This window comes from Actinomadura monticuli, from assembly GCF_041463655.1.
In the GTDB taxonomy this organism is placed as follows: domain Bacteria; phylum Actinomycetota; class Actinomycetes; order Streptosporangiales; family Streptosporangiaceae; genus Spirillospora; species Spirillospora monticuli.
Map to the genome: position 1 here is coordinate 1 of NZ_JAXCEI010000001.1, position 56,822 is coordinate 56,822.

Sequence of the window (56,822 nt, forward strand, 5' to 3'; positions counted from 1 at the left end):
ATCCAGTAGGTCAGACGGACGATGGTAGAAGATCACCCGTTCTACTGGATCTCCGTCCTCACGTCTCCAACATCCACCAAACCCCTGGACAACCAACCCACAGGCCTAACTACCCGGCATTGCCGCTAGCGGGGGCGGCCAGGACGGCGGGGCGGCCGGGACGGAGCGGGCGGCCGGGGCGGGGCCTACAGGCCCGGGATCTCGTGGTTGCGGAAGGCGTCCACGAAGTAGGCGTGGTCGTCGCGGACGATCTCGGCGTACTGCGTGCCGAACGCGACCATCGCCTCGACGAACGCCGACTCGTCCTCGCCGATCACCGCGTCGATGGCGTCCTCGACCTGGAAGCCGACCAGGGTGTGGTCGGAGTCGGTGTCGGACACGCAGTGCACCTTCGCGGTGGCGCGGCCGAGGTCGTCCAGGACCGACAGCATGTCCTCGGGCTCGGTGAGGCCGCCCCAGTCCAGGTCCTCCTCGTAGGGGGACAGCTCCTGGACGACGTAGCCGACGCCGTCGATCTGGGTGTGCCCGAGCCACGGGTCGCTGTTGGCCTGGAGCGCGCGCCGCGACACGGCGGTGCGGTGCCCGTGGTGCCGGAAGTACTCCCGGATGCGCGGGTCGTCCACGACGCGGCTGGGCGCGGCGACGTTGCCCTGCTTCATCGAGAGGATGACGTCGTTCTCCAGGGCCTGCGTGTTGCCCTCCACCAGGATGTTGTAGGCCGACAGCCCGGCCGACCCGATGCCGAACCCGGACGCCCCCACGATGTCCTTCACCACGTAGGTGAGGCTGCCGAACCGCTTCTCCGACGGGATCGTCTGCAGGTACTCCCGGTAGGCGGCCTCGACCGCGGCGCGTTCCGCGTCGTCCAGGCGGCGGACGCCGGGACGGTCGCGGAACCGGCGGTCGGGCCCGTCCACGACCGTCATGTCCTGCAGCAGCCCGATCCGGGTGCCGCCCATCGCGGCGACGAGCACGTCCCGGACGTAGCCGTCGGTGGTGTCGAGCGTCAGCGCGAACTTCTCGTCGCCCTCGTGCGCGGCGAACCGCCGGACCTGGTCGACGTAGGCGCGCACGTAGGCCTCGATGAGCCGGCGGATGTCGGCGTCGGAGATCGCCTTCTGCCAGGCCAGCAGCGCCAGGCTCGCGACGAGCCGCTTGACGTCCCAGGTGAAGTGGCCGACGTAGGCCTCGTCGTAGTCGTTGACGTCGAAGACGAACACGCCGTCGTCGTTCATGTAGGTGCCGAAGTTCTGCGCGTGCAGGTCGCCCTGGATCCAGACGCGGGACGTGCGCTCGTCGGCCCACGGGTCGTCGTCGTGCACGATGTCGGCGTAGAACAGGCAGGCGCTGCCCCGGTAGAACGCGAAGGGGTCGGAGGCCATCTTGCGGAAGCGGCGGCGGAACTCGGCGGGGCTGCGCTCCATCAGGTCCGAGAACGCGTCGACCAGGACGTCGACGATCTGCGCCTGGCGCTCCTTCGGGTCCCGCCCGCGCAGCTCCTCGGTGATGCTCGCCATTCTTTCTCCCTCGATGCTCGGGTGACGCCCGCCGCGTGCCCGGGGCGTACCCGGTCATTGTGCCGAATCCGGACCCGTCCGGGAGGTGAACAGCGCACGCACGGCCGGTTCCGACCGCACCAGGTCAAGGGCCGCCTCGGCGTGGCCGGGGACGTAGCCGTTGCCGATGAGCATGGTGACGTCGGCGGCGAGTCCCTCGGCGCCGAGCGCGGCGGCCGGGAACGAGGTCGCCATCGAGAAGAACACGACGGTTCCGCCGGGGGCGGTGGCGAGGATCGCGCCGTGCTCGCAGCCGGGCACGTCCACGCACACGACGGTGACGTCCACCGGCTCCCCGATCGCGGCGGCGACGGCGACGGGGTCGCGGGCGTCGGCGCGGACGACGGCGTCGGCGAGCCCGGACGCGATGAGCCGGTCCTCCTCGTCGGCGGTGGGGACGAGCCCGACCACCCGGGACGCGCCGGCGCGGCGAGCGGCGGCGAGCGCGAGGCAGCCGGACTTGCCGGCGGCGCCCAGCACGGCGACGGAGGGGGCGCGCCCGGCGCGTCCGGCCGAGGCCACCACCCGCGCGGTGAGGGCGGGGGCGCCGCACACGTCCATGACGGCGAGGGCCAGCGGCACCGGCAGGTCGGCGGGCAGGACGGCGGCGATGGAGCGGGCGAACAGGATGGCGTGGCCGCGCGCGGGCACCTGCTCCGACCTCCCGTCCCAGCCGGCGAGACCGTCGGTGACGGCGAGCGGGGTGAGGGTGAGGGAGACGAGCGTGGCGACGCGGTCGCCGGGCTTGAGCCCGAGCGGCGACTCCGGCCCGGCCTCCTCGACGACGCCGACGAGCATGCCGCCGGACCCGGTGACGGGGTTGTGCATCTTGCCGCGCTCCCCGATGATCCGCAGCACCTCGGCGCGGATCGCGTCCGGGTCGCCGCCGTGCGCGGTGTGCAGCTGCCGGTAGGACGCGGCGTCCAGGTTGAGGCGCTCGACCCGGATGCGGACCTCGTCCGGGCGGATCTCCGGGTCGGTGTCCAGCCGGTGCGCGGCCTGCGGCAGCACGCCCGCGGGCTCCAGCACCCGGTGCAGCCCCACCGCCGTCCCCGTGCCCGAACCCGTGCCCGAACCGGTGCCGGGGCCCGTCCCGCCGTCGGTCATCGCCGTCCCGCCTTTCTCCCGAAAACCGCTGGTGTAGCGCAAAATGTACAGGGCACCACTGGTTTCATCGAAAGTCTTCCCGTACCGTCGGGCTCATACAAGAGTTTTGCGCGATCAATGTGAGGCTAGGAGGCGGTCGACGATGACCACTGCCCTGCACCCGGACGCGGCCGTATCCGGCGATGCGTCCGACGCGTCCGCACGCCAGCCGTACGCCTACCGGCGCCGGCCCCTGGAGGAGCCCGACTGGCGGCGCCTGCCGGGATGGCGGGACGTCACGCGGGACGAATGGGAGTCGGCGCAGTGGCAGCGCGCCCACTGCGTGAAGAACCTGCGGCAGCTCCGCCAGGTGATGGGCGACCGGCTGGACGAGTCGTTCTACGCCGACCTGGAGCGCGACCAGGCCGAGCGCGCCACGATGTCGATGCTGCTGCCGCCGCAGATGCTCAACACGATGGACTCCTCGTCCACCGGCGCCTTCTACGCGGACCCCGTGCGGCGCTACATGCTCCCAGTGTTCAGCGACCGGCGCACCGACTGGCCGTCCCACCCGCACGCCTCCCGCGACTCGCTCCACGAGGCCGAGATGTGGGCCGTCGAGGGCCTCACCCACCGCTACCCCACCAAGGTGCTGGCCGAGCTCCTGCCGACCTGCCCGCAGTATTGCGGCCACTGCACCCGCATGGACCTCGTCGGCAACTCCACGCCAACCGTCGACAAGCACAAGTTCACCGTCAGGCCGCCCGACAGGCTCGGCGCCATGCTGGACTACCTGCGCCGCACCCCCGGTGTCCGCGACGTGGTCGTCTCCGGCGGGGACGTCGCCAACATGCCGTGGGCGCGGCTGGAGTCGTTCGTCGACTCGCTGCTGGACATCGACAACGTCCGCGACATCCGCCTCGCCAGCAAGGCGCTCATGGGACTGCCCCAGCACTGGCTGCAGGACGACGTTCGCGCCGGCATGGAGCGCCTCGCCGCGAAGGCGCGCGGGCGCGGCGTGCAGATCGCGATCCACACCCACGTCAACGCCGCCCGGTCGGTGACGCCGCTGGTCGCCAGGGCCGCCCGCGCGATGCTCGACACCGGGATCCGCGACGTCCGCAACCAGGGCGTGCTGCTGCGCGGCGTCAACGACACCCCGGACGCGCTGCTCGACCTGTCGTTCGCGCTGCTGGACGAGGCCGGGATCATGCCGTACTACCTGTACATGTGCGACATGATCCCGAACAGCGAGCACTGGCGGCTCGCGGTCTGGGAGGCGCAGGAGCTGCAGCACGCGATCATGGGCTACCTGCCGGGCTTCGCCACCCCGCGCATCGTCTGCGACGTCCCCTACGTCGGGAAGCGGTGGGTGCACCAGCTCGCCGACTACGACCGCGAGCGCGGCATCTCCTACTGGACGAAGAACTACCGGACCGGCCTGGAGCTGTCCGACCCGGACGCGCTGACCCGGCGCTACGAGTACCACGACCCGATCTACACGCTGCCGGAGGAGGGCCGCGCGTGGTGGCGGGAACGTTCCGAGGCGGTGTGACGCGCGACCGGCCCGGCGCCTTTACGTTGTAGATCAGGTATGCGGCGGAATACCCTCGGAAGGGTGACGGCTCATCCGACCTCCGCGGACCCGACCGCGGCCGACCTGACCGCCGCCGACCTGGAGGACGACCCGCATCCGCACCTCGCGCGGCTGCGGGAGCGCGCCCCGGCCGCCCGCGTCCCCGCGCTGGGCGGCTGGCTGGTGACCTCCCGCGACCTGGCGCTGCGGGTGATGCGCGACGCGGACGCGTTCACCGTGGACGACCCGCGCTTCTCCACCGCCCGCGTCGTCGGGCCGAGCATGCTCTCCCTCGACGGCGCCGCGCACACCCGGCACCGCGACCCGTTCGCGCGGCCGTTCCGCCCCGCGCGCACCCGCGAGCGGTTCACCGCGTTCGTCGAGGCGGAGGCCGCCCGGCTGGTCGAGGGGCTGGCGCCGGCCGGACGCGCGGAGCTGCGCGGCGAGCTGGCCGGGCCGCTCGCCGTCGCGGTCGTCGCCGAGGCGCTCGGCCTGGACGGCGTGGACGCCGCGACCGTCCGGTCCTGGTACGGCGCGTTCGTCGAGGCGGTCTCGGCGATCACGGCGGGCGGCGACGCCCCGCTGGGCGCGGCCGAGGCGTACCGGCTGCTCACCGCCGCGGTCGAGGAGGCGATCACCGCGTCCCGTCCCGGCTCCCTGCTGGCCGAGGCCGCCCGGGACGAGGCCGGGCTGGCCACCGCCGAGGTCGTCGCGAACACCGCGATCCTGATGTTCGGCGGCATCGACACCACCGAGGGCATGATCGCCAACGCGGCGCTGCACCTGCTCGAGAACCCCGACCAGCTCCGGCTCGTCCGGCAGGACCGCGACCTGCTCCCGGCGGCGATCGAGGAGTCGCTGCGGCTGGAGCCCTCGGCGTCGGTCGTCGACCGGTACGCCACCCGCGACACGGCGCTCGGCGCGGCGCGGGTCCGCGCGGGCGACCTGGTCCGGGTGTCGCTCGCCGGCGCGAACCGCGACCCGGCCGCCTTCCCCGACCCCGACCGCTTCGACGTGCGGCGCAGGAACGCCGCCGACCATCTGGCGTTCGCGCACGGGCCGCACTTCTGCTTCGGCGCCCACCTGGCCCGGCTGGAGACGCGGACGGCGCTCGCCGCGCTGCTCGACCGCCTCCCGGGCCTGCGCCTCGGCTCGGGCCGCCCGCCCCGCCCGCACGGCCTGGTGTTCCGCAAGCCGCCGCGGCTGGACGTCCGCTGGGACGGCTGAAGGCCGGTTCGGGCCCCCGGAGCACGGCATACGGACGCTCCGGATATGGGAATATGTCGCCATGATCGTGGAACGCCGGGTCGAACTTCGCTTCGAGGCGGACAGCCGGGAAGCCGAGACGCACACGAACCTGTCCGCCGTGCGCCAGGACGGCCGCTGCCTGTGGGTGGCGGGCGACGAGACGGCCACCATCGAGCGGCTGACCGCCGTGCTCGGCGCGGACGGGCGCGTCACCGGCTACGCGGCGCAGACCACGGTCGCGCTCGCCGACCTCGTGCCGCTGCCCGCCGGCCCCGGCGAGGAGGCCGACATCGAGGGCCTCGCGCGCGCCAACGGGTGGCTGTGGGCGATCGGCTCGCACAGCCTCAAGCGCAAGAAGATCAAGCCCGGGCAGAGCGCGGCGAAGGCGCGCAAGCGGCTCGCCACGGTCGTCCGCGAGGACAACCGCTTCATCCTCGCCCGGCTCCCCCTCGTCACCGGCGAGGACGGACTCCCCGGCGTCGTCCGCGAAGACGGCGGCCGCACCGCCGCCGTCCTCGGCCTGGACGAGGACTCCATCACCGACGTGCTGGAGGACGACCCCCACCTCGCGCCGTTCCTGTCGATCCCGAGCAAGGACAACGGCATCGACATCGAGGGGATCGCCGCGCACGGCGACCGCCTCTACATCGGGCTGCGCGGGCCGGTCCTGCGCGGCTGGGCGGTACTGCTGGAGATCAGGCCCGGCACCGACCCGGACGACCCGCGGCGGCTGCGGCTGCTGCCCGTCGGCGACGGCGCGGACCGCTACCGCACGCACTTCCTCGACCTCGGCGGCCTCGGCATCCGGGACCTGTGCCCGCACGGCGACGACCTGCTCGTCCTCACCGGCCCGAGCATGGACCTGGACGGCCCGGTGCGGGTCGTCCGGTGGCGGGGCGCGGCGGCCAGCGACGCCGCCGAGATCGTCACCGCCGCGGAGCTGGAGACGCTGGGCGACCTGCCCCACGGCGACGGCGACGACCACGCCGAGGGCATCGCGGTGCTGGACGAGCCCGGCACCCGCGTCCTGGTCGTCTACGACAGCCCGTCCCCGGACCGGCTCACCGCGGACGGCGGGGTCATCGCGGACGTCGTCGATCTCGGCTGACGGAACCCGAATAAGCGCTCGCTTTCAGCCTCTGCTTTGATGGGCCCCGTCATCCGGACAGAGCGCGAAGGGGCGGGGCAGAGCATGATCGAGTGGTCCGAGGAAGACCTGATGATCCGGGACGCGGTGCGCGGCTGGATCGACGCGGAGGTCCGGCCCAACCTGGACGCCCTGGAGTCGGGCGACCTCCCGCCGTACGACCTGCTCCGCGGCCTGTACAAGACGTTCGGGATGGACGAGATGGCCCGCTCGTCCTTCCGGTCGCGCATCGCCAAGGAGAAGGCGGGCGAGGCCGGCGAGGGCGAGGACCGCTCCGGCGGCGGGAACGCGGCGATGACCATGATCCCCGTCATCGAGCTGTGCAAGGTCGCGCCCGGCCTGGTGTCGGCGATGGGCGTCGGCCTCGGCCTCGCCGCCGGGACGATCATGAAGCGGGGCACCCCCGAGCAGAAGGAGCGCTGGGCGCTCCCCCTGCTCACCATGGAGAAGGTCGGCGCCTGGGCCATCACCGAGCCGAACTCCGGGTCGGACGCGTTCGGCGGCATGCAGGCCACCGCGAAGAAGGTCGGCGACGAGTACGTCATCAACGGCAGCAAGACCTTCATCACCAACGGCCCCTACGCCGACACGATCGTCTTCTACTGCAAGCTCGACCAGGGCGAGGACCCCCGCGACCGCGAGATCCTCACCTTCGTCCTGGACCGGGGCATGGACGGGCTGGAGCAGAGCAGGCCGCTGCGCAAGATGGGCCTGCACTCCTCCCCCACCGGCGAGCTGTTCCTCAACGACGTCCGGGCCGGCGCCGACCGCCTGCTCACCTCCGGCTCGCAGGGCGGCAAGGAGTCGGCGAAGCAGAACTTCGTCACCGAGCGCGCCGGCGTCGCCGCGATGTCGCTCGGCGTCATCGAGGAGTGCCTGCGGCTGTCGGTCGACTACGCCAAGGCCCGCGAGCTGTGGGGGCAGCGGATCGGCGACTTCCAGCTCATCCAGCTGAAGCTGGCCAAGATGGAGGTCGCGCGGCTCAACGTCCAGAACCTGGTGTTCCGGCACATCGAGATGCAGCGCGCCGGCCGCGCCCCGACGCTCGCCGAGGCGTCGGCCATGAAGCTGTACGCGGCGCAGGCCGCCAGCGAGGTCGCGCAGGAGGCGGTGCAGCTGTTCGGCGGCAACGGCTACATGAGCGAGTACCGCGTCGAGCAGCTCGCCCGCGACGCCAAGTCGTTCCAGATCTACGCGGGCACCGACGAGATCCAGGTGACGCACATCGCGCGCGACCTGCTGTCCCGCTGATCCCGCGGGGACGGCCCGGGAAAAGCCCCGTGCCCCGCGAACTTTCGCGCGGCACGGCCCATCGAAAAGGTGGGGGGCGGGTGAGGGCGATCACCCGCCTCCTCGGGCCACGGCCCTTTCTGGACAGCCGACGATGGGGACTGGATACTCACAGCCATGGACGGTCAGCCCTCATTCCCGGTGAGAGCGTCCGACACGGAGCGGGACCGGGCACTGCGCGTCCTCAGCGACCGCGTGGCCGAGGGCCGGATGTCGAACGACACGTTCGAGCGCCGTGTGGACCAGGTGCTGCGCGCGCGCAGCCAGGCGGAGCTGGCCGGCATCGTCCACGACCTGCCGCCGCAGAACCGCGTCCTCGACCGGCTGACCGGGCTGGTCTCCTCGGTGTCGCAGGTGACGGCGCGGATCGAGGCGGCCTGGCGGGCGCCGCGGCTGCCCCGCTTCCTGCTGCCGCCGGCCGACCTGAAGCGGATCGTCGTCGGCCGCGCCCCCGCCTGCCAGTTCATCCTCACCGACCTGACCGTCTCCCGCTTCCACGCCGAGATCTACCGCTCCGGCGAGTGCTGGATGATCTCCGACCTCGGGTCGATGAACGGGACCCGGGTGAACGGGTGGCGGCTGACCGGCCCGGTCCGGCTGCGGCCCGGTGACGAGGTCGGCTTCGGCAACTCCTGCTTCATCGCCGCCGCACCCTGAGCCCGCCCCCTCCCCCGGCACAGCGCGGCGCGGGCTCCGCCGCCATCGGCCGTGCTTGGATGGGATGCGGGGCGGCCCGTCAGGCCGCCGCCCTTGACGTTGTAAGGTTCGGCCGGGCGAGGGAGGCCGTGTGGAGCTCGGGTTCGCGGTCCCGGGGTCGGGCGCGTGGGCGACCCCGGAGAACCAGGTGACGGTCGCGCGGCGGGCCGAGGAGCTCGGCTACCGCTCGGTGTGGACGCTCCAGCGCGTCCTGAACCCGGCCGGCTCGGACGACCGCACCTACCGGGCCGTCCCCGACCCCCTCGTCACGCTGGCCTACCTCGCCGGGCGGACCTCCCGGGTGCGGCTCGGCGTCGCGATCGTCAACCTGCCGTTCGTGGCGCCGCCGATCCTCGCCAAGCAGGCCGCGACCCTCGACCGCGTCAGCGGCGGGCGCCTCGACCTCGGCCTCGGGCTCGGGTGGATGCCCGCGGAGTTCGCCGCCGCCGGGGCGCCGATGGAGCGGCGCGGCGCCCGCGCGGAGGAGTACCTCGCCGTGCTGCGCGGCCTGTGGTCGGGCGGCCCGACCGAGTTCCACGGGGAGTTCTACGACTTCCCGCCGGTCGTGATGGAGCCGCCGCCCGTGCAGTCCCCGCTCCCGGTCCTGCTGGGCGGGGCGTCCGAGGGCGCGCTGCGCCGGGCCGGGCGGCTCGCGGACGGCTGGGTCAGCTCCAGCCGCGCCGACCTCACCGCGATCGGCCGCTCGATCGGCACCGTCCGGGACGCCGCCGAGCGGGCCGGGCGGGACCCGGTCGCGCTGCGGTTCGCGTGCCGGGGCGCGGTCCGGGTCCGTCCGGGCGGGCGGGCCGGGCGGCGGCCGCTCACCGGGTCGCCCGGCGAGATCCGCGGCGACCTGGCGGCGCTGGCCGGGCAGGGCGTCACCGAGGCGTTCATCGACCTCAACTTCGACCCGGAGATCACCGGGCCGGACGCCGACCCGCGCGCCGCGCTCGACCGCGCGCTGGAGGCGCTGGACGCCTTCGCCCCGGGCTAGAGCGGCGGGCGGCGCGACTCCCACGGGGTGCTGAGGACGACCGTGGTCCGCGTCGCGACGTTCGCGGCGGCGCGGATCTGCTGGAGCAGCTCCTCCAGCTCGTTCGGCGACGCGACCCGCACCTTCAGGATGTAGCTCTCCTCCCCCGCCACCGAGTGGCACGCCTCGATCGCCTGCAGGTGGGCCAGCCGGTCGGGGGCGTCGTCCGGCGCGGCCGGATCGATCGGCTTGATCGACACGAACGCGGTCAGCGGCAGCCCGATCTGCCGGGTGTCGAGCTGCGCGGCGAACCCCGTGATGACGCCGCGCTTCTGCAGCCGCCGGACGCGCTGGTGCACGGCCGACACCGACAGCCCCGTCTCCTTGGCCAGGTCGGTGAAACTCATCCGCCCGTCGTCGGCGAGCAGCGCCATGATCTGACGATCGATCTCCTCCACGCGGGAAATCTAGCGTGCCGGGGCCGGTGCGTGCGCCCCGATAGATCACGGAACGGCGTTATCGGGCGGGTTTCAGCGGCGCGCGGGGCGCAGCGGGCCGCAGCTGCCGCGCACGACCAGCTCGGTGGGCAGCAGCACCGGCTCGCCCCTCCCCCGCCGGGCGGGCTCGCGCAGCAGCAGCTCGCAGGCGCGGTACCCGATGTCGTGCCCGGAGCGGGCGACGGCGGTCAGCGGCGGGTCGCACAGCTCCGCCCACGCCACGTCGTCCATCATCGCGATCGACACGTCGGCGGGGACGCGCAGGTCGAGCTCGCGGGCGACCAGCACCGCCGCCTCCCCGAGCAGGTGGCCGGCGGCGAGGATCGCGGTCACGTCGGCGCGCCGCTGCAGCAGCCCTGCGGCGGCGGCGTAGGCGGCGTCGCGGGCCGGGCGGGCGGCGACGACCAGGTCCTCCTCCACGGGGACGCCGAGCTGGGCGAGGGTGTCGCGGAACGCGCGCTCGCGCACCCCGGCGGGGGTGCCGGGGGCGCCGCCGAGGAAGCCGATGCGCCGGTGCCCCAGCCCGGCCAGGTACTCGGTGAGGGAGCGGACGCCGCCCGCGTCGTCGGCGAGGACGGCCGGGATCTCCGGCAGGCCCGGCAGCACCCGGTCGGCGAACACGACGCTGGAGCACACCCTGGCGGCGGCCCGCCAGTCGGCCCGGTCGCCGGCGGGCACCGCGATGATCCCGTCCACCCGCTGCTCGACGAGGCGCTCCACGATCTCGGCCTCGCGGCCGGCGTCGCCGTGCGCGGCGTCGACGATGACGTGCTCGCCGAGGCTGCGGGCGCAGGTGAGCACGCCCGCGACCAGCTCGGCGCGGAAGGGGTCGGTGACGTCCGGGACGATCAGCCCGATGCCGCCGCTGCGGCGCAGCTTGAGGCCGCGGCCGAGGGCGCTCGGGCGGTAGTCCAGCTCGCGGGCGGCGGCCAGCACGCGCTCGCGGGTGCCGGCGCTGACCGAGCCCGTCCCGGAGAACACCCGGGACACGGTGGCGATGCCGACGCCCGCCGCCGCGGCCACGTCCTTGATCGTCGCCGTCCGCCGCTGCGCCACCCGTGACCTCCCGTTCCGCGCCGTTTCGATGATCTTATCCGGCGTATCACTCCCATGGAAACGATTCCATGATGTTTACTCCCTTCAGAGACATAAAACCCCTGTTCGGCAGGGGGTGATGGAAACGTTTCCATGAAGGGGTTCCGATGGCCAAGATCGTGCTGGACCGGGTCGACAAGGTGTACAGCGGCGGCGTCAAGGCCGTCGACGGGCTCGACCTGGAGATCCGCGACGGCGAGTTCATGGTGCTGGTCGGCCCCTCCGGCTGTGGCAAGTCGACCGCGCTGCGGATGATCGCCGGGCTGGAGGAGATCAGCGGCGGGAAGATCTCCATCGGCGACCGGGTCGTGAACGACCTCGCGCCCAAGGACCGCGACATCGCGATGGTCTTCCAGAACTACGCCCTCTACCCGCACATGACGGTCGAGCAGAACCTCGCGTTCGGCCTGAAGCTGCGCGGCACGCCGAAGGCGGAGATCAAGTCCAAGGTCCACGAGGCCGCCAAGATGCTCGGCCTGGAGCAGTACCTGTCCCGCAAGCCCGCGGCGCTGTCGGGCGGGCAGCGCCAGCGGGTCGCGATGGGCCGCGCGATCGTCCGCGAGCCGCAGGCGTTCCTGATGGACGAGCCGCTGTCGAACCTGGACGCCAAGCTCCGCGTGTCCATGCGCGCCTCGCTCAGCCAGCTGCACGAGCGGCTCGGCGTCACCACCGTCTACGTCACCCACGACCAGGTCGAGGCCATGACGCTCGGGTCGCGGGTGTGCGTGCTCCGCGAGGGCGTGCTGCAGCAGGTCGACACCCCGCAGCGGCTGTTCGACAACCCCGTCAACCTGTTCGTCGCCGGGTTCATCGGGTCGCCGGCGATGAACTTCGTCCTCGCCGACCTGGCCCCCGCCGACGCCGGCGCGCAGGTCTCCTTCGCCGGGTACACGCTGCCGGTGCCGGCCGCGACGCTCGGCGACAAGCCGGGCCTGCAGGACTACGTCGGCCGCAAGGTCATCCTCGGCATCCGCCCGTCCGACTTCGAGGACGCCGCGCACTCCGAGGCCGAGTGGGCGCCGATGGCGGTCCGCAGCACCGTCACCGAGGAGCTGGGCAGCGAGATCAACGTGATCTTCACGATCGACGCCCCGCCGGTCGAGCACAAGGACACCGCCGACCTCGCCGAGGACGCCGAGGGCGAGGGCGACATGGCGATCCCGCTCGTCGACAACAAGGCGCTGTGGACGGCCCGCGTCAACTCCCGCTCCCACGTCCGCCCGAACCAGGACGTGCAGCTCGCCGTCGACACCCGCCGGCTGCACTTCTTCGACCCGTCCAGCGGCCTGGCCATCGGCCACCCGGACGCCGCGCTCCGGCACGGCGCCGCGAGCCTGCGCAAGTGACACCCGGCGACGGTGACGCCCCCTGCCCGCGCGGGCAGGGGGCGTCACCGTCGCGCCGGAGTCCCCGAGCGGGCTACTTCACCGAGCCCGCAAGGACGCCCTGGACGAAGTAGCGCTGGAAGGCGAAGAAGACGGCCAGCGGCACGATCAGCGACACGAACGCGCCGGGCGCGAGGATGTCGATGTTGCCGGTGAACTGCCGCATCTGGGACTGCAGCCACTTGGTCATCGGCTGCGACCCGGTGTCGGCGAACACCAGCGCGACCAGCAGGTCGTTCCACACCCACAGGAACTGGAAGATGCCGAGCGAGGCGATCGCCGGGCCGCCCAGCGGGAAGATCACCCGCCGGAAGATCGTCCACTCCGAGCCGCCGTCCATCCGCGCCGCCTCCAGCAGGTCCCGGGGGATCGCCGCGAAGAAGTTGCGGAGCAGGAAGATGGCGAACGGCAGGCCGAACGCGACGTGGAACAGCACCACGCCGGTGACCGACCCGAACATCTGGAACCCGCCGAACTCGATCTGGCCGTAGAGCTTGGCGACCGGGATCAGCGCGACCTGGACGGGCACCACCAGCAGCGCCACCACGAGCAGGAACAGCCAGTCCCGGCCGGGGAACTCCATCCACGCGAACGCGTAGGCGGCCATCGAGGCGATCACCACGACCAGCACGGTCGCGGGGACGGTGATCAGCACGGTGTTCCAGAACGAGTCGACGAAGTCGCCCTTGCCCAGCAGCGAGCTGTAGGAGCTGGCGGTCAGCTGCGCCGGCTCGGTGAACACCGTCCACCAGCCGCCGGCGTTGTTGTCCTCGTTGGAGCGCAGCGACGCCACCAGCAGCCCGAGCGTCGGGACGAGCCAGAACAGCGCGATCAGCACCAGCAGCGCCTGCGCCGCGCCGCCGCCGAGCCGCCCGACGATCCGGGCCGCGACGCCGCGGCGCGGCGCCCCCGCCGCGCCCTGGCCGCCGTCCTCGGGAGCCGGTGCCTCGGCGGCCTTCTCCGCGGTGCTCATTTCCGCTCCTGCCGAATTCGCCGGATGTTGAACAGCATGGCGGGCAGCACGAGGACGAACAGCAGCACGGCGATGGCGCTGCCGGCGCCCTGGTCGTTGCCGCCGCCGAACGCCTCCGTCCACATCCGCAGCGCCAGCACGTTGGCGTTCGGGTCGCCGCCGCCGATGATGAAGACGAGGTCGAAGACCTTCATGACGTTGATGACCAGCGTCACCAGCACCACCGTCAGGACGGGCATGAGCAGCGGGATCGTCACCCGCCGGAACACCTGCCACTCGGTGGCGCCGTCGACGCGGGCCGCCTCCAGCGCGTCGCGCGGGATGGCGGCGAGCCCGGCGGCGATCAGCACCATCGCGAACCCGGACCAGACCCACAGGTACGAGCCGATGATCGCGGGGGTGATGAGGGTGCTCCCGAGCCATTCCGCGCCGCGGTAGGCGGCGGTGAAGTTGTCCTCGGGCAGCCGGATCGTGTACGTCCCGTCCGGCACCTTCTTCATCGTGAAGGTGCCGTCGGCCTCCGTGGTGGCCTTGGCGACCACCTTGCCGTCCTTCACCGCCTCGACCTTGATGCCGGGCAGCCCGGACTCGCCCGCGTTCGGCGCGTTCGGCTGCCCGCCGCCGCCCCGCGTGAAGTCGAACCAGACCGCGCCGGTCAGCTGGCCGGGCCCGGCGGCCGGTGCCTGCGCGGCGGGCTCGGCGTCCTTCGGCAGGTACTCCGGCTTGACCTTCAGCAGCGGGACGAGCGCGCTCTGCCCGGGCCGGACGGGGCTCACGGTGACGACAGCGCCGCCGTCGGCGCGGATGAGCGCGTCGCCGCCGCTGCGGGGGCCCGCGCCCGGATACGTCGTCCCCTGGTTGAAGGTGTCGTGGATCGCGACCAGCGCCGCGTTCGCGATTCCCTTGTCGGGGTCCATCTGGTACACCAGCCGGAAGATCACGCCGGAGGCGAGGAACGAGATCGCCATCGGCATGAACACCACGAGCTTGAACACCGTCGCCCACCGGATCCGCTCGGTGAGGACGGCGAACAGCAGGCCGATGATGGTGACCACGGTCGGGGCCACCACGATCCAGATGGCGGTGTTGCGCACCGCGACGAGGTTGTCGTGCCCCTTGAAGACCCCGGTGTAGTTGTCCACGCCGACGAACGAGTCGCCGGACGCGTCGAAGAAGCTGCGGATCACCGAGTAGACGATCGGGTAGACCACCAGGAAGCCGAGCAGCACCAGAGCCGGCAGCAGGAACGTGATGGCGAGCCACGACGGCGGAGCCAGTTTCTCCCGCCCCCGGCGGCCGCCGGAACGCGCGGCCGGCCCGGCGGGGGCGGCGGCGCCGCCGGCCGTGACGGCCGGCGGCGCCTCCTCTTTCGGAGCCTTCATTCAGGGATCCCCTACTCGTACGCCCTACTTGTACGCCTTGGCGGCCTCGGCCTCCAGCTTGGCCTGCGTGCCCTTGACGTCGGTCGGGTTCTGCACGAACTGGCGCAGCGCCTCCCACTCGCCCTTGCCGGGCGTCGCGCCGAACGCGGCGGGCGCCAGGTCGGACATGTCGTAGCGGGCGGCGTCACCCGACTGCTGCAGCTGGGTGATCAGCTGCTTGGCGATCGGGTCGGAGTAGGCGTCCGGCGGGACGTTCTTGTTCGGCGTCAGGTACCCGCCGAGCCCGGCCCAGACCTTGCCGGCCTCCGGGGAGGCGAGGAACTTCATCAGCTCCTGCGCGCCCTTGCCGTCCTTCATCGCGACCGCGACGTCGCCGCCGAGGATCGCCGGAGCGGTGTCGCCTGCCTTCGGGAACGCGAACACCTTGGCGTCCGTGCCGACCTTGGACTTGGTCGTGGAGATGTTCGCGGCGGCGAAGTCGCCGCCGTAGACCATGGCGGCCTTCTGCTGGCCGAAGACCTGGGTGACCGACTCGTCGAACTTGGTCTTGGTCGCGGTGGCGACGCCGCCGTTCAGGAAGTCGCCCTTGCCCCAGACCTGGGCGAGGGCCTCCAGCGCCTTGCCGACGGTCGGGTCGGTCCACTTGATCTCGTGCTTGGCGAGCTTGTCGTAGTTCTCCGGGCCCGCCACCGAGAGGTAGACGTTCTCGAACCAGTCGGTCAGCGTCCAGGAGTCCTGCGGGCCGGCGGCGAGGGTGAACGGCGTGGTGCCGGCGTCCTGCAGCGTGCCGGACGCCTTGACGAGATCGGCCCAGGCCGCGGGCGGCTGCACGCCGGCCTCGTCGAACGCCTGCGGCCGGTACCACAGGATCGACTTGTAGGCGGCCTTGGCGATCACGCCGTAGGCCTTGCCGTCGGAGGAGCCCAGCTCCTTCCAGTACGGCGAGTAGTTCTGGCCGACCTGCGCGACGACGTCCTCGGCGAGCGGCTTCAGCGACCCCTTCTTCGCGTACTGCTGCATCAGGCCGGGCTGCGGCAGGATCGCCACGTCCGGCGGGTTGCCGGCCTCGAGGCGCGGGCCGAGGTAGGCGTCGGTGTTCTCACCGGTGGAGGCGTAGTTGACCTTCGCCCCGGTCTTCTGCTCGAACGCCTGCAGCACCTTGCGGAAGTTGGTCTCCTCCTGGCCCGTCCACTTGGCCGCGACCTCGATCGTGGTGCCCTTCAGCTCACCCCCCGCGGAGGGCGTCGAGCCGCCGTCGCCGTCGTCGTCGCCGCCGCACGCGGCGGCCGAGGACAGGAGCATCCCCGCCGCTACGGCGGCCCCTATCACACGCCTGCTGACCCTCATTCTTCATCCTCCCTAGACGAACCGGCGGCGTCCGATCCCCAGATCGCCGCGCCGGACTCGATATCGAAGAAGTGCAGGCGGCCGGTGTCGACGCGAATCGTCACCGGGTCGCCCACCTTCACGCGGGTCCGCGGGCTGAACCGCGCGACCAGATCGGTGCGGGGATTCTCCAGATGCCCCAGCACGTCGGTCCCCGCGTCGCGGGCGAGTTCCCTGGTGTCCTCGGTGACGACCTGGGACGCCTCGATCGCGAAGTGGACCAGCACGTCCGAGCCCATCGCCTCCACGAGGTCGGCGGTGGAGGAGAGCCCGGACCCCTCGGGCGCCTCCACGAGCTCGGAGTCCTCCATGTCCTCGGGGCGGATTCCGACGACGATGTCGCCCCCGAGGCGGGACGCCAGGGCCGGGCGCTCGGTGAGCACCGCGGCCGGCAGCGCCAGGGTCTGGCCGCCGATCTCCAGGCGCGGGTTCTCCGCGTCCCCGGACAGCGTGCCCTGGATGAGGTTCATGGCGGGTGAGCCGATGAATCCGGCGACGAACAGGTTGGCCGGCCGGTCGTACAGCTCCTGCGGCGGCGCGACCTGCTGCAGCTCGCCCTTCTTCATCACCGCGACCCGGTCGCCGAGCGTCATCGCCTCGGTCTGGTCATGGGTGACGTAGATCGTGGTGACGCCGAGGTCGCGCTGGATGCGGGCGATCTCGGCGCGCATCTGGACGCGGAGCTTGGCGTCGAGGTTGGACAGCGGCTCGTCCATCAGGAAGGCCTGCGGCTCGCGGACGATCGCGCGGCCCATCGCGACGCGCTGGCGCTGCCCGCCCGACAGGTTGCGCGGTTTGCGGGACAGGTGGTCGGTGAGGCCGAGGATCCCGGCGGCGCGGTCCACCTTCTCCCGGATCTCGGCCTTGGGCAGCTTGCGCAGCGACAGCCCGAAGCCGATGTTGTCGCGCACCGACAGGTGCGGGTAGAGGGCGTAGCTCTGGAACACCATCGCGACGTCGCGGTCGCGGGCCGGGACCCGGTTGACGACCCTGCCGCCGATCGTGACCTCTCCCTCGGAGATGTCCTCCAGGCCGGCGACCATCCGCAGCGCGGTCGTCTTGCCGCAGCCCGAGGGGCCGACGAGGACGAGGAACTCCCCGTCCTCGATGTGGAGGTTCAGGTCGGTCACGGCCCGGGTGCCGTCGGGATAGACCTTCCCGACGCCGATCAGGTCGACCTCTGCCACGGCGTCTCCTCTTCGTCACGGCTCTTCGTCACGACTCGGCTCGGCGGGGCACGGCTCCGGCACGGCGGGACCGTCCGCCCTGCGGAAGAGCCTCGATTTACCCCCGCGTAACAATGCCTCTAGGTGGTACAGGGCCGACCGCCCGAACCGCAATACGCTCAGTGCCCGCTGACACATTTGGTGCAGAGATCGTTACCGACCCGTTTCCGCCCTAATTTGTGCCGTCCGGAACAACGTGAGGGTGCGGACGGAAACCCCGTCCGCACCCTCACCTGGCGCCTCGCGCCCGGCGCCTCCGCCGGGGCCTCGGCCCGCGGCGGCGCGGCTCAGCCGACGACCACCAGGCTGCGCTCGGTGACGTTCATCGGCTCGTGGCCGTCCTCGGTGCACACGACGATGTCCTCGATGCGGGCGCCGTGCGGGCCCGGGTAGATGCCCGGCTCGATGGAGAACGCCATCCCGGGCTCCAGCGGCTCCAGGTTGCCCGCGACGATGTAGGGGTCCTCGTGCGACTCCAGGCCGATGCCGTGGCCGGTGCGGTGGAAAAAGTGCTCGCCGTGCCCGGCGGCGGCGATGACGTCGCGCGCCGCCGCGTCCACCGCCTCGGGCGTCGCCCCCGGCCGGACGGCCTCGGACGAGGCCCGCTGCGCCTCCTCCAGCACCGCGAAGTACGCGCGGTACTCGGCGGGCGGCTCGCCGACGCAGTAGTTGCGGGTCGAGTCCGAGCAGTAGCCGGACGGCATCGTCCCGCCGATGTCGACCACGACGGGCTCGCCGGGCGCGATGACGCGGTCCGACAACTCGGCGTGCGGGTTCGCGCCGTTCGGCCCGGAGCCGACGATGACGAAGTCGACCCGGGCGTGCCCCTCGGCGATGATCGCGTCGGCGATGTCGCGGCCGACCTCCCGCTCGGTGCGCCCGGCGGCGAGGAACTCCGGGACGCGGCGGTGCACGCGGTCGATCGCCGCGCCCGCCTCGCGCAGCGCCGCGACCTCGGCGGCGGACTTGCGCATCCGCAGCTCGCGCAGCACCGACCCGGCGGCGACCTGCTCGGCGGCCGGCAGCGCGGCGCGGAACCGCAGCGCCATGACCGCCCACATCCGGTCGGCCACGCCGACCCGCGCGGTCCCGGCGGGCAGCCGGGCGGCGGTCAGCGCGTACGGGTCGTCGGTCTCGTCCCACGGCACCAGCTCGACGCCGAGCGCCCCGGCCGGCGACTCCTGCGCGGCGGGCAGCTCGAGCCGGGGGACGACCAGGAACGGGTCCCCCTCGGCGGGCACCGCGAGGCAGGTGAGGCGCTCCAGCTCCTTCGCGTCGTACCCGGTGACGTAGCGCAGGTCCGGTCCGGGCGTCAGCAGCACCGCGCCGAGGCCCGCCTTCGCCGTCGCCTCCTGTACCCGCCCGATGCGCTCGCGCGGATACAACTCCGTTGTCACACCCGTCTCCATTCGTCGGTCCTGTCCGATGGCGGTACCAGGATCGCAGGAGCGGAGGAGCGGCGCGGCGTCGGACCCGCGTGGGAGCATGTCCCCCATGAGCGGGCTGATGCTGCTGGACACGCCGTCGCTGTACTTCCGCGCCTTCTACGGGGTGCCCGAGTCGGTGACGGCGCCCGACGGGACGCCGGTGAACGCGGTGCGCGGGCTCATCGACATGATCGCGCGGCTCGTCCAGGACCGGGCGCCCGACCGCCTCGTCTGCTGCATGGACGCGGACTGGCGGCCCGCGTTCCGGGTGGCGGCGCTGCCGTCCTACAAGGCGCACCGGGTGGCCGAGGACGGCGGCGACCAGACCCCCGACGCGCTGGAGGAGCAGCTGCCCGTCATCGACCGGGTGCTGGACGCGGTCGGGCTGGCGCGCGCCGGGGTCCCCGGGTACGAGGCCGACGACGTGATCGGGACGCTGGCGGTGCGCGGCGCGGCGGACGGGCCGGTCGACATCGTGACCGGCGACCGCGACCTGTTCCAGCTCGTCGACGACCGCGGCCCCGTCGCCGTCCTCTACACCGCGCGCGGCATCCGGAACCTGCAGATCATGGGCGAGAAGGAGGTCGCGGCCAAGTACGGCATCCCGGGCCGCGGCTACGGCGACTACGCGACGCTGCGCGGCGACCCGAGCGACGGGCTGCCGGGCGTGCCCGGCGTCGGCGACAAGACGGCCGCGGCGCTCGTCACCCGGTTCGGTTCGGTCGAGGGCATCCTGGCGGCGCTGGACGCGGGCACCGACGCGGGCTTCCCGGCGGGCGCCCGCCGCCGGATGGAGGCGGCGCGCGAGTACCTGGCCGCCGCCGAGACGGTGGTGCGGGTGGTCACCGACATCGACGCCCCGGAGCTGGCGGGCCTGGACGACCGGCTGCCCGCCGAGCCGCGCGACGCGGCGGCGCTCGTCGAGCTGGCCGACGGCTGGAATCTCGGCGGCCCCGTCAACCGGTTGCTGAACGCTCTTTCCCGTTGAACAACGCGATTTCACTGCAATTTTCGCCAAAAGTGTCATATGACGCAGACAGCGCGTTCCTCGGCGTGCAGCATCCGAGACGGTGACGGGTTGTCCTGGAGGCGTGCAGACGACCGGTACCCGTGGCGCTGGGCCTCACCGCCCCACTCCCCCCATCTGCCGCGGGTGCCGGTTCACCGATCCAGGACCGGAACGGACGTGGCGTGAGCGAGCTGACCACCTCCCGCGGCGACCTCGCCGCGGATCACGGCGGGTTCTGGGACGCGCTGGACGGCCGGGAGCGCGCCGCGCTCCGCGACGCCGGCCGGGCGCGGACCTACCGGCCGCGGGCGCCCCTGTGCTACCAGGGCGACGACTCCGACCACATCATCGTCATCGAGTCGGGCTGGGCGAAGGTCGTCTCGTCCAGCGCGGCCGGGCATTCGGTCGTGCTGGCCGTGCGCGGCCCCGGCGACCTGGTGTGCGAGAGCGCGGTGCTCGGGCGGCGGGAGCGGTCGGCGACCGTGCAGGCGCTCGACGAGGTCCGCGCGCTGCTGGTGCCGGCGGCGCGCTTCACCGCCTTCCTGGACGCGCATCCGCGGGTGTGGATGCTGGTCAGCCGGACGTTCGTGCGGCGGCTCGACGACGCGGGCCGGCGGCTGCGGGCGCACGTGTCGGCGCAGGGCGCGCGGCGGCTGGCGATCCTGCTGGCGGGGCTGGCCGAGATGTCGTCCCGGCACGCCCCGGCGGGTCCGGGCGGCGAGGTGCCGATCGGGCCGCCGCTGTCGCAGGAGGAGCTCGGCAGCTGGATGGACGCCTCGCGGGAGACGGTCGCGCGGGCCCTGGCGGTGCTGCGGGACGCGGGCCTGGTGCACACCGGCCGGCGGCGGATCACCGTGCTGGACCCGCCGGGGCTGCGGGCGTTCGCCGAGCGCCCGGACGACTGAGCCGGACGGCTGCGCGGGCCGGTGCCTTTACATTGTAGATTCCGATCAGTCCGTGGGGGTTCGTCCCGTACGCTCGGTTCTGTGCCGCGCCGACCGCTGCGACTGCGTACCGCCGAGGCCGACGCCGAGGTCCGCGCGGGGCTGGACCGCATCCGCGCCGAGTACTCGGTGCCCGGCGCGTTCCCGCCCGCCGTCCTCGCCGAGGCCGCGCGGCCCCCGGCGCCCCGCGACGGCCGGGCCGACCTGCGCGGCGTCCCGTTCTTCACCCTGGACCCGCCCGGCTCGATGGACCTGGACCAGGCGATGCACCTGGAGCGGCGCGGGTCCGGGCACCGGGTGCGGTACGCGATCGCGGACGTGGCCGGGTTCGTGCGGCCCGGCGGCGCCCTCGACGCCGAGGCGCGCGCCCGCGGCGTCACCCTCTACCTGCCGGACGCGAACTCGCCGCTGCACCCGCGGCGGCTGTCGGAGGGCGCCGCGAGCCTGCTGCCCGGCCGGGAGCGCCCCGCCGTCGCGTGGACGATCGACGTCGACGACGCCGGGCGGATCACCGGCGTGGACGTGCGCCGCGCCCTCGTCCGCAGCCACGACCGCCTCGACTACGCCACCGCGCGGCACGACGACGGGGACGCCCGGATCGCGCTCCTCGGGGAGATCGGCGAGCGGCTCATCGCGGCGGAGGCGGCGCGCGGCGGCGTCAGCCTGCCGCTGCCCGAGCAGGAGGTCGTGCACGCGAACGGCGGCTGGGCGCTGAAGCTGCGCGGCGACCTCGCGACCGAGGCGTGGAACGCGCAGATCTCGCTGCTGACCGGTCGGGCGGCGGCCCGGCTGATGCTGGACGGCGGGGTCGGGCTGCTGCGCACGATGCCGCCCGCGCCCGCCGAGGCGGAGGCGCGGCTGCGGCTCGCGGCCCGCGCGCTCGGCGTCGCCTGGCCGGCGGACGCCTCCTACGGCGACATCGTCCGCGCCCTCGACCCGGCGCTGCCCCGGCACGCCGCGTTCCTGCACGACGCGGCGGGGCTGATGCGCGGCGCCGGCTACACCGCGTTCGACGGCGCGCCGCCCGGACAGGCGGCGCACGCCGCGGTGGCCGCGCCGTACGCGCACGTCACCGCGCCGATCCGGCGGCTGGCGGACCGGTACGCCACGGAGGTGTGCCTGGCCCTGGCGGCGGGGCGCCCCGTGCCGGGATGGGCCAGGGAGGCGCTGCCGGTGCTGCCCGAGGCGATGCAGCGGGCGCTGCGCAGGGCCGCCGACGTCGACCACGCCTGCGTCGACCTCGTCGAGGCGCTACTGCTGCGCGACCACGTCGGGGACGTCTTCGACGCGGTGGTCGTGGACGTGAACGGCGACCGCACCGGCGGGCGCGTCCAGCTGGTGGCGCCGCCGGTGTTCGGCCGCTGCGAGGGGTCGGATCTCCCGCTCGGTGAGCAGGTCAGGGTCCGGCTCGAGGAGGCGGACCCGGCGCGGCGCCGGGTCCGCTTCTCGCGTACGGAGTGAGCTCGGCGCGGTGTCAGCGGCGGCGGGCGGTGCGGCGGGGCCGCCAGTTGGCGGACGTGCCCACGCCGGCGAGGTGCAGCGCGATGAGCAGCAGGCCGAGCACGGTCAGCGTCCCGTTGTTGATGGCGTCCGAGGAGACGTCGGCCAGGTCGAAGAGCAGGGCGAGAGCGAAGACGATCGCGGCGACGATCGCGAGCATGTCGGCCTCCGGTAGGGGGTCGGGGGTCGGGGGCCCGTGGCGGGCCCCTCGGCTGCCTACCGGATGTCCGCAGGCTCGCCGGGCAAACCGGACCCTGTTTCCGGTCCGTCCGAAACTCGGCCCAGCGGACGGCCGTACCGTCAGGCGGCGCTGGGCCGCAGCCGATCGCCCAGTTCGGCGGTGACGGCGGCGTTGAACCGGTAGGCCGCCTTGACCTCGTCGATGACGCGGGCCTGCTCGGCGGCGTCCCACGGCGCGGAGTCGAGCAGCTCGCGGTAGCGGTCCTTGTAGGCCTTGGGCTTGCCGGGGAAGCGGTAGAAGCGGACGCCGTCGTCGCCGGCCAGTTCCAGGGTGCGCCGGACCTGGCGGCCGATGTACTGGCCGCCGGACAGGTCGCCCATGTAGCGGGTGTAGTGATGGGCGACGAAGCCGCCGGGCCAGTCGAAGCAGACCTCGCGGAGCCGGTCGCAGTACTCCTCGGTGGCGGCGTTCGGCTCGATCCGGGCGCGCCAGCGGGGCCCGTAGAAGTAGCCGAGGTCGGCCTCGAGCGCCTCGCGGCGGCGCAGCCCGGCGAGGTCGAAGCGCCCGGCGACGGGGTCGGGCGCCATCCGGTCGGCGGCCTCCTCCAGCAGGTCGTAGACGGGGTGGAGCTGCGCCACCAGCACGGCGTACTCGTCGCGGGCGAGGCGGCCCCCGACCAGCGCGCTCATGTAGGCGGAGGTCTCGTTGTCACCGTGGTCGTCCCAGGTCGCGGCGCGCAGCCGTGCCGAGAACGCCTCGTTTTCCGACGCCATGTCGGCTACTTTACCGACGTGGCGTCGGGAACGTCCAGTGCCGGCGGTCACCCGCTGAGGGCGGCGCGGGCCTCCTCCGTCATCCGGACGACCTCGTGCCGCACCTGGACGCGCTCGGTCAGCCGCTCGCTGAACGGGATGCGGACGTGCTGCTCCACGCCACCGTCGGTGACGGCGAACTCGATCGCCTCGGCGTCCAGGCCGGTCATCCGTGCCGCGGTCGCGCCGGGCCGGCCGCCCAGCGCGCGGCAGATCGTGAGGCAGTCGGCGGCGTGGTCGTCGTTCATGTGCCGCATGATCTGGCGGACGACGTCGTCGGTGAACGGGCCTGCGTCGGTCATGGGTCGGTCCTCTCCCGCGGGTGATGGCTGAACGGACAGGCCCTTGTAGACCTGCAGGGCGTTGCCGGCCAGGACGAGGGAGAGGGTCTCCTCGTCAAGGCCGAGGGCGGCGACGGCGCGGGCGTTGCGGGCGACGCCGGGGACGCCGGGCCAGTCGGTGCCGAAGACGAACTTGCGGGCGAGGCGGCGCAGGTCGTGCCGGGCGTAGTACTCGGGGAGCCGGCGCGGCGGCAGCCCGGACAGCTCGATCCACACCTCCTCGCGCGACAGGGCAAGGAACGCGGCGGCGTCGTACCACCAGCCGCGCCCGCCGTGCGCGAGGACGAACGTCAGGCCGGGGAAGAGCCGCAGGACGTCGTCGATGGGCGTCGGGTCGGCGTACCGGTTGACCGAGCCGGGGAAGGAGCTGGTGCCGCAGTGCACGACGACGGGCACGCCCGCGTCGCGGCACACCTGGTAGGCGGGGTACAGCTCGGGGTCGGCGACGCTGAACCCGCCGTGCACGGGGTGCAGCTTCAGCGCGGCGGCCCCGAACTCCAACTGCCGGGCGACCTCGGCGTCGATCGGGTAGTGCAGGTGCGGGTTGACGTTGGCGATGGGCCGGAAGCGGCGCGGGTTGTGCTCGAGGAGCGGCCGGAGGTCCTCGATGGGCTGCGTGCCGGTCGTCCTCGGGCTGTACTCGCACAGCAGCAGCGCGACGTCGACGCCCTCGGCGTCGAAGTAGGCGTCGACCCGTTCGGGGACGAGGGCGCCGCCGGCGTCGTAGAGGTCCTGCCAGGGGTGGGACGAGCCGAACTCCTCGGCCCATCTCCGCCACGCCGGGGGCAGGGTCGGCAGCCTCGCGGCGTGCACGTGCGCGTCGATGAGCGGACGTCCGTCGAGCATGAACGCCTCCGGGTCAGGGCCGGATCAGCGTGAGCTCGGCGGCGTACCGGCGGCCGTTGGCGACGTACATCGCGACGGCCTCGGCGTGCCACTTCTCGTCGATCCCGCCGGGCCGGGCGCGCGCCGGGATCCCGAGGGCGGTGTGCCCGGCCGGGACGGAGCCGTCCTCGGTGAGCACGGCCCCGGCGCCGACGACGCCGCGCGCGCCGACGCGGGCGCGGTTCAGCACGACGGAGCCGGAGCCGATGAGGCAGCGGTCCTCGACGACGCAGCCCTCCAGGTGCGCGTTGTGGCCGATCACGCAGTCCGCGCCGATGACGGTCGGCCACCGCTCCGTGGTGTGCACGACGGTGCCGTCCTGGACGGACGTGCGCGCGCCGACGGTGATCGTCCCGTAGTCGCCGCGCAGCACGGCGCCCGGCCAGACGGTGGCCTCCTCCCCCAGCGCCACCGACCCGATGACGGTCGCGGCCGGGTGGACGTACGCGGACGGATGGATGTCGGGTACCTGGTCACCCAGGGCGTAGACGGCCATGCGGCGGAGCCTACCCGCGCCTTGTCAGGCGACCTCCACCGAGCCCTCCACGGTGTCCTGGTCGTCGAGCCAGGCGACGATGCCCTCGACGGCGGCGCGGCAGCCGCCGCAGCCGGTGCCGGCGCGGGTCTCGCGGGCGACGTCGCCCGCGGTGCGGGCGCCGGCCTGCCAGCAGGCGCGGATCTCGCCCTTGCTGACGTTGTTGCACTGGCAGACGGTCGCGGCGTCGGGCATCCGCAGCGGCGACTCGGCCTCGGCGGCGCCGCCGAGGCCGGGGAACAGCAGGCCGAGGCGCTCGGCGGGCAGCGGCGCGGCGCGGTCGTAGAGCTGGGTGAGCGTGCCGGCGGCGGAGGTCTCGCCGACCAGGATCGCGCCGATCAGCCGGCCGTCGCGGATCACCGCCTTCTTGTAGGTGCCGCGCGAGGCGTCGGTGAACCGGACGACCTCGACCTCGTCGTCGTCGTCGCCGAAGTGCGTCTCGCCCATCGACGCCAGCTCGATCCCGGCGGCCTTGAGCCGGGTGATCTGCCGGGCGCCGGTGAAGCGGGCGGCGGGGTCGGTGCCGGCGAGCAGCCCGGCGAGCACGCCGGCCTGCTCCCAGGCGGGGGCGACCAGCCCGTACACCTCGTCGCGGTGCTCGGAGCACTCGCCGATGGCGCGGACGGACGGGTCGGTGACCGAGCGCAGCTCGTCGTCCACGATGACGGCGCGGCCGATCGCCAGCCCGGCGTCGCGGGCGAGGGCGACCTCGGGCCGGACGCCGCAGGACAGGATGACGAGGTCGGTGGGGATGACCTCCGTCCCGCCGCCGGGCAGGGCCAGCTCGACGCCGGTGACGGCGCCGCCCTCGGTGCGCAGCCCGGCGACGTTGGCCTGGAGGCGCGTCCCGATGCCGAGGGCGGCGAGGGTGCGGGCGAGGACCTTCCCGGCGGCGGGGTCGAGCTGGCGCTCCATGAGGTGCCCGGCGAGGTGCAGGACGGTCACGTCCAGGCCGCGGCCCATGAGCCCGCGGGCGGCCTCGATGCCGAGGAGGCCGCCGCCGACGACGACCGCGCTGCGCGCCGAGGCGGCCAGCTCGGTGATGCGGCGGCAGTCGTCGAGGGTGCGGAACACCAGGGCGCCCTCGGGCAGGCCGTCGCGCAGCCCCGGCATCGGCGGGATGAACGCGGTGCTGCCGGTCGCGAGGACGAGCGTGCCGTACGGGGTGACGGTCCCGTCGGAGGCGTGCACGGCCTTCGCGGCCCGGTCGACGCGGGTGACCTCGACGCCGAGGCGGGCGTCGACGCCGTGGGAGGCGTACCAGGCGGCGTCGACCAGGCTGATGTGGTCGGGCCGCGTCACCCCGGCGAGGACGTTCGACAGCAGCACCCGGTTGTAGGGGCGCTGGGTCTCGGCGCCGAACACGGTGACCGGCGTCGCGGTGTCGCGGTCGCGCAGCTCGCCGACGAAGCGGGACCCGGCCATGCCGTTCCCCACGACGACGATGCCGGCGCTGCCTGCGGTGCTCATCGCTTCACCTCCAGCGGGAGGGGCTTGATCTGGTCGCGCTCGACCTCGAACGCGATGCTCGGGTCCGGGGTGCGGGGCGCGTTGACGAAGGACACGAAACGGCGGAGCCGCTCGGGGTCCTCGAGGGTGTCGCGCCACTCGTCGGAGTAGCCGGCGACGTGCCGGGCCATGGCGGCGTCGAGGTCGGCGCAGATGCCGAGCCGGTCGTCGACGATGACCTCACGGAGGTAGTCCAGGCCGCCGTCGAGGGACTCCAGCCAGCTCGCGGTGCGCTGCAGCCGGTCGGCGGTGCGGATGTAGAACATCAGGAACCGGTCGATGTAGGTGATCAGCTCGTCGTCGGTGAGGTCGGTGGCGAACAGGTCGGCGTGCCGGGGCCGCATGCCGCCGTTGCCCGCGAGGTAGAGGTTCCAGCCGTTCTCGGTGGCGATGATCCCGAAGTCCTTGCTCTGCGCCTCGGCGCATTCGCGGGCGCAGCCGGACACGGCCGACTTGAGCTTGTGGGGGGCGCGCAGCCCCCGGTACCGCAGCTCCAGCCGGATCGCCATGGCGGCCGAGTCCTGGACGCCGTAGCGGCACCAGGTGGACCCGACGCATGATTTCACCGTGCGCAGCGCCTTGCCGTAGGCGTGGCCGGACTCGAACCCGGCGTCGACGAGGCGCCGCCAGATGTCGGGGAGCTGCTCGACGCGGGCGCCGAACAGGTCGATCCGCTGCCCGCCGGTGATCTTGGTGTAGAGGCCGAAGTCGCGGGCGACCTCGCCGATCACGATCAGCTTCTCGGGGGTGATCTCGCCGCCGGGGACGCGCGGGACGACCGAGTAGGTGCCGTTCTTCTGCAGGTTGGCAAGGAAGTGGTCGTTGGTGTCCTGCAGGGCGGCCTGCTCGCCCTCCAGGATGTGGCCGTTGCCGAGGCTGGCCAGGATGGACGCGACGGCGGGCTTGCAGATGTCGCAGCCGCGGCCCGTCCCGTGCTCCTCGACGAGCTGGGTGAAGCTGGTGACCCCGCCGCCGCGGATGATGTCGAACAGCTCCGCGCGGCTGTAGTCGAAGTGCTCGCAGATCGCCTTGCTGACCTCGATCCCGGCGGCGGTCAGCTCGGCGTCCAGGATCCGCTTGACGAGGGGGACGCAGCTGCCGCAGCTCGTCCCGGCCCTGGTGCAGTCCTTCACGCCGGGCACGTCGGCCAGGGAGTGCTCGGCGATGGCGCAGCGGATGCCCTCGGCGGTGACGTTGTTGCAGGAGCAGATGACGGTCGCGCCGGGCAGGTCGCCGCCGGCGGTCTCCGTCCCGCCGAACAGCATCTGCTCGGGCGCGCCCGGCAGGCTCCCGCCGACGTAGGCGCGCAGCGTCCCGTAGGACTCGGCGTCGCCGACGAGGACGCCGCCGAGGAGGGTCTGGGCGTCGTCGCTGACGACGAGCTTCTTGTAGACGCCCGCGACGGGGTCGGTGTAGGTGACGCCCAGGGCGCCCTGGTCGGGGCCGGCGAACGGGTCGCCGAAGCTGGCGACGTCCACGCCCATGAGCTTGAGCTTGGTCGACATGTCGGCGCCGCCGAACACGGCGGTGCTCGCGTCCGACAGGAGCCGGTCGGCGACGACCTCGGCCATGGAGAAGCACGGCCCGACCAGCCCGTACACCGTGCCGTCGATGAGGGCGCACTCGCCGATGGCCCAGATGGCGGGGTCCTCGGTGCGGCACGCCGCGTCCACGACGACGCCGCCGCGCTCCCCCACCGGCAGGCCGCAGCCGCGGGCCAGCTCGTCGCGGGGGCGGATGCCGGCGGAGAACACCACGATCTCGGCGTCGATGACCGTGCCGTCGTCGAGGACGACGCGGCGGACGGCTCCGTCGCCGCCGGCCTCCAGGGCGCGCATCGGGGCGCCGGCGTGGACGGCCATGCCGAGGCCCTCGATGTGGCGGCGCAGCATGGCGCCGCCGCCCTCGTCCAGCTGGCGGGGCATGAGCCACGGCGCGACCTCGACGACGCCGCTGCGCAGCCCGAGGCCCTGCAGGGCGCGCGCCGCCTCCAGCCCGAGCAGCCCGCCGCCGACGACGGCGCCGGTCGTCCTGCCCCGCGCGTACTCGCGGATCGCGTCCAGGTCGTCGATCGTCCGGTAGACGAACACGCCGGGCAGGTCGGCGCCCTCGACCGGCGGCACGAACGGCGCCGATCCGGTGGCGAGGACCAGCGCGTCGTAGGGGACGGTGGCCCCGGCCGAGGTGGTGACGGCCCGCGCGCCGCGGTCGACGCCGGTGACGCGCTCGCCGAGGCGGACGGCGACCTCGCCGCCGTGCTCCGGGTAGGCGAGGTCGGCGCCCTCCAGGTGGGTGGTGAGCGCCACCCGGTCGTAGGCGGCCCGGGGCTCCTCCCCGATGACGGTGACGGTCCAGGCCCCGGCGGCATCGCGCGCGCGCAGGGCCTCCACGAGGCGGTGCGCGGCGGGCCCGTGACCTGCCACGACCAGCCGCTTGTGCGGTCTGCTGTCGGCTCCCATGAACCCCGATGCTGGGCGGCCCGTATTTCCCGGATGGATCGCCTTTGTCACCCACGGGTTAACTGCCCCTCACCGCACCGCGGGTGCCGCGGAGGGTCCGGCGGGACGGGAGCGGGCCGGTCCAGGCTGGGCGGCCGCACACTCTTCGCGGGTTCGCGCGCTGATCCATTTCCTTCGCGAGTGTGATGCGGGACACTCCACGAGATGAAAGTCATACCTGATCGCGGTTGACACCGCGGACCGGGAGGCGGCAGTGCGACGGATCATCGGTGCGTCCCTCATCGGGCTCGGCGCGTTCCTGGTGGCCGCGGGCGTCCTCGTCCGCTTCTACGTCGCGCCGGCCCTGATCGGCGCGCCCACGGACGTGTACCAGGTGACGCGGCTGAAGGCGGAGAACGCCTCGTACTTCGACGCGGCCGCGGCGGCGCCGCGCACGGGCGCGACGATCGTGGCGACCAACACCGTCCGCGGCGACCCCGGCTCCACCCACGACGGCGTCGCCGTGTGGGACACCACGACGGTCGTCCAGGACGTGGGCCGCGGCACCACGATCGAGATCCAGAAGCAGCGGTACGCGTTCGACCGCCGCACCGGCGAGCTCCAGAACTGCTGCGGCGCGGCGATCGGCGGCGACACGGTCGTCCGGCAGTCGGGCGTCGGCCTGTTCTGGCCGCTGGAGGTCCGCAAGAGGGGCGTGGAGCTGTTCGACCCGGCGACCCGCCGCACCTGGCCGGTCGCGTTCGACGGGCGGGAGCGCGTCGGCGGCGTCCTCACCTACCGGTTCGTCGAGCGCGTCCCGGAGACGAAGGTGGCGGGCGAGCTGCCGGCCGTGCCGGGCGAGCTGCTCGGCCGCGGCAAGGGCGGCGCGGCCGTGCCGGTGGACCGCTACTACCAGGCCGAGGCCGTGTACTGGGTGGACCCGCGGACGGGCGCGCCCATCGACCAGCGGCAGCACGTGCTGTCGACGCTGCGCCCGAAGGAGGGCCCGGGACGGCTCGTCGTCGCGGACCTGACGCTGACGATGACGCCCGAGTCGCAGCGCGCCCTGCGGGCCAAGTCCGACGACGGCGCCTCCAAGATCGGCCTGCTGGAGGACGGCGTCCCGCTCGTGTGCGCCGGCGCCGGGCTGCTGCTCGCCGTGGCGGGCCTGGCGCTCCTCGCGCGCCGCGGCCGGCCGGCCCGGCGGGGCGGCGCCGCGCCGGTGCCGGCGCTCAGGCGGGGGTGAGGACGAGCGTCGCGTCGTGCCCGCCGAACCCGAACGAGTTCGACAGCGCGGGCGCGGCGGGCGCGATCGCGCGGGGCTCGCCGTGCACGACGTCGACGAGGCCGGTCTCGGCGTCGGGGGCGGCGAAGTTGGCGGTGGGCGGGACGAGGCCGTCCGCCGCGCTCAGCAGCGCGACCATCGCCTGCAGGGCGCCGCCGGCGCCGAGGATGTGGCCGGTGACGCCCTTGGTCGCGGTGACGGGCGGGGTGCGGCCGCCGAAGCAGCGGTCGATCGCGAGGGCCTCGGCCCCGTCGTTTCCGCGGGTGCCGGTGGCGTGCGCGCTGATGTGCCCCACGGCGTGCGGGGCGATCCCCGCGTCGGCCAGCGCGGCGGTCATGCAGCGCGCGGCGACCTCGCCGTCCGGGCGGGGCTGGACGAGGTGGGCCGCGTCGGCGGCGCACGCGTAGCCGGCGACCTCCCCGTAGACGCGGGCGCCGCGGGCGGCGGCTCGGTCGGCCCGTTCCAGCACGAGGAACGCGGCGGCCTCCCCGACGACGAACCCGTCGCGGTCGGCGTCGAACGGGCGGCCCGCCGTGTGCGGGGTGGGGTCGCGGCGGGCGAGGGCGCCGATGCGGGCGAACGCCGTCATCACGAAAGGGGTGAGGATGGCGTCGACGCCGCCGGCGACGGCGGTGTCGATCCGGCCGGCCCGGATGGCGAGGACGGCCTCGCCGATCGCGGTGGCGCCGCTGGCGCAGCCGGTGGAGTAGGTGAGGCAGGGGCCCTCGCAGCCGTGCCGGATGGACACGTTCGCGGCGGTCGCGTTCGGCATGATCTGCGGGACGGCGGGGACCGGCACCCGGTCCAGGGTCCCGGCGTGCTCGTGACCGCCGAGGGCGACGGTGGAGGCCAGCCCGGCGGCGGCCGTCCCCACGTACACGCCGCGGCGGCCGGGCGCGCCGCCGTGCCACGCCCCGGCGTCGGCCACGGCGTCGTCGGCGGCGGCGACGCCGAGCTTGGTCATCCGGTCGAGGCGGCGACGCTCGGGCTTGCCGAAGTAGCGCTCCTCGTCCAGCGGCTGGGCGGGGCAGCCGAACGACACCGCGGTCCCGGCCTCCATCAGCTCGGGGACGTGGACGGCCTGCGACTTGCCGGCGAGGACGGTCGCGAGCACCTCCGCGGGCGTGCCGCCCGCCGGGCTCTTCACGCCGAACCCCGTCACCACGACGCGGGGCGTCCCGTCGGCGCGCCGGCCTCGAGCGCCCTGTCCGTGGTCGCCCTGTCCGTGGTCGCCCTGTCCGTGGTCGCCCTGCTCGTGGGCGTACGGTTCGTGGGGGCGCTGTTCGCGGGCACGGGATCCAGGGGTCATCCGTCACCTCGGGGTCTGGGGAGATCCCGCGGGCAGAAGCGGGGTTTCGGAAGCTAGCGCGGCGGCGCTCGCGGGAACTTGCCACCCCGTGCACATTCTCTTGGCTGTTTTTGTCACCCCGATGACACGACCCCCGGTGGTATCAGGCGTTTCGTCCCTCACTCGTCCCGGTCGTGCACCATGGAGGAGTGACGGAGGTTGCGGAGAAGGCGGCGGGCGCGGGCGTCGCGGGGGCGGGCGGCGCGGGGGCGGAGAGCGCCCGCGAGGGGCTGCGGCGGCTGGCCGGCCTCGTGGCGGGCGGCGACGTGGTGGTGCTGAGCGGCGCGGGCCTGTCCACCGAGTCGGGCATCCCCGACTACCGCGGCGAGACGGGGCGCCGCCGGCGCGCGGAGCCCATGACCTACCAGACGTTCACGGGGAGCGAGGCGGCGCGGCGCCGGTACTGGGCGCGCAGCCATCTCGGCTGGCGGCACGTGGCGCGGGCGCGCCCGAACGCCGGGCACCGCGCGGTGGCGGAGCTGCAGCGGCGCGGGCTGCTGGCGGGGATCATCACGCAGAACGTCGACGGGCTGCAGCAGGCGGCCGGCGCCGACCGGGTGATCGAGCTGCACGGGGCGCTGGACCGCGTCGTGTGCCTGTCGTGCGGGCGGCGGTCGCCGCGGGCGCGCCTGGACGCGCGGCTGCGCGCCGCGAACCCCGGCTTCGAGGCCCGCGCGGACGCGATCAACCCCGACGGCGACGCCGTGCTCTCCGACGAGGCCGCCGCCGCGTTCCGCGTCGTGGACTGCGAGCGATGCGGCGGCCCGCTCAAGCCCGACGTGGTCTTCTTCGGGGAGAACGTGCCGCCGGCCCGCGTCCGGGACTGCTACGCGCTCACCGAGGGGGCGGGCGCGCTGCTGGTGCTCGGGTCGTCGCTGACGGTGCTGTCGGGGTACCGGTTCGTGCGGCACGCGGCCCGGCACGGCGTCCCGGTGGCGATCGTGAACCGGGGCGCGACGCGCGGCGACGAGCACGCGCTGGTCACGCTGGACGCGCCTCTCGGCGCGACGCTGACGGCGCTGCTCGACGAGCCGGTCCGGTAGGGGCCGCCGTCACCCCCCGCCGGACAGCACCGTCGTCGCGGCGGGGGCCGGGCCCGCCCGGCGGCCCGGCTGGGCGGGCGGGGGCGGCGCGGTGACGGCGGGCGGGTCGGGCAGCGTGTCGCCGGTGACGAACCCGGTGGTCTCCAGCTGCCTCATCTGCTGGTCGACGAACGGCTGCGCCCGCTGGGCGAACTCGCGCACGAGCGTGTTGCGGGTGCTGGCGCGGACGGCGCCGAGCTCGGCGTAGAGCAGGCCCTGCGCCATCCGCATCCGCGCGACGGCCGTCTTGTCGTAGTCGTTGCCCGACTTGCCGGTGATCTCCGACATCCAGCTCTGCTGCTCGGCGCTCGGCCGTGCGGGCAGCGGCACGTTCAGCCGGGCCGCGACCTGCCGGTTCAGCCGGTCGAGCCCGGTGTGCCGGCGGGCGACCTCGGCCAGGGCGCGCCTGGTGTCGGGGCGGGCGGCGCCGCGCTGCGCCTGCCGCGCGACGGGGATCTCCCACAGCGCGGCCTGCCGGACCTGGACGATGACGTCGCGGTCGGCGGGGCCGAGCGGCCCCCAGTCGGTGGTGACGACGGACTGGGCGGCGGCCTCGTCGTTGGCTCCGGGCGCCACCGCGGCACCGTCGCTGGCCTGGCGGCCGGCCGGCTGGCAGGCGCCGAGCAGCAGCACGGCGGCCAGCGCCGGCGCGGCGGCCGCGGCGGCCGGTCGGGGTCGGGGCATCCGGCACCGCCTCTCGGTCGGAGTAAGGGCGTTACGGCAGCAGTACGCACGTCCCGGCGGCCCGGTTCGACCGGCGGCCGGACTCCGGCGCGCGCGGCCGGCCGGTGGGGTCAGGTCCAGCCGAGCTGGGCGACGCTGGAGACCGGGGGCTCCCCGCCGGCCTCGGTGAACGCGCGCAGGGCGGCGACGAGGGCGTGCCGCTGCCCGGCCGGCATCCGGGCGACGACCCCGGCGATCTCGGCGCGGCGGCGGGCGGTGACCTCGTCGACGATGCCGCGCCCGGCGGCGGTGACCTGGATGCGGATCTCGCGGCCGCTCCGCGGGCTGGCCTCGCGGCGCACGAACCCGGCGGCGGCGAGCCGGTCCACCATCCGCATCGCGGTGGACGGGTTGACCTCCAGCAGCCCGGCGAGCGTGACGAGCTTGGACGGCCCCTGCGAGGACAGGACGACGAGCAGCCGGAACTGCGGCAGCGTGACGGCGCCCTCGACGGCGGCCAGCGACCGCACCGAGATCGCCACCAGCAGCCGGGACGCGGTCAGCATCGCCGAGGTGACCTCGTCGACGCCGGGGTCCACGTCCTCGCTCATGACGACTTTCTACAGGGCCGGTCCCCGGGCGCGCCAACGCGCCCGGGAGCGGTCCGGCGGGCGGTCACCGCTCCTCTCCGCCGCCGGGGAGCAGGTCGGCGAGCAGCTCGGCGAGGTGGCGGCGCCGGGGTAGCCGGGCAGCCCGCTGTCGTGCTGCGGCGGCACCTGGCCGCCGGTGACGGTGTAGGCGGGGCGGAGCCGGTCGCCGTCGGCGAGGATGCGGGCGGCGGCGAACTCCGCGGCGTCGCGCAGCAGGCGCGGGGGCCCGCCGTGCGCGGCGACGGCGTGGCCGGCGAAGCACTGGTCGCGGATCCAGGCGTAGCGGTAGTCGAAGTTGCGGCCCTCGTCGGAGCGTTCGGGCAGCGCGGTCGTGGCGGCGGCGACCATGCCGCCGGCCAGGCTGGTCAGGCCGGTGAGCACCGAGCAGGTCAGCCGGGCGTCGCGGGCGCGATGGTGTCGGCGTAGGAGGGGGCGGCCTCGCGCCAGTCGCGCTCGGTCGCGTCCCAGAGGGCGTCGGGGTCGAGGTCGCGGACCTCCTCGCACGAGCCGTCGGCGATCTCCAGCACCAGGTCGCGGAACTCGCCCTCGGCCAGGTCGAAGGCGAGGTCGAGGGCCCGCGCCGCCGGCGTCCTCCCGTACGCGCGCCTCGCCCGCCCCGCGCCGGCGGATCCGGGCGGGGCCGCTGCGGGCCGTCCAGTCCCCCCGTGGTGCGGACCGTGGTGGTGCAGGTCGCGCATGCGCTCGCCGTCGGCGATGAGGGCGTAGTCGCGCAGGGCCTGGGGCGTGGAGCGCAGCGTTCCGGGGTCGTCCGGCATGTCCGTCCCAGTACCCGGGAACCGGGCGACGATCCGGGCCGGTCTTCAAGACAAACGATTCTGTCTTGACAAACTCATTTGTCGGTGGCCATGATGGACGCATGCTGGACGTGACGGTGATCGAGGACGCGGAGGCCGCGGCGGCCTCCCTGGACCCCATGCGGGCGCGGCTGCTCGCCGAGCTGGGCGAGCCGATGTCGGCGGCGGCGCTGGCCGCGCGGGTGGGGCTGCCCCGGCAGAAGGTGAACTACCACCTGCGGACGCTGGAGCGGCACGGCCTCGTCGAGCTGGTCGGCGAGCGCCGCAAGGGCAACATGACCGAGCGGCTGATGCGGGCGACGGCGGCGTCCTACGTCATCTCCCCGCTGGCGCTGGCGACGCTGCAGCCCGACCCGGAGCGGCACCGCGACGCGCTGTCGGCGGGGTGGCTGCTGGCGGTCGCGGGGCGGCTGGTCCGGGACGTGGGCGCGCTGATCACCGGGGCGGCGCGGGCCGACAAGCGGCTGGCGACCTACGCGCTGGACGGGGAGGTCGTGTTCGCCTCGGCGGCCGACCGGGCCGCGTTCATCGAGGAGCTGACCGCCGGGGTGAGCGCGCTCGTGCGCCGCTACCACGACGGTTCGGCGGAGGGCGGCCGCGCGCACCGCGTCGTGATCGCCGTCCACCCGTCGCTGAAGGCCGAGCCCGGGGCGCCGGACGCCCGCGAGCAGATCGAAGACCGATGAGCGAGGAGACCACCATGGGCAGGGAATTCGAGATCGTCCGCGAGTACGAGACCGAGGCGGCCCCCGAGCAGGTGTGGCAGGCCGTCACCACCGGCACCGCCGCGTGGCTGTGGCCGATGGAGTTCGAGCCGCGCGAGGGCGGCCGCGCGGCCGGCGGGGGCGTCATCACCGCGTGGGACCCGCCGCACCGGCTGACCAGCCGCGTGGAGGACCCCGAGGGCATCGGCGGGATGCCGCAGACCCTCAACGTCCTGGACCACCTGATCGAGCCGCGCGAGGGCGGCGGCGCCTGGGTCCGCTACGTGCACAGCGGCATCTTCACCGGCGACTGGGACGACCAGTACGACGGCGCGAGCCGGCACACCGACTTCTACCTGCACACGCTGCGCCAGTACCTGACGTACTTCACGGGCCTCGCGGCGGTGCACTCCGACGTGCAGGGGCCGGCGGCGTCCATGAAGCCGGGGTCGTTCGCGGCGGCCGTCCGGGCGCTCGGGGTGGAGGACGCCGCCGAGGGCGACACGGTGCGGGTCGACCTGCCGGGCACGGGCCCGGTGGACGCGGTCCTGGACTTCCGCAACGAGCACTTCGCGGGGCTGCGCACCGGCGACGCGATGTACCGCTTCTTCGGGCGCGACGCGTGGGGCGGCCCGGTGGGGATCGCCCTGCACCGGTTCGGGCCGGACGCCGCCGCGTCGCGCGAGGAGGCGCAGGAGGCGTGGCGCTCCTGGCTGGAGGGCGTCTACGCCTGACGGGACGCGGCGGGCGCCCGCACGAGGTCGACCTCGTGCGGGCGCGTCCGGCGTGCCCGGTGGTGTCAGCCGGCGCGCTCGCGGACGAGGGCGCCCAGGTTCATGCGGGCGAGGCCGCGCAGGCCGGGGCGCTGCGCGAGCCAGGCGACGGCGAGCACGGCGAGCGCCGACTACGCGAACATGGCGGGCCGGATCTCGGTGCGCAGGGCCATCAGGTCGCTGTTGAACGCGCCGAGGAACACCCCCGTCGCGAGCCGGCCGAGGACCAGGCCGGGGATCGCGCCGGCGGTCACGACGAGGAGGTTCTCGGCGGTGACGAGGCGGCCGAGGCGGCGCCGGGCGGCGGTCAGGCGTCTCTGCGCTTGAGCAGGAACGCGGCGAGGGCGAGGAGCGCGACCGTCCAGAGGGCGAACACGCCGTAGCCCTGCCAGGGGGTGAGCAGGTCGTCGGGTCCCTGGTGCGCCTTGGCGATCAGGGTGCCCGCCTCGGACGGCAGGTAGGCGTGGACGTGGTCGCCGATGCTGCCGGGCAGCAGCGTCGCGAGCGGCGCCAGCACCAGCACGAACCCGATGACGCCGGTGATGCCGCCGGCGGTGTGCCGCACGATCGCGCCGATCGCGAGCGCGAACAGGCCGAGCATCGCCAGGTAGAGGCCGCCGCCGATGACGGCGCGCAGGACGCCCGCGTCGCCGAGGGAGACCTCCAGCCGGTCGCCGACGATCGCCGTGCCGATGAAGAACGACGCGAACGACACCGCGACGCCGAGGAGCAGGACGACCAGCGCGAACACGGTCGCCTTGGCCCACAGCATCGGCAGCCGCCGCGGCACGGCGAGGAGGCTGGCGCGGATCATGCCGGTGGAGTACTCGGAGCCGATGACCAGCACGCCGAGGACGCAGACCGTCAGCTGGCTGAGGAAGAACCCGCTGCCGAGGATGAAGCTGACCGGGTCGGCGGAGATCTGGGCGCGGTCCCCGGGCTGGGTGTTGTCCCACTGCGCCATGGTGAGGCCGACGAACAGGGCGGTGAACCCGAGGTCCAGCAGGACGAGCAGGATCAGCGACCACGCCGTGGAGCGGACCGTGCGGATCTTCGTCCATTCGGAGAGCAGCAGCCGCGCGAAGCCGGGCCGCGGGTGGGCGGCGGCCGGGTCGGCCGCGGGCCGGGCGGTGGCCGTGGTCATCGGGCCTCCCCCTCCTGGCCGGGGACGGCCCCCGGCACGGGTCCGGGCACTGCTCCGGGTACGGGTCCGGGTCCGGGCACCGGTTCGGGCACCGGCCCGGGGGCGGGCCCGCCGGCCGTGCCGTACTCGACGCTGTCGCGGGTCAGTTCCATGAACGCCGCCTCCAGGGAGCCGCGGCTGGGGGTCAGCTCGTGCAGGACGATCCCCTCGGCGGCGGCCAGCTCCCCGACGCGGGACGCCTCCATCTGGGTGACCGTGATCAGGGTGCCGCCGTCCTCGGCGGGGGCGACCTTGCCGCCCTCGGCGGTGACGGCGCCGGCGAGCCGCGCGGCGTCCGGGCTGCGCACCGTCACCGTCTTCTCGGTGCTGCGCTCGATGAACTCCTCGGTGGAGCAGTCGGCGATCAGCCGGCCGCGCCCGATGACGATGAGGTGCTCGGCGGTGACCGCCATCTCGTTCATCAGGTGGCTGGAGACGAACACCGTCCGCCCCTCGGCGGCGAGCCGCTGCATGAGGGTGCGGATCCACACGATGCCCTCGGGGTCCAGGCCGTTGACGGGCTCGTCCAGGACCAGCACCGACGGGTCGCCGAGCAGCGCGGCGGCGATGCCGAGCCGCTGCCCCATGCCGAGGGAGAACCCGCCGGCGCGCTTGCGGGCGGGCCCGGTGAGGCCGACGAGGTCGATCACCTCGTCGACGCGCCGCTTGCCGATGCCCTGCGTCTGCGCCAGGCACAGCAGGTGGTTGTAGGCGCTGCGGCCGGTGTGCACGGCCTTCGCCTCCAGCAGCGCGCCGACGACGCGCAGCGGGGCGTTCAGGTCGCGGTAGTGGCGGCCGTGGATGCGGGCGTCGCCGCGGTCGGGCCGGTCCAGGCCGAGCAGCAGCCGCATGGTGGTCGACTTCCCGGCCCCGTTCGGGCCGAGGAACCCGGTGACCCGGCCGGGCAGGACCGTGAACGACAGGTCGTCCACGGCTGTCTTGTCCCCGTAGCGCTTGGTGAGGTTCTCCGCCTCGATCATTCGCACTTCCCCGCTTCTCGGCGGCCTTCTGAGCGATCGTGATCACACTAGCGCGCCGGGTGCCGGACCCGGCTCCTCCTCAGTGCGGAACCGCCTCCGACCTGGGTAGGGTCCGTCCCCCGGGGCCGGGACGCGCAACGCCTTCCCGGAGTGCCCGGGAGGGCGTCGCCTCCGCGACGCGGGTCAGGCGGCGACGCCGTCGGCGGCGTTGACGTCCTTGTGGAAGCGCTTGTGGACGTACAGCTTCTCGCCGAGGGTCTCGCAGCGCCACCACAGGCCGCTCGGCGGCCCGATCCGGGTGCCGCGGGGCACCTCGCGCAGGACCTCGTTGACGGGGGTCGTGCGCATCCGCCCGGACCGGCACACCAGGATGCGCCGGTCGGTGACGACGACGACGCGGTAGGCGTTGCTGAAGATGATGATCCAGATGGAGATCAGCGCGAAGTACTGGCTGGTCGTCTGGGCGCCGAACACCGCCTGGATGTTCTCGCCCGGCTGCAGCACGTGGGCCGCGTTGGCGCGCATCTTGTCGCGGATGGCCACGGTCGGGACCTTTCTCGAAACCATGTGGGGGTACCGACGGCCACGAAAAGGCCGGTCATCGGGTGGCCCGGATTGTGTCATCGAATACCACCGTTCCGTACCGGTTCCTTTTTATTCGGCCCGTTCAGGCCTCCGCGCCACGCCCCCGCGTTATTGACCATCAGTCAATAGTGGGCGAGGATGGCGGCCGAGGATCCGACCGCCGGGAGGCCCGCTTGCCCGCCACACCCCCGATCCCCACCCCCGAACTCCTCGACGACCGGCTCGCCGAGCGGGACGTCCTGCGCAGGCTCGCCGCCGAACCCCTCGTCGGCCTCGCCGCCGGCCGGGCCCTGCTCATGCAGCTCGCCCACCCCGCCGTCGCCCGGGGCGTCGCCGAGCACAGCGACTTCGCCGACCGGCCCCTCGCCCGCCTGTTCGGCACCCTCGACTTCCTGCTCATCGTCACCTTCGGGACGCCCGAGCAGGTCGCCCGCATCTCCGCCAAGGTCCGCGGCATCCACGGCACCGTCCGGGGCGACGGCTACTCCGGCAACGACCCCGACCTGCAGATGTGGGTCAACGCGACGCTCATCGACTCCGCGCTGCACATCCACGAGACCCTCATGCGGCCCCGCGACGACGGGCTGGCCGAGGACTACTACCGGCAGGCCCGCGTCGTCGCCGAGGTCCTCGGCTGCCCGCTGGACTCCCAGCCCGCCGACCTCGCCGCGTTCCGCGCCTACATGGCCGGCACCCTCGCCGCGCTGGAGGTCACCGACACCGCCCGCGAGGTCGCCGGCGCCGTCCTGTGGCCCCGCAGGCTCCGCGTCCTGTTCCCCGGCCTGGCCGTGTTCCGGCTGATCACCGCCGCGCTGCTGCCCGAGTCGCTGCGCGCCCAGTACGACCTGCCGTGGACGCCCGGCCGCCGGCGCGCCGCCCGGCTGCTGCTCGGCACCGCCGCCGCCGTCCACCGCGTGACGCCCGGCCCGCTGCGGCGCCCCCCGCAGCCGCTCCTCGTCCGGCTCGCGACGCACCGCGTCAACCGCACCCTGTCGGCCCGCCGCGACCGCCGCCGCGCCGCCGCGGGCTAGGCGACCGACGAGTAGGCGACGACGCCCCGGCGCATCGCGTCCATGGCGCGCCGCGCCGTCTTGCGGATGTGGCTGTTCTCCGGCGCCGCGTCGACGACCTGCCCGAGCAGGTCCAGGAGCTGCTTCACCGCGCGGACGAAGTCCCCGGCGGTCAGGCCGCCCTCCAGCAGCACCTCGTCGAGGTCGTCGCCCTTCGCCCACCGGTACGCCGTCCACGCGAACCCCAGGTCGGGCTCCCGCAGGAACGACACGCGGTTGTCGCGCTCGACGGCGTCCAGCTCCCCCCACAGCCGCACCATCGCGGCCAGGGCGTCCTGCGCGTTGCCCGTCGGCGTGCGCGGCGGGGCCGCGTCGTCGGGCTGCCGCGACTCGTACACCAGCGCCGACACGCACGCCGCCAGCTCGGCGTGGTCGAGCTTCTCCCACACCCCCTCCCGCAGGCTCTCCGCGGTGAGCAGGTCCAGCTCGTTGTAGATGCGCCCCAGCCGGCGGCCCTCGGCGGTCACGGAGTCGCCGTCGAGGTACCCGAGCTGCTGCAGCACCGCGCACACCCGGTCGAACGTGCGGGCGATCACCTGCGAGCGGCCCTCCACGCGGCGCCGCAGCTGCTCGGTCTCCCGGTCCAGCCGGTGGTACCGCTCGGCCCACCGGGCGTGGTCCTCGCGCTGGTCGCAGCCGTGCACGGGATGCGCGCGCAGGTCGGCGCGCAGCCGGGCGATCTCGGCGTCCTCGGCGGCGGCGGAGTCGCCGCGGGCGCGCTTGCGGGCCCGGACGTCGTCGGGCACCCGGTTGCGCAGCGTCGACGCCAGGTCGCGGCGGTCCTGCGGGTTGCGGGGGCTGAACGACTTCGGGATCCGGATCCGGTCGACCGGCTCCACGGCGCGCGGGAAGTCCTGGATCGACAGCCGCTGCACCGACCGGTTGACCGTCAGCACCAGCGGCGCCGGCCCGTCCGAGCGGCGCCCCACCCCCGGGTCCAGGACGACGGCGAGGCCCGACCGCCGCCCCGACGGCACGATGATCACATCGCCGGGCCGCAGGTGCTCCAGCGACCTCGCCGCCTCGGCGCGCCGCGCCGACGACCGCTCCCGCGACAGCTCCGCCTCCCGGTCCGACAGCCGCCGCCGCATCGCCGCGTACTCCATGAAGTCGCCCAGGTGGCACTGCGCCGCCTGCGCGTACCCCTCCAGGGCCTGCTCGTTCTTGTGGACCTGCCGGGCCAGCCCGACGACGGCCCGGTCGGCCTGGAACTGCGCGAACGACTCCTCCAGCAGCGTCCGGGCCCGCTCGATCCCGACGGCGCCGACCAGGTTCACCGCCATGTTGTACGACGGCCGGAAGCTGGAGTTCAGCGGATAGGTGCGGGTGCCGGCCAGGCCCGCGACCGACGCCGGCTCCACGCTCGGGCCCCACACCACGACGGCGTGCCCCTCCACGTCGATGCCGCGCCGCCCGGCCCGCCCCGTCAGCTGCGTGTACTCGCCGGGCGTCAGGTCGACGTGCGCCTCCCCGTTCCACTTGTCGAGCTTCTCGATCACGACGGTGCGGGCCGGCATGTTGATGCCGAGCGCGAGCGTCTCCGTCGCGAACACCGCCTTGATCAGCCCGCGGGTGAACAGCTCCTCGACGATCTCCTTGAACGTCGGCAGCATCCCCGCGTGGTGGGCGGCGACACCGCGCGCCAGGCCCTCCAGGAAGTCGCCGTACCCGAGGATCCGCAGGTCCTCCGGCGCGATGTCGGCCGTCCGCAGCCCGGCGTGCGCGCGGATCTCCTCGGCCTCCTCCTTCGACGTCAGCCGGATCCCCGCGTGCAGGCACTGCAGGACGGCCGCGTCGCACCCGGCGCGGGAGAAGATGAACGTGATCGCCGGGAGCAGCCCGGCGCGCTCCAGCCGCTCGATCACGTCCGGCCGGGCCGGCGGCCGGAACCGCTGCGGGCGCGGCGCCCGGCGGCGCCCGGTCCGGCGCCCCTGGTTGACCTTGGCGCGGCGGACCTCCTCCACCGCCATCCGGGTCAGCTGCGGGTTCAGCCGGGCGTGCCGGTCCCCGCCCTTGCCGGTGTCGACGAACAGGTCGTACAGGCGGGTGCCCACCAGCATGTGCTGGAACAGCGGCACCGGCCGGTGCTCGTCCACGATCACGGCCGTGTCGCCGCGCACCTCGTGCAGCCACTCGCCGAACTCCTCGGCGTTCGACACCGTCGCCGACAGCGCCACGATCCGCACCGAGTCCGGAACGTGGATGATCACCTCTTCCCACACGGCGCCGCGGAACCGGTCGGCGAGGTAGTGCACCTCGTCCATCACGACGAACGCGAGCCCCGCCAGGGTCGGCGACCCCGCGTACAGCATGTTCCGCAGCACCTCGGTCGTCATCACGACGACCGGCGCCTCGCCGTTCACGCTGTTGTCGCCGGTGAGCAGCCCCACCTTCTCCGGCCCGTACCGGCGGACGAGGTCGGCGTACTTCTGGTTCGACAGCGCCTTGATCGGCGTCGTGTAGAAGCACTTGGTGCCGCCGGTCAGCGCGAGGTGGACGGCGAACTCCCCCACCACCGTCTTGCCGGAACCGGTGGGCGCGGCGACCAGCACGCCGCTGCCGTCCTCCAGCGCCTGGCACGCCTCCAGCTGGAACGGGTCCAGCTCGAAGTCGTACAGGGTGCGGAAGTCCAGAAGGGCCGGGCCGTTCCCCGCGGTTCGCCTGCGGTAGGCGGCGTACCGCTGAGCCGGGGACTGATCGGCCGACGTCGTGTCGGGGGTGGTCATACCTTCGAGCCTACGGTTTCGACCGGCCCGATACCCAATCAGCGGACGGACGCCCCGGCCGTCGGGCCCCGGCCGGCGCGCAGCACCGGATCACGCAGGACCAAACGACGCGGGCCGCAACGCGCAGGGCACCGGAACGCGCAGGGCACCGGAACGCGTAGGGCACCGGAACGCGCAGGGCACCGGAACGCGCAGGGCACCGGAACGCGCAGGGCACCGGAACGCGCAGGGCACCGGAACGCGTAGCCGCGGATCAGCGGGCGGCGTCGCCCTTCTCCAGCTCGGCGTCGATCGCCTCCAGCTCCAGCGGCGACGCCTCGTCGTCCGACAGGCCCTCGTACGGGTCCGGCCGCCGCGCCCGGCGCCGGTCGTTGAAGAAGGCCAGCAGCGCCGCGACCTCGAACAACGCCACCGTCGGCAGCGCCAGCGCCAGCATCGTGAACGGGTCGGCGCTCGGCGTGGCGACCGCCGCGAACACGAAGATGCCGAACAGGATCATCCGCTGGAAGCGGCGGATCCGCTTGGAGCTGAGCACCCCGGCCAGGTTCAGGACCACCACGAACAGCGGCAGCTCGAACGTCAGCCCGAACACCAGCAGCATCGTCAGCACGTAGCCGAGATAGCTGTCCACGGTGATCAGCGGTTTGACGTCGTCGGCGACGAACCCCAGGAAGATCGCCAGGCCCTTGTCGACCGTCACGTACGCGAGGGCCGTCCCGACGAAGAACAGCGGCACCGCCGCGCCCAGGAACACGTACGTCCAGCGCCGCTCGCGCTGGTACAGCCCCGGCGCGACGAACGCCCACAGCTGGTACAGCCAGACCGGCGCGGAGATGACCGCGCCGATGATGCAGGAGATCTTCAGCTTCAGGAAGAACGAGGAGAAGATCCCGTTCACGAACAGGGAGCACTCGTCCTTGTCGACAACGTGGGACTGCGGCAGCGAGCAGTACGGCTGCTTGAGGAAGTCCCACACCGGGTCGAACAGCAGCCAGCCGACGATCGCACCGACCACGAAGGCCAGGATCGCCTTGATCAACCGGTTGCGCAGCTCACGAAGGTGCTCCATGAGGGGCATGCGGCCGTCATGGGCGGCGGCGTCGTGCCTGCTCAGCTTCATTGTCGGCATTCAGGCTCGGGGGTGGCGGAAGGGGTTCGGGGGAGCCGCGGTCAGCCGTTGTGGACCCGGCCGGGGTCCGACACCGGAACGCCCTGGATCGGCTCACCGGACCCGATGGCGCCGCGCGGACGCTGGCCGCCCTCGCCCGCCGCGGCCTCGCGGTCCAGCCGGGCCGCCTCCTCGCGCAGCCGCGCCGCCCGCTCGCGCGGGTCCTCGGCCTGCGCCTGGCCACCCGCCGGCTGCGCCGCCTGCGCGGGCGCGTCGTCGTCGTCCTCGCGCAGGCCCTTGGTCTCGGCCTTCAGGATCCGCGCCGACTTGCCCAGGGAGCGGGCCAGCTGCGGGAGCTTCGCCGACCCGAAGATCAGCACCACGACCAGCAGGATGATGAGCAGTTCGGGAGTCCCGATGTTCGGCATGGCAATCCTCTTCAGCAGAATGGCACTCAGGCCGATCGTACGCCCTCGCCCGGCGTTTGTGACGATCGGGCGTCGTCGAGACGAGAGAGTTCATCGCGCAGCGCCGACCGTTTCGGTTCCAGCCGCAGTCTGGTGCGCTCCAGTTCACGACCGAAGCGGCGCACGCCCAGCCACACCCTGAAGGCGCACCAGGCGAGCACGGCCAGGCCGGCGAAACCCAGCGACACCGACACCGCGACCCACATCACCCGGACACGGTATCCGATCTCCCCGCCCCCCGGCCCGGCCGGGGACGGCCCGGCCGGGCGCCCGCTTCCGATCAGCCCGGGCCGTAGCGGGTCACCCCAGGCCGTAGCGGGCCAGCGCCCGCGCCGCGTCCTCCCGCACCCCCGCGGCGACGCCCTCCGGCGCCACCACGCGGCCCTGGTCGCCGAGCCGCAGCGCCAGACCCCGCACCCACCGCGCGTCCGGGGTCCGCAGGACGACCCGCAGCCGCCCCTCCCCCAGCTCCCGCACGCTCTCGCACGGGTAGTAGTCGGCCACCCACCGGCCGCGCGGCGTCAGCTCCAGCGTCACCGCCTCGTCCTGCGGCGACGGGCGGAACAGGCCCGCGTCCACGTCGATCGGCTCCGCCTCGTCCGGCACCTGCGCCGCCACGTCCAGCACCGACAGGTCCGCGATCCGGTCCAGCTTGAACAGCCGCACCGCCTCCGCCCGCCGGCACCACCCCTCCAGATAGGTGTTGCCCTCCACCACCAGCAGACGCATCGGATCGACGTCACGCTCGGTGTTCTCGTCCCGCGCCGGCACGTAGTAGGTGAGGTGCACCCGGCGGCCCGCCGCGATCGCGTCCCGCAGCACCCCCACCGCCGTCCGGGCCGGGTCCCCCGTCCCGCCGTAGGCGTCCACCTCCACCGCTACCTGGCTCGACACCGCCGCGGCCTCCCCCGCCGCGCTCTCCAGCTTCGCGATCACCCGGCTCAGCGCGTCCCGGTCGTCCAGATCCGGGATCCCCGCCAGCATCCGCAGCGCCACCAGCAGCGCCGACGCCTCGTCCACCTTCAGCCGCAGCGGCCGCGCGATCGACTCCGCCTCCGCCACCGTGATCTCCCCGCCCTCGTAGGACAGGTCGATCGGGCAGTACGGATCCGGCGCGCGCAGCTCCACGCACCACAGCAGGTTCAGGTCGTCGATCAGCTGCTTCTCGGTCACCCCGAACGCGGCCGCCGCCTCCCCGAGCGCCACCGAGTCGCGGTTCACCACGTACGGGACGAGCGCCAGCAGCCGCCCGAGGCGGTCCGTCGACGTCGTCGCCCCCGCCTTCGGCGCCGCCTTCGCCGCCTTCGCGCTCATCGGACCTCCCCCTCCGCCGCCGGGAGCCCCCCGGCGCCCGCCAGCACCGACTTCAGGTGCTGGATCACCGCCTCCCGCAGATCCGGCGGGTCGAGCACCACCACGTCGTCGGCGAACCGCGCCAGGTACGGCGCGAACCGGTCCGCGTCCCGGAACGTCAGGGTCGCCTCGTCCCAGTCGCCGTCCCACACCGCGTCCTCGACCGGCCGGACGTCCCGCGCCCACCGCCGCGGGCCCTGCGCGGCGCCGCGCCGCAGCCGCACCGTCGCCGGCCGCGGCTCGCTCACCGGGTCGCCCCAGTCGAACGCGATGCGCCGCACGTCCACCCCCTCGGGGACGGACACCGACCCGGCCGCGCCGTCCGCCGCGACCTCCCCCACGATGCGGCTCAGCCGGAACACCCGCTGCTCGTCGCGGTCGCGGTCGAACCCCACCACGTACCAGCGGCCCCGCCGGCTCACCACGCCCCACGGCTCCAGATGCCGCCGCGCCACCGACGTCCGCCCGATGCCCTGGTAGTCGAACGCCACCGGACGGCCGTCCCGCACCGCCTCCCACAGCGCCGCGAACGACGGCTCGTGCGTGTTCACCCGCGGCTCGATCCCCACCGCCGGCGCCGCGTCCGTCTCCACCCCCGCCGCCCGCAGCTTCAGCAGCGCCCCCGACGCCGCCTCCGCCATGCTCGCCCGCTGCCACACCCGCGCCGCGAGGCCCAGCACCGCCGCCTCGTCCGGCGACAGGTGGATGTCGGGCAGCTCGTAGGCCTGCGGCGGGATCCGGTACCCGATCTCCTCACCGCCGCCGCCCTGCAGGTCGCTGCCCACCTCGAGGGGGACGCCGAGCTCGCGCAGCTCCTCCTTGTCCCGCTCGAACATCCGCTTGAACGCCTCGCCCGCATCCGGATAGCCGGGCACCGCCCGGCGGATCTGCTCGGCCGTCAGATAGCGCCGGGTCGCGAGCAGGCAGACCACCAGATTCAGCAGGCGCTCGGTCTTGCGCCGCGACACTCCGCCACCACCTCGTTCCTCCGTGGGCCCCGCCCCCGCCGGGCAGGCCGATCGTCCCCGCGAGCCGTCGCCCAGGACGCTACCGTTTCCCGGTGTGATCCGATGGCGCAAAGGCACAGTCGAGGACATCCGCCGCGAATGGCCGGGGGCGGTCGAGCTGAACGTCTCGATCGGGGGCGACGGCACGCACCGCGCGCTGGCCTACCCCGCCCTGGTCGGGCGGCCCGAACCGGGCGATACCGTCCTGCTCAACACTACGGCCTTGGCGATGGGCCTCGGCACCGGCGGCTACGCGATGGTCGTCGCGGTCCCCGACCGGCTCCCGCCCGACCCCGCCGGGCCCGGACACCTCGTCAAGGCCCGCTACACCCCCCTCCAGGCCACCGTCCTCGGCGCCGACGAGCAGGACTCCCCCCACCACGAGCTCCTCCGCGACGCCGACTCCCTCGACGGCATGCCCGTCATCGTCGCCGACCTGCACTCCGCGCTGCCGCCCGTCCTCGCCGCGCTGCTCGCCGCCCGGCCGTCCACGCGGGTCGTCTACGTCATGCCGGACGGCGGGGCGCTGCCGTCCTGGTTCTCCATGTCCATCGCCCGGCTGAAGGACGCCGGCGCCCTCGCCGCCACCGTCACCACCGGGCAGGCGTTCGGCGGCGACCTCGAAGCCGTCACCGTCCACACCGGGCTCCTCGCCGCGCGGCTCGTCCTGGACGCCGACGCCGTCGTCCTCGCCCAGGGGCCGGGCAACCTCGGGACCGGCACGAAATGGGGGTTCTCCGGCGTCTCGGCGGGCGAGGCCGTCAACGCCGCGGCCGTCCTCGGCGGACGCCCCGTCGCCTCACTGCGCGTCAGCGAGGGCGACCGGCGCGAACGCCACATCGGCGTCTCCCACCACTCCCTCACCGCCTACGGCCGCGTCGCGCTCGCCGCCGCCGACGTCCCCGTCCCCGAACTCGGCGGCCCCTTCGGCACCCGCGTCGCCGCCGAGGCCGCCCCGCTCGGCGACCGGCACCGGCTCGTCCCCGTCCCCGTCGACGGCCTCCACGAGACCCTCAGGGCCGCCGAGAAGGACTGGGGCGTCCGCCTGTCCACCATGGGCCGCCGCCTCGACGAGGACCTCCCCTACTTCCTCGCCGCGGCCGCCGCCGGACGGCACGCCGCGACCCTGCTCTGACCGCTCACCGGGCCGCGGGCGCGGCGCCCGCGGCCCGCTCGGCCTCCTCGGCCCGCTCGGCCCGCTCGGCCTCCTCGGCCGTGTGGGCCGAGTTGAAGGTGAACGCGCGCGGCGACGGGCCCTGCGCGCGCAGCAGCGCCAGGCGCTCCAGTGCCTCCGCCACCGTCGGCACATGGCCCGCCGGGATCCACCACAGCACGAGATGCGCCTCCAGATGCCGCTGGAACCACTCGCGGCGGCGCCGCATCGTCTCCAGGTGCGGGCTGCGGTAGACGAAGTCCCACAGCGTCTCCGCCGACTCCCACACCGAGAAGTTCACGATCACGTCCGCGCCGGCGGGGCGCATGCCGGTGGCGTCGGCCTCACCCTCCTCCACCAGCCGCCACACGAAGCCCGGCGCCGCGTCGGCCAGCGCGTTCACCGGGTCGAGGAGCGCGACGAAGTCCGCCAGCAGCGGATCGTCGAGAGGGGCGCGGAGCGTGCCGAGGTTGAACTGGGCGAGGTGGTACCGGGCGTCATCGATCACGCTCCTCACCCCACCACGGCGCCACTTCTATGTCAATCCTGATTGTTTTTAGAAGGTTCGGCCGCCACACAGCACCAGCCCGGACGCGGATCCATCCGCACCCGCACCCCCGACCCCTCCGTCAACCCCTCCAGCAACGCCAGGTTCATCCCGCACACCAGCGGCGGGAACTGCTCCGCCACCGCGTGGAACGGGCAGTTGCGCATCCGCAGAACCGCCCCGCCCTCGTCCCGGACGGGCTCATAACCGCGCTCGGCCAGCACCCCCGCCACCTCGTCCAGCGTCCCCGACCCCCCGCGCAGCGACCGCCCCCTCCGGCGCGCCGCGTCCTGCAACTCCATGTCCAGGCCCGCCGACTCCGCCGACTCCGCCAGCAGACCCGCCGCCGTACGGTAGTCACGCGCCGGCACCGACACGCCCCGCTCCACCGCCGACCGCCGGTACACCTTCGCCGGACGCCCGGCCCCCGGACCCGACCGGCCCGTCAGCCGCCGGCTGCCCGCCTCCAGCAGCCCGGCGTCCACCAGCTTGTCCAGATGGAACGCCGCCAGCGTCCGCGCGACCCCCGCCGCCTCCGCCGCCTCGTTCCGGCCCACCTCGCGGCCCTGCCCGGCCACGAACTCGTACAGCCGCCGCCGCACCGGATCCTGCAGCAGCGCGATCGCGTCGATGTCCTCCACCCCGCCATTCTAAGAACAACGAGGATGCCGCATAGAACGGACCAGCCATACCGAACGGCTTGCGGACAGGTCAGCTCGGGAACGTCAGTGAGGGAAGGTCAGCGCGGGAACGTCAGTGCGCGCCCAGCAGATCCACCACGAACACCAGCGTGTCGCTCCCCCTGATCCCGAACTGCGCCAGCCCCTTCGACCCGTACCCCAGCGACGGCGGCACCACCAGCAGCACCCGGCTGCCCACCCGCTGCCCCACGAGCCCCTGATCCCAGCCCTGCATCACCTGACCGGTCCCGATCAGCGCCGCAGACGGATGCCCCGACGACCACGACGCGTCGAACACCTTCCCGTCCCGCCAGAAATACCCGCCGTACTGCAGCACCAGCAACTGCCCCTTGCGCACCGCCGGCCCGTCCCCCTGCACCAGCGTCCGCACCTGCAGCTTCCCCGGCGCCGCCGCACGCGGCATCGTCACCACCGGCGCCTGCCCCGCCGGCGCCTCCGCCACCCTCGGCATCCCCGGCTCAGTCAGCGGCGCCTGCCTCTTCCCCCGCGGCCCCGCCGTCTTCGGATACACCGCCCGCACGTCCAGGACGTACACCAGCGTGTCATCCGACCCCACCTGATGCTTCGGATCCCCCTTGTCACCGAAACCGTCCTCCGGCGGAATCCGCGCCACCACACGCGCCCCCGCCCGCGCCCCCTCGAACGCCTTCACCAGCCCCGGCACCAGCTGACCCGTCGGAAAAGCCCCCGGCTGCCCCTTCGCGTAACTGTCCGCCAGCAGCTTCCGGCCGTCCTTGCTCCACCGGTAGCCCACATAGTCGGCCACCACCAGATCACCCTTGCGCGCCGCCGCGCCCTTCCCCTTCTTCAGCGTCTCCACCGCAAGGGAATCACCCGGCTCGCCCTTCGGGAACTTCACCTCCGGCAGCTTCCCGAAATCACCCCGCACCGTCACATCGACCCCACCGCCGCCCCAGCACCCCGCCGACAGCGCCAACGGCGCGGCGAGCACGACGACCACGGACAACAACCGGAAACGACGGCGCATACGGGGGGTCCTTCGAGGGGTGACGACCGCTACTGCGCGCTCACCCTACCGCCCACATGACCTGCCAGTAGCCTCCGGCGCGCGTGTCGCGCCGGAGGCCGCCCCGCCCCGCCTACATCCCCGCGATCAGCTTGTCGACCCGCTCGTCCACCGACCGGAACGGGTCCTTGCACAGCACCGTCCGCTGCGCCTGGTCGTTCAGCTTCAGATGCACCCAGTCCACCGTGAAATCACGCCGCTTCTCCTGCGCCTTCCGGATGAACTCGCCCCGCAGCCGCGCCCGCGTCGTCTGCGGCGGAACCGACTTCGCCTCGAAGATGTCCAGATCCCGCGTCACCCGGTCGACCGACCCCCGCTTCTCCAGCAGGTAGTACAGCCCCCGGTCACGATGCACGTCGTGGTACGTCAGATCCAGCTGCGCCACCCGCGGCGACGACAGCGGCAGATCGTACTTGCGCCGGTACCGCTCGATCAGCTTGTACTTCGTCACCCAGTCGATCTCCCGCGCCACCAGATCCAGATCGCCCGTCTCCACCGCGCGCAGCGTCCGCTCCCACAGCTCCAGCACCCGCTTCGCCGTCGCGTCCCCGCCCCGCGCGTCCACGAAGTCCCGCGCCTTGCCGAAGTACTCCTTCTGGATCTCCAGCGAACTCGCCTCCCGGCCGTTCGCCAGCCGCACCTTCCGCCGGCCCGTCATGTCATGGCTCACCTCGCGGATCGCCCGGATCGGGTTCTCCAGCGTCAGATCCCGCATCACCACCCCGGCCTCGATCATCCGCAGCACCAGATCGGTCGCCCCGACCTTCAGCAGCATCGTCGTCTCACTCATGTTCGAGTCACCGACGATCACGTGCAGCCGCCGGAACCGCTCCGCGTCCGCATGCGGCTCGTCCCGCGTATTGATGATCGGACGCGACCGCGTCGTCGCCGACGACACACCCTCCCAGATGTGCTCCGCCCGCTGCGACACGCAGTACACCGCACCCCGCGGCGTCTGCAGCACCTTCCCCGCACCGCAGATGATCTGCCGCGTCACCAGGTACGGGATCAGGACGTCCGCCAGCCGGCCGAACTCCCCATGCCGCCCCACCAGATAGTTCTCATGGCAGCCGTACGAGTTCCCCGCCGAATCCGTGTTGTTCTTGAACAGGTAGATGTCGCCCGCGATCCCCTCCTCACGGAGCCGCCGCTCGGCGTCCACCAGCAGACCCTCTAGGATCCGCTCACCCGCCTTGTCATGCGTCACCAGATCCACGACGGAGTCGCACTCCGGCGTCGCGTACTCCGGATGACTCCCCACGTCCAGGTACAGCCGCGCCCCATTGCGCAGGAACACATTGCTGCTACGACCCCACGACACCACCCTCCGGAACAGATAGCGCGCCACCTCGTCCGGCGACAGCCGCCGCTGCCCGCGGAACGTACAAGTGACGCCGTACTCGTTCTCAAGCCCGAAGATGCGCCTGTCCACAACCAAGACCCTATGCGGCCCGGCCCCCACTTGGCAGTCTCTCGACCCCACCGTTTCCCGCGAACACCCCCGCCCCCCACACGACGCCCCGCGACACCCCCACGGCCCCTCAGCACGACGGGCCCGCCGCGGCGAAGGCGACCACCACCTCCACCACGACGGGCCCGTCCACGGCCCGGCCGGCACCCGCCGCCCGGCGGCGCGCCGACCCGCGCCTCAGTCCTCGTCCGCCCCCGAAGCCGATGCCGGCCCGGCGGCCCCACCGGCCTCCGAACCACCCGACGCACCGCCCTGCCCGCCGTCCGCCGCCAGCAGATCCGCGATCCGCGCCGCCGTCAACCGCTTGAACAGCCGATGCTCACGATTGCGGTCCAGCACCGCGACCTCCAGCGACGTCGCCTCCAGATGCCGGTCCGCGTCCTGCGCCTCCAGCGCCCGCACCGCCGTCCGCAGCGCCTCCACCAGCGGCGCCCCCTCCCGGTACCCGTCCTTCAGCGACTGCGCCACCGCATCGGCCTGCCCGCCCATCGCGACATAGCCGTGCTCGTCCGCGACCGACCCGTCGAACGTCAACCGGTACACCTGGTCCGTCTCCGCGTCCTCCCCCACCTCGGCGACGACCAGCTCCACCTCGTACGGCTTCGCCGTCTCCGTGAAGATCGTCCCCAGCGACTGCGCGTACACGTTCGCCAGCCCCCGCGCCGTCACGTCCCGGCGGTCGTACTGGTACCCGTTGATGTCGGCGTACCGCACCCCGCCCAGCCGCAGATTCTCGAACTCGTTGTACTTCCCCACCGCCGCGAACGCGATCCGGTCGTAAATCTCACTGATCTTGTGCAGCGCACGCGACGGATTGTCCGCCACGAACAGGATGCCGTCGTCGTACTGCAGAACCACCACACTGCGGCCACGCGCGATCCCCTTCCGCGCGTAATCCGCCTTGTCCTTCATCTGCTGTTCGGGCGACACGTAGAACGGCATGGACACCGGTCAGGATCCCTTCTATCGCAGCGGGGCGGTCGGACCGCCCGGCGAGTCGTAACGTCCGTCGACGACGGCCTGCGCCAGCGCGCCCACCTCGTCCTCGCCCAGCCGGCGATACCCGTCCGACGTCACCGACGCCACCACCGGGAAGATCCGGCGCGTCAGGTCGGGCCCGCCCGTCGCCGAGTCGTCGTCGGCCGCGTCGTACAGCGACTGCACGCACACCAGCGCCGAGTCCTCCGCCGACAAGTCCGCCCGGTACAGCTTCTTCAGCGCGCCCCGCGCGAACACCGACCCCGAGCCGATCGAGTGGAAGTCCCGCTCCTCGTACCGGCCGCCCGCCGGGTCATAGGAGAAGATCCGGCCCTCGTCCCGCTCCTCGTCATAGCCCGCGAACAGCGGCACGACCGCCAGGCCCTGCATCGCCATCCCCAGGTTCTGCCGCACCATCGTCGCCAGCCGGTTCGCCTTGCCCTCCACCGACAGCGTCCGGCCCTCGCGCTTCTCGTAGTGCTCCAACTCCACCTGGAACAGCCGCACCATCTCGATCCCGATCCCGGCCGTCCCGGCGATCGCGATCGCGGAGAACTCGTCCGCCCGGAACACCTTCTCGATGTCGCGCTGCGCGATGACGTTGCCCGCCGTCGCCCGCCTGTCCCCCGCCATCACCACCCCGCCGGGGAAGCTCACCGCGACGATCGTCGTCCCGTGCGGGATGTCGTCTCCGGCCCGCGACGCCGGCGGCGTCCGACCACCAGGCAGCGACTGCGGGGAGTACGCCCCCAGGAACTCGGTGAACGACGACGTATCCGGGTTCGCGAACAACCCGGGCAGACGCCCGATATGCGAATCGTGGGACGCCACGCGACTCCCTTCCCTCCACCATGGCACCGGCGCTGGACAACCCCCACCGGCACGGACGTCTACGACCCTACTGTTCAAGGTCGCCCACGCGCATGCCGCGCCGACCCCGCCCGCCTAAGCCCACGGCGAACCCCGCACCGCGAACCTCCGCCTCCGGACACGACGGCACAGGCGCCCGCGACTCTCGCCGAAGGCGCCGACCACCGCGTGTGACACCGCTCAACCGGGCGCCGGGACACCGTCCTCGTCCAAGTCGCCCCAGGTCGGCATGTCGAGCTCCTCGTCGAACGGCAGGGTCTCCTTGCGGTACTGCCCGTCCTCTTCCCAGAAAGCCTTCCAGCCACCCTTCGGAACCGTCGCCGGGTCGACGTCCGGAACCGTCAGCGACAACCGCGTACCGCCATCCGCGTCCGCCACCCTCCGCACGAGCCGACCCGTGACGTAGTCCGCCGCGCGGCGGAGCGCGACCGGGTCGTCCCGCAACTGCCCCATGCCCGTGTTGCACCCCGAACAGGCCAGGCCGCGCACAGCCCCCGACTCGTGGTCGTGGTCGACGTGCTCCGCCGGAAGGTCGCAGCACACCGCGCAGTAGCCGACCTGCAGCTCACTGAGCCATTTCGCGTCGTCGTCGTTGATCCCGTACTTCTGGCGCAGGTGGTAGTGCCGCGCGGACTGCGCCGCGTCCCCCCTCGTCCGCCAGAACGGATCCCATCTGACGCGGCCGGGCCCGCCGAAGACCGGAGCGCCGATCTCGATCCGCATCCGTCGTGCGTGCGCCCCTCGCAACTCCAGGTAGTTCGCTGCAAGGCGCATGAGCTCGGGGTCGTCGTGGAACTGCCCGAGCCCTCCGTTGCACTTGAAGCACAGGACGCGGCGGACGAGCCCCGTCAGATGGTCGTGGTCCACGTGCTTCGGTTCCGCGCGGAGGCAGATGACGCAGACACCGCCCTGCTCGGCGATCATCTCCTCGACCTGCGCCTCGGTGACGCCGTACCGCAGCTTCAGGAGGTAATTGCGCTCACTGCCATGCTTGCGTCTCTTGCCTTCCCGCATGACCTCTGAGTGGCAAGGGCGACAGTGATGAGCCAGTCCGGACTTGTTAGCCCGGTTACTGCCGAAGTCGTCGACCGATTTAATCTCTTTGCAGTGGGGGCAGTATTTCATCCTTTCTGGAACGTCAGAATGTCTTCGATAGGCTCTGGCCTCTTTGCCCAGAGCGGCCTGCTTTTTCCGATATGACCGGCCGTTGCGCCGACCGAAACAGGCCTTGCAGTAGTAGGCGAAGCCGTCCTTGGAAGCCTTGTTCTTCCAGAACTCGGCAACCGGCTTGTCTTCACCGCAGTCTTTACATGTTTTATAGATCATGGGCGGGACTTTAGCAGCCCCGCCCATGATCTATACGCGTTTTGATTTTGCCGGAGGCCCGCTTCGAGGCCGCCTTGGCGGCGATTCAGACATCCCAGTCAAACCAGGATCACTCGCCGCCCTTCTGGACATAGGCACGTACGAAGTCTTCTGCGTTCTCTTCCAATACTTCGTCTATTTCGTCCAGAATTGAGTCCACGTCGTCCGTGAGCTTCTCCTGGCGCTCTTGCACGTCCTCGGTGGTCGTGGCCTCGGTCTCCTCGACCTCTTCCGTGCGCCGAGTGGTCTGCTTCTGACCGCCGGTGTCCTTCGTGGCCATTCCGTACCTCCGCTCTGCCGGTGCCTCCGACCCTAGCCGGGATCTTCGGCGGCGAGTGGATCTTGAAACGTCCGTTTCGCCGCCTCCGTCCGCAGGGCCGGGGGCATGCTCGGGTTATCGCCGGTCCGCCGACCAGCGAAACGGGCAAAGCGGTCACGAAACCGAGACGTCACCCGTCAGCGCAGGTCAGCGGGTCGATGGGGCTCGATAGTCACACTATCCAATGGGCACGAAAAGGAGCCGGGCGGCGCTCGCGCGCCGCCCGGCTCCGAGGCCGTGAGTCAGCTCTGGCCGGTCAGGGTGGCCACCAGGTCGGCCGCGGTGCGGCAGCGGTCCAGGAGGGCGCCCACGTGCTGCTTGGTGCCGCGCAGCGGCTCCAGCGTCGGGACGCGCTGGAGGGACTCCCGGCCGGGGACGTCGAAGATGACGGAGTCCCAGGAGGCGGCCGCGACGGACTCGGCGTACTGGCGCAGGCAGCGGCCGCGGAAGTAGGCCCTGGTGTCCTCGGGCGGATCCTCCACGGCGGCCTGGACGTCGGCCTCGGTGACGACGCGGTCGATGCGGCCGCGGTCGACGAGGCGGTTGTAGAGGCCCTTGTCGGGCCGGATGTCGGTGTACTGGAGGTCGACGAGCTGCAGGCGCGGGTGGGACCAGTCGAGGCCGTCACGGCTGCGGTAGCCCTCCAGGAGGGCGAGCTTGGCGACCCAGTCGAGCTCGCGGGACAGCTGCATGGGGTCGTCGCCCAGCCGGTGCAGGACGGACTCCCAGCGGTCCAGGACGTCCTTGGTCATCTCGTCGACGTCGGCGCCGAACCGGTCCTCGACGTACTTGCGGGACTGCTCGAGGTACTCCATCTGGAGCTGGACGGCCGTCATCTTGCGGCCGTCGCGGAGGGTGAGCAGGTGCTTGCAGGACGGGTCGTGGGAGACGGCGCGGAGCGCGGCGACGGGCATGTCGACGGAGAGGTCGACGGTGAGGAAGCCGTCCTCGATCATGGCGAGGACGAGGGACGTGGTGCCGAGCTTGAGGTAGGTGGACAGCTCGGCCATGTTGGCGTCGCCGATGATGACGTGGAGCCGCCGGTACTTCTCGGGGTCGGCGTGGGGTTCGTCGCGGGTGTTGATGATGGGCCGCTTGAGGGTGGTCTCCAGGCCGACCTCGACTTCGAAGAAGTCGGCGCGCTGGCTGATCTGGAAGCCGTCGCCGCGTCCGTCGACGCCGATGCCGACGCGGCCGGCGCCGCAGACGACCTGGCGGGAGACGAAGAAGGGGGTGAGGTGGCGGACGATGTCGGCGAAGGGGGTCTCGCGGCGCATGAGGTAGTTCTCATGGCAGCCGTAGGAGGCGCCCTTGTTGTCGGTGTTGTTCTTGTAGAGCTGGATGGGGTGGGTGCCGGGGACGAGGGCGGCGCGCTGGGCGGCGTCGGCCATGACGCGTTCGCCGGCCTTGTCCCAGATGACGGCGTCGCGGGGGTTGGTGCATTCGGGTGCGGAGTACTCGGGGTGGGCGTGGTCGACGTAGAGGCGTGCGCCGT

The 56,822-nt window shown here is 73.3% G+C and carries 55 protein-coding genes (1 of these 55 running past the window's edge); 16 read left to right on the forward strand and 39 right to left on the reverse strand.

Annotated features, from left to right (window positions below):
* Positions 1-185: 185 nt before the first annotated feature.
* Both SM611_RS00005 and kdd read right to left on the reverse strand, forming a co-directional pair.
* Positions 186-1,517 carry a DUF2252 domain-containing protein gene (locus SM611_RS00005; protein WP_371946662.1) on the reverse strand — a complete coding sequence of 444 codons (1,332 nt, stop codon included), beginning with the start codon at positions 1,515-1,517 and terminating at the stop codon, positions 186-188.
* Positions 1,518-1,571: 54 nt separating this feature from the next.
* On the reverse strand, positions 1,572-2,663 hold the full coding sequence (gene kdd / locus SM611_RS00010; protein ID WP_371946663.1) for an L-erythro-3,5-diaminohexanoate dehydrogenase: 1,092 nt from the start codon (positions 2,661-2,663) through the stop codon (positions 1,572-1,574).
* 142 nt (positions 2,664-2,805) lie between these two features.
* On the opposite strand from kdd, the gene SM611_RS00015 reads away from it, so the two are divergent.
* The 6 genes from SM611_RS00015 to SM611_RS00040 all read left to right on the forward strand — a co-directional run bounded on the left by SM611_RS00015 (position 2,806) and on the right by SM611_RS00040 (position 9,593).
* Positions 2,806-4,197, forward strand: a complete 1,392-nt coding sequence (locus SM611_RS00015) for a KamA family radical SAM protein (RefSeq protein ID WP_371946664.1) — start codon at positions 2,806-2,808, stop codon at positions 4,195-4,197.
* Between the two features lie 63 nt (positions 4,198-4,260).
* Entirely contained in the window at positions 4,261-5,445 is a 1,185-nt protein-coding gene (locus SM611_RS00020; RefSeq protein ID WP_371946665.1) for a cytochrome P450, read from the forward strand.
* Positions 5,446-5,506: 61 nt separating this feature from the next.
* On the forward strand, positions 5,507-6,574 hold the full coding sequence (locus tag SM611_RS00025) for a DUF3616 domain-containing protein (RefSeq protein ID WP_371946666.1): 1,068 nt from the start codon (positions 5,507-5,509) through the stop codon (positions 6,572-6,574).
* Positions 6,575-6,658: 84 nt separating this feature from the next.
* Positions 6,659-7,864, forward strand: a complete 1,206-nt coding sequence (locus SM611_RS00030) for an acyl-CoA dehydrogenase family protein (RefSeq protein WP_371946667.1) — start codon at positions 6,659-6,661, stop codon at positions 7,862-7,864.
* 156 nt (positions 7,865-8,020) lie between these two features.
* Positions 8,021-8,560: an FHA domain-containing protein gene (locus SM611_RS00035; RefSeq protein ID WP_371946668.1), complete on the forward strand. Its 540-nt coding sequence runs from the start codon at positions 8,021-8,023 to the stop codon at positions 8,558-8,560.
* Positions 8,561-8,690: 130 nt separating this feature from the next.
* Positions 8,691-9,593 carry a TIGR03619 family F420-dependent LLM class oxidoreductase gene (locus SM611_RS00040; RefSeq protein WP_371946669.1) on the forward strand — a complete coding sequence of 301 codons (903 nt, stop codon included), beginning with the start codon at positions 8,691-8,693 and terminating at the stop codon, positions 9,591-9,593.
* On the opposite strand, the gene SM611_RS00045 is transcribed toward SM611_RS00040, so the two are convergent.
* Positions 9,590-10,030 (reverse strand): Lrp/AsnC family transcriptional regulator, encoded by a 441-nt coding sequence (locus tag SM611_RS00045; RefSeq protein WP_371946670.1) that lies wholly within the window; start codon positions 10,028-10,030, stop codon positions 9,590-9,592. The genes SM611_RS00040 and SM611_RS00045 overlap by 4 nt on opposite strands.
* Positions 10,031-10,102: 72 nt before the next feature.
* A complete protein-coding gene (locus SM611_RS00050; RefSeq protein ID WP_371946671.1) occupies positions 10,103-11,125 on the reverse strand; it encodes a LacI family DNA-binding transcriptional regulator in 1,023 nt (340 codons plus the stop codon).
* Positions 11,126-11,271: 146 nt separating this feature from the next.
* On the opposite strand from SM611_RS00050, the gene SM611_RS00055 reads away from it, so the two are divergent.
* A complete protein-coding gene (locus tag SM611_RS00055; protein ID WP_371946672.1) occupies positions 11,272-12,510 on the forward strand; it encodes an ABC transporter ATP-binding protein in 1,239 nt (412 codons plus the stop codon).
* A 73-nt stretch (positions 12,511-12,583) separates the two neighbouring features.
* On the opposite strand, the gene SM611_RS00060 is transcribed toward SM611_RS00055, so the two are convergent.
* From SM611_RS00060 to SM611_RS00080, 5 genes are all read right to left on the reverse strand, one after another.
* Complete coding sequence (locus tag SM611_RS00060) at positions 12,584-13,522, reverse strand: carbohydrate ABC transporter permease (protein ID WP_371946673.1); 939 nt, start codon at positions 13,520-13,522, stop codon at positions 12,584-12,586.
* Complete coding sequence (locus SM611_RS00065; protein WP_371946674.1) at positions 13,519-14,904, reverse strand: ABC transporter permease subunit; 1,386 nt, start codon at positions 14,902-14,904, stop codon at positions 13,519-13,521. Before SM611_RS00065 ends, SM611_RS00060 begins: the two co-directional genes overlap by 4 nt.
* Positions 14,905-14,928: 24 nt before the next feature.
* Positions 14,929-16,251 (reverse strand): ABC transporter substrate-binding protein, encoded by a 1,323-nt coding sequence (locus tag SM611_RS00070; protein WP_371946675.1) that lies wholly within the window; start codon positions 16,249-16,251, stop codon positions 14,929-14,931.
* On the reverse strand, positions 16,248-17,477 hold the full coding sequence (locus tag SM611_RS00075) for an ABC transporter ATP-binding protein (protein WP_371946676.1): 1,230 nt from the start codon (positions 17,475-17,477) through the stop codon (positions 16,248-16,250). Before SM611_RS00075 ends, SM611_RS00070 begins: the two co-directional genes overlap by 4 nt.
* A 326-nt stretch (positions 17,478-17,803) precedes the next feature.
* Complete coding sequence (locus SM611_RS00080; protein ID WP_371946677.1) at positions 17,804-18,913, reverse strand: M24 family metallopeptidase; 1,110 nt, start codon at positions 18,911-18,913, stop codon at positions 17,804-17,806.
* A 97-nt stretch (positions 18,914-19,010) separates the two neighbouring features.
* Here SM611_RS00080 and SM611_RS00085 point away from each other — a divergent pair, with 97 nt between their 5' ends.
* The 3 genes from SM611_RS00085 (at position 19,011) to SM611_RS00095 (ending at position 22,357) form a co-directional block, all read left to right on the forward strand.
* A complete protein-coding gene (locus SM611_RS00085) occupies positions 19,011-19,931 on the forward strand; it encodes a 5'-3' exonuclease (protein WP_371946678.1) in 921 nt (306 codons plus the stop codon).
* Positions 19,932-20,134: 203 nt separating this feature from the next.
* Positions 20,135-20,857: a Crp/Fnr family transcriptional regulator gene (locus SM611_RS00090; RefSeq protein WP_371946679.1), complete on the forward strand. Its 723-nt coding sequence runs from the start codon at positions 20,135-20,137 to the stop codon at positions 20,855-20,857.
* Positions 20,858-20,938: 81 nt separating this feature from the next.
* Positions 20,939-22,357, forward strand: coding sequence for an RNB domain-containing ribonuclease (locus SM611_RS00095; protein ID WP_371946680.1), 1,419 nt, complete (start codon positions 20,939-20,941; stop codon positions 22,355-22,357).
* A gap of 13 nt (positions 22,358-22,370) precedes the next feature.
* On the opposite strand, the gene SM611_RS00100 is transcribed toward SM611_RS00095, so the two are convergent.
* The 6 genes from SM611_RS00100 to nirB form a co-directional block, all read right to left on the reverse strand.
* Positions 22,371-22,556 carry a hypothetical protein gene (locus SM611_RS00100; RefSeq protein ID WP_371946681.1) on the reverse strand — a complete coding sequence of 62 codons (186 nt, stop codon included), beginning with the start codon at positions 22,554-22,556 and terminating at the stop codon, positions 22,371-22,373.
* A gap of 140 nt (positions 22,557-22,696) precedes the next feature.
* Positions 22,697-23,350, reverse strand: coding sequence for a biliverdin-producing heme oxygenase (locus SM611_RS00105; protein ID WP_371946682.1), 654 nt, complete (start codon positions 23,348-23,350; stop codon positions 22,697-22,699).
* A 47-nt stretch (positions 23,351-23,397) separates the two neighbouring features.
* Positions 23,398-24,576, reverse strand: coding sequence for an amidohydrolase family protein (locus tag SM611_RS00110; RefSeq protein ID WP_371946683.1), 1,179 nt, complete (start codon positions 24,574-24,576; stop codon positions 23,398-23,400).
* A 13-nt stretch (positions 24,577-24,589) separates the two neighbouring features.
* Positions 24,590-25,111 (reverse strand): gamma carbonic anhydrase family protein, encoded by a 522-nt coding sequence (locus SM611_RS00115; RefSeq protein ID WP_371946684.1) that lies wholly within the window; start codon positions 25,109-25,111, stop codon positions 24,590-24,592.
* Between the two features lie 24 nt (positions 25,112-25,135).
* On the reverse strand, positions 25,136-26,620 hold the full coding sequence (locus SM611_RS00120; RefSeq protein ID WP_371946685.1) for an FAD-dependent oxidoreductase: 1,485 nt from the start codon (positions 26,618-26,620) through the stop codon (positions 25,136-25,138).
* Complete coding sequence (nirB, locus tag SM611_RS00125) at positions 26,617-29,118, reverse strand: nitrite reductase large subunit NirB (protein WP_371946686.1); 2,502 nt, start codon at positions 29,116-29,118, stop codon at positions 26,617-26,619. The genes SM611_RS00120 and nirB overlap by 4 nt, the downstream gene beginning before the upstream one ends.
* A 253-nt stretch (positions 29,119-29,371) precedes the next feature.
* Between nirB and pgfA the strand changes: the two genes are divergently transcribed.
* Positions 29,372-30,343, forward strand: a complete 972-nt coding sequence (gene pgfA / locus SM611_RS00130; RefSeq protein ID WP_371946687.1) for a cell envelope lipid trafficking protein PgfA — start codon at positions 29,372-29,374, stop codon at positions 30,341-30,343.
* Here pgfA and SM611_RS00135 read toward each other — a convergent pair.
* Positions 30,330-31,691, reverse strand: a complete 1,362-nt coding sequence (locus SM611_RS00135) for a beta-ketoacyl-[acyl-carrier-protein] synthase family protein (RefSeq protein WP_371946688.1) — start codon at positions 31,689-31,691, stop codon at positions 30,330-30,332. The genes pgfA and SM611_RS00135 overlap by 14 nt on opposite strands.
* 188 nt (positions 31,692-31,879) lie before the next feature.
* Here SM611_RS00135 and SM611_RS00140 point away from each other — a divergent pair, with 188 nt between their 5' ends.
* Positions 31,880-32,773: an NAD-dependent protein deacetylase gene (locus SM611_RS00140; RefSeq protein WP_371946689.1), complete on the forward strand. Its 894-nt coding sequence runs from the start codon at positions 31,880-31,882 to the stop codon at positions 32,771-32,773.
* Between the two features lie 9 nt (positions 32,774-32,782).
* On the opposite strand, the gene SM611_RS00145 is transcribed toward SM611_RS00140, so the two are convergent.
* From SM611_RS00145 to SM611_RS00160, 4 genes are all read right to left on the reverse strand, one after another.
* Positions 32,783-33,496 carry a DUF4142 domain-containing protein gene (locus SM611_RS00145; protein ID WP_371946690.1) on the reverse strand — a complete coding sequence of 238 codons (714 nt, stop codon included), beginning with the start codon at positions 33,494-33,496 and terminating at the stop codon, positions 32,783-32,785.
* Between the two features lie 110 nt (positions 33,497-33,606).
* Positions 33,607-34,086 (reverse strand): MarR family winged helix-turn-helix transcriptional regulator, encoded by a 480-nt coding sequence (locus tag SM611_RS00150; protein ID WP_371946691.1) that lies wholly within the window; start codon positions 34,084-34,086, stop codon positions 33,607-33,609.
* Between the two features lie 9 nt (positions 34,087-34,095).
* Positions 34,096-34,506 carry a glycoside hydrolase family 15 protein gene (locus SM611_RS00155; RefSeq protein ID WP_371946692.1) on the reverse strand — a complete coding sequence of 137 codons (411 nt, stop codon included), beginning with the start codon at positions 34,504-34,506 and terminating at the stop codon, positions 34,096-34,098.
* Positions 34,507-34,514: 8 nt separating this feature from the next.
* Positions 34,515-34,901: a hypothetical protein gene (locus SM611_RS00160; protein WP_371946693.1), complete on the reverse strand. Its 387-nt coding sequence runs from the start codon at positions 34,899-34,901 to the stop codon at positions 34,515-34,517.
* Between the two features lie 101 nt (positions 34,902-35,002).
* Here SM611_RS00160 and SM611_RS00165 point away from each other — a divergent pair, with 101 nt between their 5' ends.
* A complete protein-coding gene (locus SM611_RS00165) occupies positions 35,003-35,626 on the forward strand; it encodes an ArsR/SmtB family transcription factor (protein ID WP_371946694.1) in 624 nt (207 codons plus the stop codon).
* A complete protein-coding gene (locus SM611_RS00170) occupies positions 35,623-36,378 on the forward strand; it encodes an SRPBCC family protein (protein ID WP_371946695.1) in 756 nt (251 codons plus the stop codon). The genes SM611_RS00165 and SM611_RS00170 overlap by 4 nt, the downstream gene beginning before the upstream one ends.
* A 170-nt stretch (positions 36,379-36,548) precedes the next feature.
* Here SM611_RS00170 and SM611_RS00175 read toward each other — a convergent pair whose 3' ends face one another.
* The 4 genes from SM611_RS00175 to SM611_RS00190 form a co-directional block, all read right to left on the reverse strand.
* Positions 36,549-36,671 carry a hypothetical protein gene (locus SM611_RS00175; RefSeq protein ID WP_371946696.1) on the reverse strand — a complete coding sequence of 41 codons (123 nt, stop codon included), beginning with the start codon at positions 36,669-36,671 and terminating at the stop codon, positions 36,549-36,551.
* A 53-nt stretch (positions 36,672-36,724) separates the two neighbouring features.
* Positions 36,725-37,561 carry an ABC transporter permease gene (locus SM611_RS00180; protein ID WP_371946697.1) on the reverse strand — a complete coding sequence of 279 codons (837 nt, stop codon included), beginning with the start codon at positions 37,559-37,561 and terminating at the stop codon, positions 36,725-36,727.
* The gene (locus SM611_RS00185; RefSeq protein ID WP_371946698.1) at positions 37,558-38,580 is read right to left on the reverse strand and encodes an ABC transporter ATP-binding protein; all 1,023 of its coding nucleotides are present in this window, start codon (positions 38,578-38,580) and stop codon (positions 37,558-37,560) included. Before SM611_RS00185 ends, SM611_RS00180 begins: the two co-directional genes overlap by 4 nt.
* Positions 38,581-38,763: 183 nt before the next feature.
* Positions 38,764-39,123, reverse strand: a complete 360-nt coding sequence (locus SM611_RS00190; protein ID WP_371946699.1) for a hypothetical protein — start codon at positions 39,121-39,123, stop codon at positions 38,764-38,766.
* A 215-nt stretch (positions 39,124-39,338) separates the two neighbouring features.
* Between SM611_RS00190 and SM611_RS00195 the strand changes: the two genes are divergently transcribed.
* Positions 39,339-40,196 (forward strand): oxygenase MpaB family protein, encoded by an 858-nt coding sequence (locus tag SM611_RS00195; protein WP_371946700.1) that lies wholly within the window; start codon positions 39,339-39,341, stop codon positions 40,194-40,196.
* Here SM611_RS00195 and SM611_RS00200 read toward each other — a convergent pair.
* The 6 genes from SM611_RS00200 to SM611_RS00225 all read right to left on the reverse strand — a co-directional run bounded on the left by SM611_RS00200 (position 40,193) and on the right by SM611_RS00225 (position 46,857).
* The gene (locus SM611_RS00200) at positions 40,193-42,961 is read right to left on the reverse strand and encodes a DEAD/DEAH box helicase (protein WP_371946701.1); all 2,769 of its coding nucleotides are present in this window, start codon (positions 42,959-42,961) and stop codon (positions 40,193-40,195) included. The two genes, SM611_RS00195 and SM611_RS00200, sit on opposite strands and share 4 nt — an antisense overlap.
* A 253-nt stretch (positions 42,962-43,214) precedes the next feature.
* Positions 43,215-44,081 carry a twin-arginine translocase subunit TatC gene (tatC, locus tag SM611_RS00205; protein WP_371946702.1) on the reverse strand — a complete coding sequence of 289 codons (867 nt, stop codon included), beginning with the start codon at positions 44,079-44,081 and terminating at the stop codon, positions 43,215-43,217.
* Positions 44,082-44,131: 50 nt separating this feature from the next.
* Positions 44,132-44,497, reverse strand: a complete 366-nt coding sequence (gene tatA / locus SM611_RS00210; protein ID WP_371946703.1) for a Sec-independent protein translocase subunit TatA — start codon at positions 44,495-44,497, stop codon at positions 44,132-44,134.
* A gap of 26 nt (positions 44,498-44,523) precedes the next feature.
* A complete protein-coding gene (locus SM611_RS00215; protein WP_371947391.1) occupies positions 44,524-44,742 on the reverse strand; it encodes a hypothetical protein in 219 nt (72 codons plus the stop codon).
* Between the two features lie 94 nt (positions 44,743-44,836).
* Complete coding sequence (locus SM611_RS00220; protein WP_371946704.1) at positions 44,837-45,850, reverse strand: helix-turn-helix transcriptional regulator; 1,014 nt, start codon at positions 45,848-45,850, stop codon at positions 44,837-44,839.
* On the reverse strand, positions 45,847-46,857 hold the full coding sequence (locus SM611_RS00225; RefSeq protein ID WP_371946705.1) for a helix-turn-helix transcriptional regulator: 1,011 nt from the start codon (positions 46,855-46,857) through the stop codon (positions 45,847-45,849). The genes SM611_RS00220 and SM611_RS00225 overlap by 4 nt, the downstream gene beginning before the upstream one ends.
* A 94-nt stretch (positions 46,858-46,951) precedes the next feature.
* Here SM611_RS00225 and SM611_RS00230 point away from each other — a divergent pair, with 94 nt between their 5' ends.
* Entirely contained in the window at positions 46,952-48,031 is a 1,080-nt protein-coding gene (locus SM611_RS00230) for a DUF3866 family protein (protein WP_371946706.1), read from the forward strand.
* Between the two features lie 4 nt (positions 48,032-48,035).
* On the opposite strand, the gene SM611_RS00235 is transcribed toward SM611_RS00230, so the two are convergent.
* The 9 genes from SM611_RS00235 to dop form a co-directional block, all read right to left on the reverse strand.
* Positions 48,036-48,557, reverse strand: coding sequence for a DUF3291 domain-containing protein (locus SM611_RS00235; protein WP_371946707.1), 522 nt, complete (start codon positions 48,555-48,557; stop codon positions 48,036-48,038).
* Between the two features lie 32 nt (positions 48,558-48,589).
* Positions 48,590-49,237, reverse strand: a complete 648-nt coding sequence (locus tag SM611_RS00240; protein WP_371946708.1) for a helix-turn-helix transcriptional regulator — start codon at positions 49,235-49,237, stop codon at positions 48,590-48,592.
* A 112-nt stretch (positions 49,238-49,349) separates the two neighbouring features.
* A complete protein-coding gene (locus tag SM611_RS00245) occupies positions 49,350-50,285 on the reverse strand; it encodes an FKBP-type peptidyl-prolyl cis-trans isomerase (protein WP_371946709.1) in 936 nt (311 codons plus the stop codon).
* A 112-nt stretch (positions 50,286-50,397) separates the two neighbouring features.
* The gene (pafA, locus tag SM611_RS00250; RefSeq protein ID WP_067800572.1) at positions 50,398-51,756 is read right to left on the reverse strand and encodes a Pup--protein ligase; all 1,359 of its coding nucleotides are present in this window, start codon (positions 51,754-51,756) and stop codon (positions 50,398-50,400) included.
* A gap of 216 nt (positions 51,757-51,972) precedes the next feature.
* Positions 51,973-52,737, reverse strand: a complete 765-nt coding sequence (gene prcA, locus SM611_RS00255; RefSeq protein WP_371947392.1) for a proteasome subunit alpha — start codon at positions 52,735-52,737, stop codon at positions 51,973-51,975.
* Positions 52,738-52,758: 21 nt separating this feature from the next.
* Positions 52,759-53,604: a proteasome subunit beta gene (gene prcB, locus SM611_RS00260; RefSeq protein ID WP_371946710.1), complete on the reverse strand. Its 846-nt coding sequence runs from the start codon at positions 53,602-53,604 to the stop codon at positions 52,759-52,761.
* A gap of 219 nt (positions 53,605-53,823) precedes the next feature.
* The gene (locus tag SM611_RS00265; RefSeq protein WP_371946711.1) at positions 53,824-54,657 is read right to left on the reverse strand and encodes an endonuclease VII domain-containing protein; all 834 of its coding nucleotides are present in this window, start codon (positions 54,655-54,657) and stop codon (positions 53,824-53,826) included.
* A 421-nt stretch (positions 54,658-55,078) separates the two neighbouring features.
* Positions 55,079-55,288 (reverse strand): ubiquitin-like protein Pup, encoded by a 210-nt coding sequence (locus tag SM611_RS00270; protein ID WP_067886731.1) that lies wholly within the window; start codon positions 55,286-55,288, stop codon positions 55,079-55,081.
* 281 nt (positions 55,289-55,569) lie between these two features.
* On the reverse strand, positions 55,570-56,822 hold the 3' portion of the coding sequence (gene dop / locus SM611_RS00275; RefSeq protein WP_371946712.1) for a depupylase/deamidase Dop. It continues 265 nt past the right edge of the window; the window shows 1,253 of its 1,518 coding nt (coding positions 266-1,518); its start codon lies off the right edge, out of view; its stop codon occupies positions 55,570-55,572.

Coding starts and splice junctions, on each gene's coding strand:
- nirB (WP_371946686.1), bottom strand. CDS start 29,118: ATGGGAGCCGACAGCAGACCGCACAAGCGGCTGGTCGTGGCAGGTCAC.
- kdd (WP_371946663.1), bottom strand. CDS start 2,663: ATGACCGACGGCGGGACGGGCCCCGGCACCGGTTCGGGCACGGGTTCG.
- SM611_RS00150 (WP_371946691.1), bottom strand. CDS start 34,086: ATGAGCGAGGACGTGGACCCCGGCGTCGACGAGGTCACCTCGGCGATG.
- SM611_RS00115 (WP_371946684.1), bottom strand. CDS start 25,111: ATGGCCGTCTACGCCCTGGGTGACCAGGTACCCGACATCCATCCGTCC.
- SM611_RS00065 (WP_371946674.1), bottom strand. CDS start 14,904: ATGAAGGCTCCGAAAGAGGAGGCGCCGCCGGCCGTCACGGCCGGCGGC.
- SM611_RS00085 (WP_371946678.1), top strand. CDS start 19,011: ATGAGCGGGCTGATGCTGCTGGACACGCCGTCGCTGTACTTCCGCGCC.
- SM611_RS00005 (WP_371946662.1), bottom strand. CDS start 1,517: ATGGCGAGCATCACCGAGGAGCTGCGCGGGCGGGACCCGAAGGAGCGC.
- SM611_RS00135 (WP_371946688.1), bottom strand. CDS start 31,691: ATGACCCCTGGATCCCGTGCCCGCGAACAGCGCCCCCACGAACCGTAC.
- SM611_RS00055 (WP_371946672.1), top strand. CDS start 11,272: ATGGCCAAGATCGTGCTGGACCGGGTCGACAAGGTGTACAGCGGCGGC.
- SM611_RS00145 (WP_371946690.1), bottom strand. CDS start 33,496: ATGCCCCGACCCCGACCGGCCGCCGCGGCCGCCGCGCCGGCGCTGGCC.
- tatC (WP_371946702.1), bottom strand. CDS start 44,081: ATGAAGCTGAGCAGGCACGACGCCGCCGCCCATGACGGCCGCATGCCC.
- SM611_RS00160 (WP_371946693.1), bottom strand. CDS start 34,901: ATGCCGGACGACCCCGGAACGCTGCGCTCCACGCCCCAGGCCCTGCGC.
- SM611_RS00120 (WP_371946685.1), bottom strand. CDS start 26,620: ATGAGCACCGCAGGCAGCGCCGGCATCGTCGTCGTGGGGAACGGCATG.
- SM611_RS00200 (WP_371946701.1), bottom strand. CDS start 42,961: ATGACCACCCCCGACACGACGTCGGCCGATCAGTCCCCGGCTCAGCGG.
- SM611_RS00170 (WP_371946695.1), top strand. CDS start 35,623: ATGAGCGAGGAGACCACCATGGGCAGGGAATTCGAGATCGTCCGCGAG.
- SM611_RS00215 (WP_371947391.1), bottom strand. CDS start 44,742: ATGTGGGTCGCGGTGTCGGTGTCGCTGGGTTTCGCCGGCCTGGCCGTG.
- tatA (WP_371946703.1), bottom strand. CDS start 44,497: ATGCCGAACATCGGGACTCCCGAACTGCTCATCATCCTGCTGGTCGTG.
- SM611_RS00265 (WP_371946711.1), bottom strand. CDS start 54,657: ATGCGGGAAGGCAAGAGACGCAAGCATGGCAGTGAGCGCAATTACCTC.
- SM611_RS00030 (WP_371946667.1), top strand. CDS start 6,659: ATGATCGAGTGGTCCGAGGAAGACCTGATGATCCGGGACGCGGTGCGC.
- SM611_RS00110 (WP_371946683.1), bottom strand. CDS start 24,576: ATGCTCGACGGACGTCCGCTCATCGACGCGCACGTGCACGCCGCGAGG.
- SM611_RS00025 (WP_371946666.1), top strand. CDS start 5,507: ATGATCGTGGAACGCCGGGTCGAACTTCGCTTCGAGGCGGACAGCCGG.
- SM611_RS00070 (WP_371946675.1), bottom strand. CDS start 16,251: ATGAGGGTCAGCAGGCGTGTGATAGGGGCCGCCGTAGCGGCGGGGATG.
- SM611_RS00185 (WP_371946698.1), bottom strand. CDS start 38,580: ATGATCGAGGCGGAGAACCTCACCAAGCGCTACGGGGACAAGACAGCC.
- SM611_RS00220 (WP_371946704.1), bottom strand. CDS start 45,850: ATGAGCGCGAAGGCGGCGAAGGCGGCGCCGAAGGCGGGGGCGACGACG.
- SM611_RS00015 (WP_371946664.1), top strand. CDS start 2,806: ATGACCACTGCCCTGCACCCGGACGCGGCCGTATCCGGCGATGCGTCC.
- SM611_RS00165 (WP_371946694.1), top strand. CDS start 35,003: ATGCTGGACGTGACGGTGATCGAGGACGCGGAGGCCGCGGCGGCCTCC.
- SM611_RS00035 (WP_371946668.1), top strand. CDS start 8,021: ATGGACGGTCAGCCCTCATTCCCGGTGAGAGCGTCCGACACGGAGCGG.
- prcA (WP_371947392.1), bottom strand. CDS start 52,737: ATGCCGTTCTACGTGTCGCCCGAACAGCAGATGAAGGACAAGGCGGAT.
- SM611_RS00100 (WP_371946681.1), bottom strand. CDS start 22,556: ATGCTCGCGATCGTCGCCGCGATCGTCTTCGCTCTCGCCCTGCTCTTC.
- SM611_RS00270 (WP_067886731.1), bottom strand. CDS start 55,288: ATGGCCACGAAGGACACCGGCGGTCAGAAGCAGACCACTCGGCGCACG.
- SM611_RS00180 (WP_371946697.1), bottom strand. CDS start 37,561: ATGACCACGGCCACCGCCCGGCCCGCGGCCGACCCGGCCGCCGCCCAC.
- SM611_RS00245 (WP_371946709.1), bottom strand. CDS start 50,285: ATGCGCCGTCGTTTCCGGTTGTTGTCCGTGGTCGTCGTGCTCGCCGCG.
- SM611_RS00105 (WP_371946682.1), bottom strand. CDS start 23,350: ATGGCGTCGGAAAACGAGGCGTTCTCGGCACGGCTGCGCGCCGCGACC.
- SM611_RS00060 (WP_371946673.1), bottom strand. CDS start 13,522: ATGAGCACCGCGGAGAAGGCCGCCGAGGCACCGGCTCCCGAGGACGGC.